Source organism: Elusimicrobiota bacterium (genome assembly GCA_026388155.1).
Classification (GTDB): domain Bacteria; phylum Elusimicrobiota; class Elusimicrobia; order Elusimicrobiales; family UBA9959; genus UBA9634.
On record JAPLKI010000010.1, the window covers coordinates 230,687 to 288,357 of the forward strand.

General features: G+C 53.5%; 45 protein-coding genes (1 of these 45 cut by a window edge). 33 read left to right on the forward strand and 12 right to left on the reverse strand.

The window, feature by feature from the left end:
- Together thrC and NTX59_04185 are read right to left on the reverse strand one after the other, a co-directional pair.
- Window positions 1–633, reverse strand: partial view of a threonine synthase gene (thrC, locus tag NTX59_04180; protein ID MCX5784864.1) — the start only. Its footprint begins 699 nt before the window's first position; the window shows 633 of its 1,332 coding nt (coding positions 1–633); it begins with the start codon at window positions 631–633; its stop codon lies beyond the left edge, outside the window.
- A 152-nt stretch (window positions 634–785) separates the two neighbouring features.
- The gene (locus tag NTX59_04185) at window positions 786–1,313 is read right to left on the reverse strand and encodes a shikimate kinase (GenBank protein MCX5784865.1); all 528 of its coding nucleotides are present in this window, start codon (window positions 1,311–1,313) and stop codon (window positions 786–788) included.
- A gap of 91 nt (window positions 1,314–1,404) precedes the next feature.
- Between NTX59_04185 and NTX59_04190 the strand changes: the two genes are divergently transcribed.
- The 3 genes from NTX59_04190 (at window position 1,405) to NTX59_04200 (ending at window position 6,644) form a co-directional block, all read left to right on the forward strand.
- Window positions 1,405–2,661 (forward strand): hypothetical protein, encoded by a 1,257-nt coding sequence (locus tag NTX59_04190; protein MCX5784866.1) that lies wholly within the window; start codon window positions 1,405–1,407, stop codon window positions 2,659–2,661.
- 99 nt (window positions 2,662–2,760) lie between these two features.
- Window positions 2,761–3,744, forward strand: a complete 984-nt coding sequence (gene panB, locus NTX59_04195; GenBank protein ID MCX5784867.1) for a 3-methyl-2-oxobutanoate hydroxymethyltransferase — start codon at window positions 2,761–2,763, stop codon at window positions 3,742–3,744.
- A gap of 245 nt (window positions 3,745–3,989) precedes the next feature.
- Window positions 3,990–6,644, forward strand: coding sequence for a protein kinase (locus NTX59_04200; GenBank protein MCX5784868.1), 2,655 nt, complete (start codon window positions 3,990–3,992; stop codon window positions 6,642–6,644).
- A 5-nt stretch (window positions 6,645–6,649) separates the two neighbouring features.
- On the opposite strand, the gene NTX59_04205 is transcribed toward NTX59_04200, so the two are convergent.
- The 3 genes from NTX59_04205 to NTX59_04215 all read right to left on the reverse strand — a co-directional run bounded on the left by NTX59_04205 (window position 6,650) and on the right by NTX59_04215 (window position 10,107).
- Window positions 6,650–7,270, reverse strand: coding sequence for an NAAT family transporter (locus tag NTX59_04205; GenBank protein MCX5784869.1), 621 nt, complete (start codon window positions 7,268–7,270; stop codon window positions 6,650–6,652).
- 176 nt (window positions 7,271–7,446) lie between these two features.
- Window positions 7,447–8,406, reverse strand: coding sequence for a tetratricopeptide repeat protein (locus NTX59_04210; protein MCX5784870.1), 960 nt, complete (start codon window positions 8,404–8,406; stop codon window positions 7,447–7,449).
- Window positions 8,407–8,436: 30 nt separating this feature from the next.
- Entirely contained in the window at window positions 8,437–10,107 is a 1,671-nt protein-coding gene (locus NTX59_04215) for a hypothetical protein (GenBank protein MCX5784871.1), read from the reverse strand.
- 261 nt (window positions 10,108–10,368) lie between these two features.
- Between NTX59_04215 and tdh the strand changes: the two genes are divergently transcribed.
- From tdh to NTX59_04245, 6 genes are all read left to right on the forward strand, one after another.
- On the forward strand, window positions 10,369–11,400 hold the full coding sequence (tdh, locus tag NTX59_04220) for an L-threonine 3-dehydrogenase (GenBank protein MCX5784872.1): 1,032 nt from the start codon (window positions 10,369–10,371) through the stop codon (window positions 11,398–11,400).
- Between the two features lie 33 nt (window positions 11,401–11,433).
- The gene (locus NTX59_04225) at window positions 11,434–11,931 is read left to right on the forward strand and encodes a flavin reductase (protein ID MCX5784873.1); all 498 of its coding nucleotides are present in this window, start codon (window positions 11,434–11,436) and stop codon (window positions 11,929–11,931) included.
- Window positions 11,932–13,203: a hypothetical protein gene (locus NTX59_04230; GenBank protein MCX5784874.1), complete on the forward strand. Its 1,272-nt coding sequence runs from the start codon at window positions 11,932–11,934 to the stop codon at window positions 13,201–13,203.
- 140 nt (window positions 13,204–13,343) lie between these two features.
- Window positions 13,344–13,862: a hypothetical protein gene (locus NTX59_04235; GenBank protein ID MCX5784875.1), complete on the forward strand. Its 519-nt coding sequence runs from the start codon at window positions 13,344–13,346 to the stop codon at window positions 13,860–13,862.
- A 322-nt stretch (window positions 13,863–14,184) separates the two neighbouring features.
- Window positions 14,185–15,498 (forward strand): hypothetical protein, encoded by a 1,314-nt coding sequence (locus NTX59_04240; GenBank protein ID MCX5784876.1) that lies wholly within the window; start codon window positions 14,185–14,187, stop codon window positions 15,496–15,498.
- Between the two features lie 122 nt (window positions 15,499–15,620).
- Window positions 15,621–17,285: a tetratricopeptide repeat protein gene (locus tag NTX59_04245; GenBank protein ID MCX5784877.1), complete on the forward strand. Its 1,665-nt coding sequence runs from the start codon at window positions 15,621–15,623 to the stop codon at window positions 17,283–17,285.
- A 9-nt stretch (window positions 17,286–17,294) separates the two neighbouring features.
- On the opposite strand, the gene NTX59_04250 is transcribed toward NTX59_04245, so the two are convergent.
- The 3 genes from NTX59_04250 to NTX59_04260 all read right to left on the reverse strand — a co-directional run bounded on the left by NTX59_04250 (window position 17,295) and on the right by NTX59_04260 (window position 23,213).
- Window positions 17,295–19,388, reverse strand: a complete 2,094-nt coding sequence (locus NTX59_04250; GenBank protein ID MCX5784878.1) for a hypothetical protein — start codon at window positions 19,386–19,388, stop codon at window positions 17,295–17,297.
- A 125-nt stretch (window positions 19,389–19,513) separates the two neighbouring features.
- Window positions 19,514–22,477, reverse strand: a complete 2,964-nt coding sequence (locus tag NTX59_04255; GenBank protein ID MCX5784879.1) for a response regulator — start codon at window positions 22,475–22,477, stop codon at window positions 19,514–19,516.
- A gap of 121 nt (window positions 22,478–22,598) precedes the next feature.
- The gene (locus NTX59_04260) at window positions 22,599–23,213 is read right to left on the reverse strand and encodes a hypothetical protein (protein ID MCX5784880.1); all 615 of its coding nucleotides are present in this window, start codon (window positions 23,211–23,213) and stop codon (window positions 22,599–22,601) included.
- Between the two features lie 307 nt (window positions 23,214–23,520).
- On the opposite strand from NTX59_04260, the gene NTX59_04265 reads away from it, so the two are divergent.
- Window positions 23,521–24,210, forward strand: a complete 690-nt coding sequence (locus tag NTX59_04265; GenBank protein ID MCX5784881.1) for a hypothetical protein — start codon at window positions 23,521–23,523, stop codon at window positions 24,208–24,210.
- A 115-nt stretch (window positions 24,211–24,325) separates the two neighbouring features.
- Window positions 24,326–25,237: a PfkB family carbohydrate kinase gene (locus tag NTX59_04270; GenBank protein MCX5784882.1), complete on the forward strand. Its 912-nt coding sequence runs from the start codon at window positions 24,326–24,328 to the stop codon at window positions 25,235–25,237.
- Between the two features lie 225 nt (window positions 25,238–25,462).
- Here the strand turns inward: NTX59_04270 and NTX59_04275 are convergent, their stop codons facing one another.
- Window positions 25,463–26,542: an alpha/beta hydrolase gene (locus tag NTX59_04275; GenBank protein MCX5784883.1), complete on the reverse strand. Its 1,080-nt coding sequence runs from the start codon at window positions 26,540–26,542 to the stop codon at window positions 25,463–25,465.
- A 337-nt stretch (window positions 26,543–26,879) separates the two neighbouring features.
- Here NTX59_04275 and NTX59_04280 point away from each other — a divergent pair, with 337 nt between their 5' ends.
- Window positions 26,880–27,626 carry a hypothetical protein gene (locus NTX59_04280; protein ID MCX5784884.1) on the forward strand — a complete coding sequence of 249 codons (747 nt, stop codon included), beginning with the start codon at window positions 26,880–26,882 and terminating at the stop codon, window positions 27,624–27,626.
- A 263-nt stretch (window positions 27,627–27,889) separates the two neighbouring features.
- Here NTX59_04280 and NTX59_04285 read toward each other — a convergent pair whose 3' ends face one another.
- Window positions 27,890–28,696, reverse strand: a complete 807-nt coding sequence (locus tag NTX59_04285) for an NlpC/P60 family protein (GenBank protein MCX5784885.1) — start codon at window positions 28,694–28,696, stop codon at window positions 27,890–27,892.
- Between the two features lie 312 nt (window positions 28,697–29,008).
- Here NTX59_04285 and NTX59_04290 point away from each other — a divergent pair, with 312 nt between their 5' ends.
- The 9 genes from NTX59_04290 (at window position 29,009) to NTX59_04330 (ending at window position 36,440) form a co-directional block, all read left to right on the forward strand.
- A complete protein-coding gene (locus NTX59_04290; protein MCX5784886.1) occupies window positions 29,009–30,088 on the forward strand; it encodes a hypothetical protein in 1,080 nt (359 codons plus the stop codon).
- Window positions 30,089–30,161: 73 nt separating this feature from the next.
- Window positions 30,162–31,055, forward strand: coding sequence for a hypothetical protein (locus NTX59_04295; GenBank protein MCX5784887.1), 894 nt, complete (start codon window positions 30,162–30,164; stop codon window positions 31,053–31,055).
- A gap of 120 nt (window positions 31,056–31,175) precedes the next feature.
- Window positions 31,176–31,763, forward strand: a complete 588-nt coding sequence (locus tag NTX59_04300) for a YbhB/YbcL family Raf kinase inhibitor-like protein (protein MCX5784888.1) — start codon at window positions 31,176–31,178, stop codon at window positions 31,761–31,763.
- Window positions 31,764–31,985: 222 nt separating this feature from the next.
- Entirely contained in the window at window positions 31,986–32,576 is a 591-nt protein-coding gene (locus tag NTX59_04305) for a tetratricopeptide repeat protein (GenBank protein MCX5784889.1), read from the forward strand.
- 533 nt (window positions 32,577–33,109) lie between these two features.
- Window positions 33,110–33,382 (forward strand): hypothetical protein, encoded by a 273-nt coding sequence (locus NTX59_04310; GenBank protein MCX5784890.1) that lies wholly within the window; start codon window positions 33,110–33,112, stop codon window positions 33,380–33,382.
- Window positions 33,383–33,751: 369 nt separating this feature from the next.
- Window positions 33,752–34,090, forward strand: coding sequence for a hypothetical protein (locus NTX59_04315; GenBank protein ID MCX5784891.1), 339 nt, complete (start codon window positions 33,752–33,754; stop codon window positions 34,088–34,090).
- Between the two features lie 67 nt (window positions 34,091–34,157).
- Window positions 34,158–35,051: a tetratricopeptide repeat protein gene (locus tag NTX59_04320; protein ID MCX5784892.1), complete on the forward strand. Its 894-nt coding sequence runs from the start codon at window positions 34,158–34,160 to the stop codon at window positions 35,049–35,051.
- 46 nt (window positions 35,052–35,097) lie between these two features.
- Window positions 35,098–35,733, forward strand: a complete 636-nt coding sequence (locus tag NTX59_04325; GenBank protein MCX5784893.1) for a C39 family peptidase — start codon at window positions 35,098–35,100, stop codon at window positions 35,731–35,733.
- 386 nt (window positions 35,734–36,119) lie between these two features.
- Window positions 36,120–36,440 carry an HNH endonuclease gene (locus NTX59_04330; GenBank protein MCX5784894.1) on the forward strand — a complete coding sequence of 107 codons (321 nt, stop codon included), beginning with the start codon at window positions 36,120–36,122 and terminating at the stop codon, window positions 36,438–36,440.
- A 430-nt stretch (window positions 36,441–36,870) separates the two neighbouring features.
- On the opposite strand, the gene NTX59_04335 is transcribed toward NTX59_04330, so the two are convergent.
- The gene (locus tag NTX59_04335) at window positions 36,871–38,490 is read right to left on the reverse strand and encodes a phosphatidylserine/phosphatidylglycerophosphate/cardiolipin synthase family protein (protein MCX5784895.1); all 1,620 of its coding nucleotides are present in this window, start codon (window positions 38,488–38,490) and stop codon (window positions 36,871–36,873) included.
- 404 nt (window positions 38,491–38,894) lie between these two features.
- Window positions 38,895–40,277, reverse strand: a complete 1,383-nt coding sequence (gene gdhA, locus NTX59_04340; GenBank protein MCX5784896.1) for an NADP-specific glutamate dehydrogenase — start codon at window positions 40,275–40,277, stop codon at window positions 38,895–38,897.
- A gap of 227 nt (window positions 40,278–40,504) precedes the next feature.
- Between gdhA and NTX59_04345 the strand changes: the two genes are divergently transcribed.
- The 12 genes from NTX59_04345 (at window position 40,505) to NTX59_04400 (ending at window position 57,020) form a co-directional block, all read left to right on the forward strand.
- Entirely contained in the window at window positions 40,505–42,061 is a 1,557-nt protein-coding gene (locus NTX59_04345) for a Re/Si-specific NAD(P)(+) transhydrogenase subunit alpha (GenBank protein ID MCX5784897.1), read from the forward strand.
- An 8-nt stretch (window positions 42,062–42,069) separates the two neighbouring features.
- Complete coding sequence (pntB, locus tag NTX59_04350; protein ID MCX5784898.1) at window positions 42,070–43,488, forward strand: Re/Si-specific NAD(P)(+) transhydrogenase subunit beta; 1,419 nt, start codon at window positions 42,070–42,072, stop codon at window positions 43,486–43,488.
- A 66-nt stretch (window positions 43,489–43,554) separates the two neighbouring features.
- Entirely contained in the window at window positions 43,555–44,595 is a 1,041-nt protein-coding gene (locus tag NTX59_04355; GenBank protein MCX5784899.1) for an EamA family transporter, read from the forward strand.
- A 288-nt stretch (window positions 44,596–44,883) separates the two neighbouring features.
- Window positions 44,884–48,363 (forward strand): chromosome segregation protein SMC, encoded by a 3,480-nt coding sequence (gene smc / locus NTX59_04360; protein MCX5784900.1) that lies wholly within the window; start codon window positions 44,884–44,886, stop codon window positions 48,361–48,363.
- The gene (locus tag NTX59_04365; protein ID MCX5784901.1) at window positions 48,363–49,097 is read left to right on the forward strand and encodes a metallophosphoesterase family protein; all 735 of its coding nucleotides are present in this window, start codon (window positions 48,363–48,365) and stop codon (window positions 49,095–49,097) included. Before smc ends, NTX59_04365 begins: the two co-directional genes overlap by 1 nt.
- Window positions 49,098–49,204: 107 nt before the next feature.
- Window positions 49,205–49,588 (forward strand): response regulator, encoded by a 384-nt coding sequence (locus NTX59_04370; protein MCX5784902.1) that lies wholly within the window; start codon window positions 49,205–49,207, stop codon window positions 49,586–49,588.
- A gap of 207 nt (window positions 49,589–49,795) precedes the next feature.
- Window positions 49,796–50,119 (forward strand): thioredoxin, encoded by a 324-nt coding sequence (gene trxA / locus NTX59_04375; protein MCX5784903.1) that lies wholly within the window; start codon window positions 49,796–49,798, stop codon window positions 50,117–50,119.
- 160 nt (window positions 50,120–50,279) lie between these two features.
- Entirely contained in the window at window positions 50,280–52,961 is a 2,682-nt protein-coding gene (gene polA, locus NTX59_04380; GenBank protein MCX5784904.1) for a DNA polymerase I, read from the forward strand.
- A 79-nt stretch (window positions 52,962–53,040) separates the two neighbouring features.
- The gene (locus tag NTX59_04385; protein ID MCX5784905.1) at window positions 53,041–53,874 is read left to right on the forward strand and encodes a rhomboid family intramembrane serine protease; all 834 of its coding nucleotides are present in this window, start codon (window positions 53,041–53,043) and stop codon (window positions 53,872–53,874) included.
- Window positions 53,875–53,958: 84 nt separating this feature from the next.
- On the forward strand, window positions 53,959–54,681 hold the full coding sequence (coaE, locus tag NTX59_04390; GenBank protein MCX5784906.1) for a dephospho-CoA kinase: 723 nt from the start codon (window positions 53,959–53,961) through the stop codon (window positions 54,679–54,681).
- Between the two features lie 76 nt (window positions 54,682–54,757).
- Complete coding sequence (gene rho, locus NTX59_04395) at window positions 54,758–56,014, forward strand: transcription termination factor Rho (GenBank protein ID MCX5784907.1); 1,257 nt, start codon at window positions 54,758–54,760, stop codon at window positions 56,012–56,014.
- Between the two features lie 85 nt (window positions 56,015–56,099).
- On the forward strand, window positions 56,100–57,020 hold the full coding sequence (locus NTX59_04400) for a M23 family metallopeptidase (GenBank protein ID MCX5784908.1): 921 nt from the start codon (window positions 56,100–56,102) through the stop codon (window positions 57,018–57,020).
- Window positions 57,021–57,671 lie beyond the last annotated feature (651 nt).

Here is a 57,671-nt window from a genome sequence, read left to right on the forward strand (position 1 = left end):
GATCCCGGCGTCGGAAAGGGCTTTTTTGGCCAGCCGCTGGCAATCGTCAAAATCCCCTCTTACCTTAAGCGCGGTGATATTACCTCCGAGCGTGGCTATCTGCTTTTCCTGCAGAGGGCTTATCCTGCCTTCCGGATAAAGAACAAAAACATTTATTCCGGGAAGTCCGAAAAATCCGCATGCCGCCGCGCTTCCCGTGTCGCCGGAAGTGGCTACGATAACAGCCAGGCGCTTTTTTGAACCGGCAAGGTAATGCTTCATAAGGCGGGCCATGAAACGCGCCCCGAAATCTTTGAACGAGAGCGTGGGGCCGTGAAAGAGTTCAAGGATATATAGATCTTCCGCGAGCCTGACCAGCGGAGAGGGGGAGTTCTTTACGGGGAAGGCTTTTCTGCTGAAGGAATCGCGGATTATTTCTTTTAAATCCTTATCAGCCACATCGGAAATATACTCCCGGCAGACCTTAAAAGCCGTCTCATGAAAATTATTATTTCCGGCGGCGCGGGGGAAATTGTTCCCGCGATTTGGGAAAGCCTCCGGCATGAAAAGCCCTCCGTCGTCAGCCAGGCCCGTGAAAAGGGCTTCCCGGAAAGTTGCCGGTCTTGATTTTCCGTTAGTGCTGTAGTATTTCATTGTCGTTACGGCTCAGGTAGACAGAATCCAGAAGTCAAGCCTATGGCAGTGCCGTAAAAAGAGCTATGCTCCTCAAACGGCCAGGATTCAGAACGGTGGAATCTGCTCAATTGCTGGTGCTCCCATTCTGACTACTGAATTCTGACTTCTGGCTACCCGGGCAGTTGCCATTGTTTTATATTTCTAATGATTTCCGCCGCAGTTTCAGCCGGCGATCGCTCCCGGGTGTCAACAGTCAGGTCCGCCGCTTTTTCATAAACCCGGGTTCTTTCTTTGAAAAGGCGTGTTATGCCTTTTTCCTTCAATCCTACTATGCCGCGCAGGTGAATAATCCCCGAAAGTCTTTTTTTTACTTCCGTGAGAGGCGTTTTGAGGTAAACGACCAGGGTTTCTTTTTTGAGTTTCTTCATCGCCGCCGGCGAATAAATTATGCTTCCGCCGGGCGAGAACACAACCCTAATCAGGTCTATTGCCAGGGTGAGTTTCTCCTCCAGCGCCAGCAGAGCATGCTCTCCGTCCTTGGCTAAAATCACTTCGTGCCCCCTGCCGGTCGTTTCCCGAATGTGAATGTCCAGATCGATAAAATTCCAGTCCAGTTTTTTTGCCAGAGTTTTGCCTGCCGTGGATTTTCCGGACCCGGGCATGCCCACAAGCGTTATCCCTTTGAATTTTTTCTTCATTCTCTTTTTTTGTATTATACACTTAGCAGCTTTGATTCGGCAAGCGCCCGCTTAGGCGGATGAACAGATTCAAACCGCAGGAGGAAACCCAATGAACACGGATATTGAAAAGATGCTCCGGATTTCACCCAAAAGATTCAAGGAAATTAACACTTTCCTGGTTGACCCTAAAAACGAAGCGGTCCGCGCTGTTGTAAAACTTATCGAAAAACACGGCGGCGCCGCCGCGATAAACAGGAAAGCGGCCGAAGCAGGGAAGCCTGAGAACCTGCTGGCGCGCCTTAAAAAGGAAAATTCGCCGTATTATAACGAAGTTCTCTGGCTCAGGGAACAGCGCGACAAGGGCGCGTTTATCGGCATGAAAGATTATTGCCGCAAACACGCGGGCAGGTGCAAGATCAACAGCAAGAATGCGGTCGCGCTGGAAATCAGCGCCCTGCAGTATTTTCCTTTTCTCATACAGTCCGCCAAGCAGGCCATTGCCAGGCAGGAACTGATGCCGGGCCGCTTTATCCGCGTGCGAAACATGAAAGAACAGGTGGCGGACCTGGGCGATATCCTCGCGGTTTCCGCCTCAATGAATATAATAGGCGCGTCCCTTGTTGAGACGCTGGATACGAAGGGCACGGACGGTTCTAACATACACCTGGGGGGGGCTGCGACTATCACCGGCTATTTCGGAGGCGTGGGCCAGCCCAATGAGCATGCCATGCAGTGGGCCGAGGAGTATCTGCACTACTACACTAACTACGGCATCCGCCAGGCGCTCAATGTCAATTCCGGTACGATAATGATCGCCTACCTTATGCACAGGCTTGGAGTGAATAACGAATTCAAGATCTCCGTGTTCATGGGCAACGACAACCCCTACTCTATAATGTGGACGCTGCTTGCGGCGAAACTCTTCGCGCGCGAAGACGGGACAACTTCGCTGATCGGTTTCAACCTGGCTAACTCGGTGAATAACGAAACGATTATACAAGCCTCGAAAATACGCAAAGCGCTGGGCCTCGAAAAAGTTGTCCGCTTTGAGCACCACATCACGGAGACGTTCAAGTCCATCGTGGTTCAGCCGTACAACCGCAGACAGGAATTGATCCAGCTCGCCGCGAAGGTCCCCAATATCGCGGCCAAACATGAAGGCGGAGACCCGCAAATTGACGGCAAGCGCGCGCATCCTTCGGACATCCTCGATTACTTCATGCCCAAGAAAGATGTGGAAGCCCAGGGCCTGATGCCCGCTATGCTGAGGAATTACCTGGACAAACACGACGCCGTGAACCGGACCGCCGAAGCGCTAACTAAAGCCGGCATCGGAGTGCTGGCCGCGCAGAATCTGCATAAATAGAGCTGAAGAGCTGGAAGCTCTGAAGAGCTGAAGTAAAGGAAAAGTATACTTCAGCTCTTCAGCACTTCAGGCTTCAGCGCTTCCCTAAGGAGAATCGTAATGAAAAAAATTAAAAAAGAAGCTGTAAGCCCTGTTGCATTAAAACCGCCGCAAAATGTGAAAAGAAGCCTTTTGGATTTTGCCAAAATGAAACGAAACGGCGTTCCCGCCGCCTGGGTTACCTCTTATGACCTTCCTTTCGCCTATGCCGCCCAGAAAGCGGGGGTTGATATGATACTTGTCGGCGATTCCGGCGGAATGGTCCAATTGGGCTATTCCACTACCAATCCCGTCACCATGGATGAAATGATAACGCTTGCAAAGGCGGCCAGAAGGGGGGCTCCCGATACTTTCATGATAGGAGATATGCCGCAGGGGGCTTATGAACCCTCGGAAAGGGACGCGGTTATAAGCGCTTTACGCTTTGTTAAAGAAGCCGGCTCCGACGCTATAAAGTGCGAGGGCGGTCACAGGATCATTCCTAAAGTAAAGGCCATAGTCGATGCCGGAATTCTTGTAATGGGGCATTTGGGGCTTACCCCGCAAAGCACAGGCTCCTTCGGCGGTTACAGGGTGCAGGGCAAATCAGTTGCAAGTTTTGAAAAAACAATGGAAGACGCCCTGGAGCTTCAGGAGGCAGGGGTGTTCGCCTTACTGCTTGAGGCAATGCCCTCTGAACCGGCGGGCCAGATAGCCAGGGCTCTTAAAATACCGGTTTATGGAATAGGCGCCGGGACCGAGGTTGACGGGCAGCTTATCATAATGCACGACCTTATGGGTTTTTACGCCTCCTTCCGTCCATGGTTCGCCAAGTGCTATATTCCGGAAGTCGCCGGTCAATTCAAGGATTATCTGGCGCAGATACCTGACATAAGGAAGAACGGAAAAGAGGAAAGAGGCGACGGTTTATTGGTTTTGACGGAGATGGCCGTAAAAGCTTACATTAAGCAGGTTCGCGACGGGAGTTTCCCCGGCAAAGACTACTCTTATTCAATAAAACCGGAAGAAATAGCCGCGCTTAAAGCCTCCAAATACTGGAAATAACAGCAACCGGCTGCCTCAGTTAGCCCGAATTTTTCAGTTGAAGAATTCGGGCTAATAGTTTTCAAGGTCCAACTCACCATCCGTAAAGGGGGGGGATTCAGCCGGGCCCGAGCCTTCAGGCTGAAGCGGAGACCGGAAACAGGCCCGTATTAAAGGGTCTACAGGCCCTTGACAAAACTCAAACTTCCCTTTATGCTATATATGAAATAAAGGTATTAAAAGGCGCCCGTTCAATACGGGCATTTATGAAGAAGATACATTATTTTCTTTCTGTTTTCTTTTTTCTGCCGCTGTTTACTCCCGCTTTAGCCATGTCTAAGGAGGAAGTACCCGGCGTAGTCGCCGCTCCCGTAGTGCCGGGGTCTGAAATTCCGGTTGTTGACAACACTCCGCCTGTGTCAGGCCAAAACCAGGCCGCGGCTATCACCGTAGACCCGGCATTGCATGAGAATAGGCGCGATGATTTTAGAACATTCAGAATGAACGCCTCTAACCATCCCGATGTTTCCGCGCGCGCCCTGGCGCGGATCCTAAAGGGGCTTCCGCCGGATGAGGCACAGAAATTTACAGACAGGAACTGCTTTCCGATATCCGAAATGCTCACAGGCCTCAGGCGCATGGCGGATTCCAAAAACCTGTCGCATGAAAATTTGCATTCTATAAGCTCCGAACTCGAGCCTTTTGATATTCATGTGTTTGACGCCCGAGGCCGCAAGCCGCCGGACCGCGGCGGTCCCGGAGGCCCCGGAGGCCGCGGACACGATAAAATGAATCCCGTAAACGATCTGGTGGCTGTGCGCTCTGCCGTTAACTCGGAGGACAAAAAGGCGGCGGAGGAGAAAGTTCAGGCGCTTACGCAGAGCTACCCCGACAATCCCTCGGTTCAGTCCGCGGCGGCTTCCTACTATAATGAAATGCGCAACTATACCATGGCTGAAAAGGCCGCCACCACTGCCATAAAACTGGACGAAAAAGATCCGGATCCCTATAAAACACGGGCGGTGGCTCGGGCCGAACTTGAAGACAGAAAAGGCGCCCTTGAGGACATAAAAAAAGCCATGGCCATAGATCCGCAGGACGAATCGGCTAAAATCCTTTCCATACTTCTTGAAAGCCGCAAAAGCGTGCCCACCCTTAAATCCCTGGCTTCCGCGGAGGAAATAAAAAAGGCCCTTGGCTCCGTTGAAGATGGAAGCGCGGCCGCTGTAAGAGGCGACCGGGATCCCGGCGGCATAAACGGCGCGCCCGGGCAGTCTCCAGCCGCCGACGGCGGCGCTGCCACGTCCGCCGCGAATGGGGGGGCGGGCCAGGCCCAGGTTCCGGATTACGGCAAATCCCAGGCATACCTGCAGACCGCGTTTTCCAAAACGCGCCTTGGCGACTACGGGAACACCGTTAAATACGCTACCCTTTCCATAGAAAAAAACCCCGCTAATACCGACGCCTATCTGGAAAGGGCCAACGCCATGAATTTCCTTGGCCGCTACGACGAAGCCGTAAGGGACGCCACCGTAGTGCTGCAAAAAGACCCTTCAAATCTTCAGGCTTTGAACATGCGCGCCTGGGCGCTTAATAAAAAAGGGCTGTCCGGCGAGGCGGAAACCGATTCGAGCCGGGCCATAGGCATAAACCCCGGTTTTGCGGACGCCTGGTTTAACAGGGCTCTGGCCTATGAGAAGCAGGGCGACTATAAAAAAACGCTTGAAAATTTCAGACAGGCCGCCGCGTTGAGCGGGGCTTACCAGAGCCGCTATCAGGACGCGGTGGCGCAGTACGGCGCCATGGTGCCGGGTTTCTCGGCCGGGCTTGGCGCGGCTTCCGCGGGAGCGCAGGCGGCTTATGAAGGCGCGCGCCGCCAAAAACGCTCTCCGCTCAAGCGGTTCCTCATTTTGCTGTTCTTCACGCTCACGGGCGGGGCGCTGGTGGCCATGGGATTGGTGCACATCGTGACTTCCAGAAACGTCAAAGCGGCGGTAAGCGCGCGCAGCACTCATCCGGATGTGCTTTCCCCGTCCGTCTTCTACGAGGGCGTGGCTACCGGGAAATATAAGATAGAGCGCAAAATCGGCGAAGGCGGCATGGGAGTGGTTTATGAAGCTGTTGACCAGTCGCTCGGCAGAAAAGTGGCCATAAAAAAGATGAACGAGGAGATAAAAGTGAACGAGCGCGAAAAACAGCGCTTCCTTGAAGAGGCCCGCACCGTGGCCCTTCTGCACCACCCCAATATAGTGGAGATCTATACCATTTTTGAGGAAGAGGACAATATTTACCTGGTTTTTGAATATATCAACGGCCTGACGCTGGACCGTCTGCTTGACAAGGAAGTGCGGCTGGATTTTGCGAAAACAGTGGGTATATTTGACGAGGTATCAAAAGCCCTGGTTTACGCCCATTCAAAAAATGTCATTCATCGCGACCTCAAGCTTTCAAACATTATGCTGAGCGAGGAAAACGAGATTAAGGTGATGGATTTCGGGCTGGCAAGCCGCGTCAGGGAATCTCTGGCCAGATCCTCCAACGCGGAAGTGGTTGGAAGCCCCGCTTATATGGCGCCCGAGCAGGATATGGGCGTTTCTTCCAGGGAGGCCGACATTTATTCCCTGGGCGTGTGCCTTTACGAGTCCCTCAGCGGTGTGCTGCCCTTTCCGGGGCCGGATTTTCATCAGCAGAAGGTGGGCAGGCTTTACCAGCCCCTTAGCGGCGTGGTGCCCGGTTCTCCAAAAGCCCTTGATTCGCTGTTTGAAAAAGCCTTTGCCCCGGAGCCTGAAAACCGCTTCCACAGCGCCGAGGAATTCCGGAAGACCTTGCTTGACATAGCCGAGGCCGGCGGCTTTAGCCCGGAAAGCGAAGAGCGCGGCCGCGCAAAACAAGGTCCGGAATACAGAACCTTCCCTGTTTAAGTGCCCTAATCCCCGAAAAATGATTTTTTTATCCCGTCCAGCATAAACTGCACGGCCGTAGCCGCGAGTATAAGCCCCATCAGGCGGGTGGTGATGTTCATGGCGATGGGGTTTATTTTTTTTGCTTTTTTTACCGAAAAATAAAAAGTGTAATAGCTCACAAGACCGATAACGGCGAACAGAGTAAAAAGTATCAGGTCGTAGGCTAAATTTTTGGCTTTTGACTCAAGCAGGATAGCCGTGGTAATGGCGCCGGGGCCGGACAGCATGGGTATGGCGAGCGGGGTTATGGAAATGTCGTCCTTGGCTATACCCTCGTTTTTTTCCTCCTCGGTTTCCTGCACTTCCGAACGCTTGGCGCGCAAACTGTCCAAAGCCACTAAAAGAAGCAAAAGCCCTCCCGCCAGCTGGAAAGCGGCCAGCGTTATGCCGAAAATCCCGAACAGCCTGTTGCCCGTGGCCGCAAAAACCGCAAGCACCCCTGTGGCCGTAAGGCAGGCGGTGCGCGCCATTCTAAGGCGCTCCGTCTCCGTGTTAGTGGGGGTCATGGCCAAAAAGGCCGGCACCGCCGCCAGGGGGTTTACTATGGCGAACAGCGAGCCCGCGCTCATAAGAGTGAATTCCATTACGGTCATAACGGCAAATAGTATATTAAAAAAAGACCGGCAGATAAACTCCGGGGTTCGTTTGGGTATATCGTTATTTCGCGGATAAAAAGAGTAAAATCCAGGGGAGCTAGTAAGAGTGAAACTGCTGCGAAGGGGAAAAATCAACTGAATTTGTCGGGCCAAGCCGTCCGCCGTCAGCGCGTATGCGCTTTCCGGGCGTTTACGGTGCTTTTAAGCTCCGTTTTTCCGACCAGCCGGGAAATGAGAGGGGCTGCTTCGGTTTCAGCTTTTTTCCGTTCCGATTTGTTCAGTTTGGAGGCCGTCTTTTTCAGGAGTTCGTCGAACCTGGGCTGGTATTCCTTTCTGGTAAGCACATAGAGCCATTTGTAAGCCTGCGCCGCGTCTGGCGGAACCAGTCTTTTCCCATTATACTCTTCTATCCCCAGATGCGCTTTCGCCAGGTAGAACATGGCGATGGCGGAGCCTTTTTCCGAGCCTTTTAAAAGCCAGTCTCCGGCTTTGGCGTATTCCCCGCGGACTTCATATATGCCGGAGATGTAATACGCCGCGTCCGGTTGGCCGAACTCAAAGGCTTTCAGGAATAGCTGCAGGGCCTTTTCCTCGTCCCTGTTCAGGCCTGGACCGCCAAGGTAATATAATCTCGCGAGTTTGAATGCCGGGTCTGGAAGGGAGGAGGCTTCCGCCGCTTTGGCGTACCATTTTGCCGCCTCGGCGTAGTTTTCGCCAAGGCTTTTTCCGTTCAGATAGGCGTCCGCCAGTTTTTCCATGCCCTCGGAGTTGCCGGAATTGGCCGCCTTCAGATACCAGTCAAAAGCCTTTTTTTCGTCTTTTTCCGCGCCCTGCCCCAGGGCGTACATATCCCCCAGCCTCACGCAGGCGGCGTAATTGCCATGGCCCGCCGCCCGGCTGAACCACTCCAGAGCCTTTCCATAATCCCTGGGGGCGCCGCCTATGCCCTGATAAAAAGCCAGCCCGGCCGGATATTCTTTTTCCGGCTCTCCGTTCCGGGCCGCTTCCAGCCAGTTAAGATATTCAGGTTTCGTCCCCGTCTTCCCGGCAGGCGCGGCGCCGGAAGCAGGGGCAAGGAAGGAGAAACAAAGCAGGAGCAAAGCCGCGCGCTTAAAGGTAGTCATATGTGTCCTCCCGCGTATGGCATCGCGCGCTTATTGCTTTATCTCAAAGCACGGCTTCCCGATCATGCCGTTATAGTTCACCATCTGGCCGAACTGGAAATGGCTCCAGGTGTGGCCATAGTTTAAATTGACGGAGAAGCCGCCTTCCACTATGATCCCGACTTTCCCGCTCACACCGGCGGATCCCCCGAGCGAATCCGAACTGCCGGACATCCCTTTGCGCATTCTGGCTCCCGATATAAGCCATGTTCCGCTCTTGTCATTCAATGTGCAGGTAACGGTGACTTCCATATCATACTGGTCTCTTTTTATGCTCTCCTGGAGAAAGACCTCGGGGAAAGCGGGGGTCGGCGGGGTGTCCATCATTCGCGCCCGGTGAGGAAGAACCTGATCGCCGTCGGTTCCGTATCCCAGACTGTAATCCGGAACTGTCCCATACACCGCCTCGGTGTTCCAGACAGCGCAGTCTTTTACCGTCACATAGCCCATTTTTCCCCAGCTCCAGGTCTGCTTATCGCTCCACTTGGAACAGGTCGTTTTTTTAGAGATCTTCTGACCTTTGTCGTCATAGAGCTCTATGCGCCGGGTGCCTTTAAGGATCTGTATATTGTAAAGCAGAGACGGAAAAGTGGCCTTGCCCTGGGCGTAAAGCACCTGGCCGTCCCGCACGTATTTTATGCATTCCCCCACAAGTGTGTTGTACTCGCGGCCCATCCTCTGCATGTTCGCAAGAATGGCCTGGGCCTCCTGCTGCGTAATATTGCCGTTTATCATTTCCCAGGCTTCGCGCACGCTGATCCTGAGCCCGTCTATCTTCCTGGCGTTCTTTATATATTCGCTGTAAGGTTTGGCAAAAGCTCCATATACCGGGAATTTATCCGGCCAGCTGTCATAACCCACGAAGGTGAGGTTCGCTCCGTAGTTGGTGTAATACATCTCAGCCTGGTGCCTGATATCCTGTAGGGAACCGGGGGGGCCGGCTTCCGCGGCGCCGCTGCCTATGCCCCGGGCGCCGGAGGGATTGTCGGCCCGCGGTAAATTACCAATGGAGCCGGGGAGCACGGCTTCCACGGCGCCGTCGCCTGCGCCCCTGGCGCCGAAAGGATTGCCGGCCAGCAGTGAATTATACGAGGCGGAATTGACTTGCCCGGAGACGGACGGCCCGGGGACGGCATCAGAATAATGCGAAACCGAGGCGGGGTAAACATAAGTCTGTTTTTCTCCCTTCCTGTCCACTATTACAAAAAGTCCGTTGTCGGCCCGTTCCGGGGAATACAGGTAAAACACCCAGTTGGCCGCGGCGCTCTCGCCCCTGTCGGCGTTTTCATCCAGTCCCAGGAGGCTCACAGTCGTGCCGGCGCCGTCCACTTTGCGTGCGTCCCCGGCCCCGGCTTCAGCGATCAGTTTGGCGAGCGAATTTTTAAGGGCGGCCCTGAACCTTATCGCGCCGCCGGCCGCATTCTCCTGGCTAGCCGCTTCTTCATGGGAAACCAGCACGCTTATATTCCTGAGCCCCAATTCAACGAGAATGTCGGCGAAAGGACGGTCCGCTACGGGGGAAGGATAATTTACTATTTCCGTTCCCGCTGTACTTCCGGCCAGGATATTGAAAGAGGTCCGCTTCGCCGATTCCGAAGCATCGCACGGGAGGTTATAGCAAACTCCGGACAGGATTATAGTCAATACGATGGTTTTTTTCATGGTTTTTCCTTGTCTTCGTAAACCGGAAATCCGTTCTTATATACAAAGTATACCGCGCGCGACAGAAAAGTAAAAGAGACTAAAGGGTAATAAATCCCGGAAAAAGGGCCTATGTTACAAGTAGGCCGCGGCAATTGCTTTTTCTGGAATCGCCATGCGGATTTGTAAGGCGGAATTTATAAGCGGTATAATGTGAATCGGGCTGTGAGTTTCAGAAATATGCGGTCCGCTGCCCCGAATTAACGTTTTTTGGGAGAAATTATGAAAGCTATCGTTAAAAAATATCGTGAAAAAGGTCTTTGGCTTGAAGATGTCCCTAAACCGGAGCCGGGGGACAACGAAGTCCTGATAAAAATAAAACAGACCGCTATCTGCGGCACCGATATACATATTTACCAGTGGAACGACTGGGCCCAGAAAACCATACCTGTCCCCATGCACGTGGGGCACGAATTCGTGGGCGTAATAGAGGCGCTGGGAAAAAATGTTAAAGGACACACTATCGGCGAGCGGGTTTCGGGCGAGGGACACATAGTCTGCGGCCATTGCCGCAACTGCAAGGCCGGCCACAGGCATTTGTGCATAAATACCAGAGGTGTTGGCGTTAACCGCCCCGGCGCTTTCGCGGAGTATCTGTCCATGCCGGCCGAAAATGTTTTCCCGCTTCCGGACGATATTTCAGACGACGAGGCTTCAATACTCGATCCCCTCGGCAACGCCGTGCATACGGCGCTTTCTTTCGACCTGGTGGGGGAGGATGTTCTGATCACCGGAGCGGGCCCCATAGGCATAATGGGCGCCGCCATTGCCATGCATGTGGGCGCGCGCCATGTGGTTATAACCGACCTGAACGATTACCGCCTTGAGCTGGCAAAAAAACTGGGCGTAAAAAATGTGGTGGATGTGCGCAAAGAGAAACTCCCGGATGTTATGCGGCGCCTTAAAATGACGGAGGGCTTTGATGTCGGCCTTGAAATGTCCGGCAGTCCCTCGGCTTTCAACGATATGATAGCCTCTGTCAAAATGGGGGCCAAAATCGGGCTGCTCGGCATATTGCCGCCTAATACCACCATCCCCTGGGGAACCGTTATTTTCAAGGCCCTGCTGATGAAATGTATTTATGGCAGAGAAATGTTCGAGACCTGGTATAAGATGTGCGCCATGCTTCAAAGCGGGCTTGATATCAAACCCATAATCACCCACCGCTTTCCGGTGGAGCGCTTCAAGGAAGGCTTTGATATTATGGCCTCAGGCGATTCAGGGAAGATAATTTTAGACTGGAGCAAGCTTTGAGCCGTCGGCTCAAAGCTGTCGCGAGACTGAATAATGGATTATCATTGCGGTTTTGACAAGCTCTGCGAAGCGCTTAAAGGCTCGGGGGCGCTTCTCGTGGTTTTGGATGACAAGAAGCGCCTCAACGTCATGACCATCGGCTGGGCGCAAACAGGCGTTATCTGGGGCAGGCCCGTAATGACCGTGCTGGTTCGCCCTTCCCGCTATACGCATGAGCTTCTTGAGAATGCGCGCTATTTCGCGGTTTGCGTTCCGGCAGCCGGCGCCTGGAAAAAGGAACTTGCTTTTTGCGGCTCAAAGTCGGGCCGGGAACATGACAAACTGCGCGCCTGCGCGTTTAAAACCAGAGACGGCTCAAAGCCGGGCGTTAAGCTTATAGAAGGCGCGGCGCTCTCTTATGAGTGCGAAATTCTTTCCAGGGCCGAAATGCCGTCCTCGGCTCTGCCGAGGGAGATAAGGAAACAATATTATCCCGCCGGCGACTCGCATACGCTTTATTTCGGCGAAATAATTAAAATCCGGAAGGCCTGAATGGAACTGCTGAAAAAAACATTTTTAATTTCGCTTATGGTTTCTTTATCCGCCTGCGGCCTTGCCCGGGAAAAGGCCGCGGTGTATTATCTTTCAAAGGCGGAAAAGATCATCTCTGAAAAAAGCGCCGCTCCGGCCGATATTGAAGAGGCATACGGTTTTATAGATAAAGCCCTTTCCAAAGCGCCGGATTCGGAAAGGGCGCTGGCCCTGCTTGAAGAGTTGAGTGAGAATGCCTACAAAAGCGGCTTTGAACGCGGCGGCGAATTTGAAACCGCGATACTAAAAAAAACCGTAAAGGCCAGCGCGGACAACTGGCAGGCAGCCATGGCCCTTATAACAGTTCTGGGCGAAAGGGGCGATGTGCCTTCCATAAGGGAGCTTTCCCTTTTGCTTGAAACCCGCTCGTCTTCCGGCACAGTCGCGGAAAGCGCCATAAGCCCGCGACAGGCCGGTGTCACGCCTTCCGCGCTCTACAATTCCCGCCTGCTTTTGCTGAGCTGCTACTCGGCGCTTGCCTCCTGGCTTGAAGCGGACGGATTCCTGGCCCTTAATAAAGACGCCGAGCGCCTGGAAAGGAACGCCTCCCACTATGTTGCGGTCATTGAAAAGATAAAGGCGCTTAAAACCGGGCTTGAAAAAGAGGAGGCCGAGTCCCCGGAACTTAAAAAAAACGCTCCGCCAAATATCCTTTCTTCCGCCGAGATCACTTCGGCGGATGCCCTTAAAAACAGCGCGGAGGCTGAAAAGATAAAAAATACGGTGGACCAGCTGGCGCGGGACGCGGGGTTCAAAAAAGCGCTTGAACTTACGGTGGAAGGCAATAAAGCGCTGGTTAATAAAGACTACCCCCGGGCCAGGGCTTTTTATCAGGGGGCGCTCGGCAATTATCCGGATTTTATCGACGCGCGCAAGCAGCAGGTGGAGGCGGATTTCCAGGAAGGGGCGAGCCTTGCCATAGTAAATGAAAACCGCCCGGCCGCGCGGGCGCTTCTTTTAAAAGCGTATCAGGGAAGTTCTCAGGTTATAGCGGCTGGGCTGGAAAAAGGCAACCGCATGCCTTTTGTGGGCGCCGATAAATTCATGAGCGAGATCTACGCGCTCAGGGCGGCTGTCATTTCCGCCTTTGGCGCCGTGGGAAAACCCGATCCCAGGCGAAAAGCGCGCATGGAAAAGGACCTTAAAGAGGCGCTGGATTCTGCGGTCAAATTCAACCCGGACAACAGGATCGCGCGCGAACTTCTTGAGCGCTACGCGAAAGAAGGCTTCTGAAAATGAGGCGGTCAGGTAAAACTCTTTTAGCGGGCGTTTTTTTATTTTCCTTTAAAATTTTACTTCATGGCCAAAATGAGAATGTGGTCTCGACCGCCGCTGTAAAGGCTCCATCCGCCCGGCCTGATGAAAGCCCGCTTATGCTTAATATATCAAAGGACGCCCGCGATTCAAGGGTGGCGCTGGATTATTCCCTGAGGTGGGATTTTTCCGATTTGCGCGGTTTCAGGCCCGGCGTAAAAACTCTGTATTACCTCTTTAAGAGCGCTTCTTCCTGGGACATAACGGAAAATACCAGGCTTAAATATTACGGCTTTAAAACCAATCCCTGGCGGGTGTTTATCGCCAAAGAACGGTTGGAGCAGTCCGCTCCAGCCGGGGCTTTGGGGGCCGGCGCCGGCGGACCGCCGGCTGAGTACAAAAAACGCCTGCGGCTTTCCCTTTCGCCGCTGGTGGATGATTTTGAACGGGATCTTGACGAAAATTTACGGGACGCTCTGCTTAACGCTTCATTTAAAGGCGCGTCGCCGCAATGGTCCAAAATAAGCGAAAAAGATAAAAAAGTGTTTTTCAGGGATGTATTGTCGCTTGGAGTCTGGGATACGCCCCTGCCCCTGATCAACGAAGGCAAAGAAAGCCTTGAGTATATCAGTAAATAAGCCGCATGCTGCCCGCGCCATAAGCCGCAAGCCATCGGCTATAAGGAATTCCAGATCTCAATCCTGCAGGGTGAAACTTACAATAGCGGCCCTTATGTTGCCTACAGATAAATCCATGAAGCGCGGCAAAAGGTTCGCTCTGGCAGCTCTGGCGATATCCGTCCTGGTTGTCGCTTACGTGCATTACCAACTTCTAAGAGCGGCTCCCGACCCTGAATTGTTTCCTGACTCCGAAGGGTATCTCGCGCCTGTCTTGGAGAGTATATTTCATGGAAGGTTCGCATTAACGTCAATCCGAACCCCCGGTTATTCCCTTTTCCTCTTGACGATCCTGAACGTTTTCCGCTGGTTGCCGGCCGTAACGATCTTTCAGCACGCTCTTCTTATTTTAACCGGATGTATAACGGCCCTGATCTCTTATCGGTTCATACGCCCTTCGTATCTCCTGGCGATCTTTATCGGAACGCTGACGGCCCTGCTCCCCCGCCCGCTTGCGTCCGCCCAGCAGCTCCTGACCGAAACGCTTTACTCGTTTATCGAGGTGTGTCTGGTATTTTCCATCGCAACGGCAAGTAAGTCCGCGGCGGCGAATCGGACGTGGGTCGCTGCAGGGATCCTGTCCGTACTGGCGGCGTTTGTCCGCCCCATCGGAACTGGTCTCCTGGTCGCTATTCCTGCGGGTATTCTTACGACAAGAATGGGAAAGAGAACTATCCGGGCGCTTACACTCTGGGTCGTTCCAGTGATGTTTCTGTCGCTCTCCTGGTGCGCCGTAAACCTTAAACATTTCGGGTTCTGGGGATTTACACAATTTGGAAGTTATGCGCTTTTTGTTAATAACGCCTATTTGCTGGAACCCGGCCAGGGATCCGCACAAATAAGCGCCCTGCGCACTACGCTGAGGCCGGGAACGCCAGGAGCCGCAGTTGGAAGCAGGGAAGCAGACTGGATGACGTACAGCGGAGAAGATTACCTGGCAATTATAGACCGATCCGGGTGCCCGCCGGCACAGCGGGAGCGAATTCTCAGGGATTTGGCGGTTAAGGCAATCGCCGGCCACCCGTTTAAGTTTCTCCGGGACCAGGTTGTGCATTTCATCTGGTTTATTCTGGAAAGCGGCAAAAGACCACCCGGCCGTTTATCCATTTTATATAATTCCGAAGAAAGTCTTAAACGCTATATGGGGTTTTCCTCGGCTCATCCCGAGATCGATCAAATGCTTCAGATTTCCCGCGAATCTCCCGGCCGGTACCTTGCGCGGGCTGAACAATTGTCTTCTTACCCTTACGAAAAACGCGGCTATCTTGCCCATGTTTTGTGGCCGCTGACGTGGGTAGAAGAATACCTGCCCGTGGCCGCATTTTGCCTGGGGCTGTTGGCTGTCTGGAAGAATCGGTCGCCGTTAGCCATTTACCTTCTGTTCATCGCTACCGTGCATATTCTGCTGACGAACCTCGGAGGCAGTCGCAGCGGGCGACACGGGGTACCGTTGGAACCTATCTATTTGCTGATGATCATGGCGGCTGCGCAAAGAGATAATGATCAGAGGCTGCAGACCCGCTTCCGGCCGGCGGCTAAAACAAACAAGTACCCGGCTTCCTGCCTGCCCGAAAAACCGCCGGTCATGGGGGGATAAAATTCATGAAAACGCCTCCACTTTTGCTACTATACACGTAGTGGATCGCTTTTTGCAAAGATAATAACTTTTGTATAGCGCAATTTATAATAAACCCGGTTCCGTATCAGCGCATCAAGCTTATGTCTCTTACAAATGCCGCATGCGGCTCGTCCAAAATTAAATTTTTCCGGAAGATCTGCGTTTTTGCCGAAAAAATTCCGCTGCCGGCGCTGTTATGCCTGCTCGTTCTTGCAGCGCTGTTCCCGGTCCTGAATAACGGGTTCGTGGACTACGATGATGTGCAGTATGTTCTGTCAAATACGGCGCTTCGCGGCTCATGGCTTGACGCGCTTGCTTTCTCCCCGGGTTATTACCATCCTGTCGTCACCCTGATCTATAAGGCGGAGTTCTTCCTTTTCGGCCTTAATCCGCTGCCTTATCATATCACAAGCCTCGCGCTTCACCTTGCCAACTGCGCGTCGGTTTTTTACCTGTTTTTACTGCTCGGCTGGCGCAGGGAGGCGGCTTTTCTGGGCGCGCTGCTGTTCGGCGTTCATCCGGTTCAGGTTGAACCGGTGGCCTGGATTTCCGGGCGCAAAGAGCTTTTGTGGGGGTTTTTTGCTTTCTGGACCTTAAGCTGCTATTTAAAATACATTGACACGGGAAAGAACAGATTTTTTATTCTCTCTCTTTTTTGTTTTATCCTGGCCGTCCTTTCAAAGCCTTTCGCCTTGATGCTTGCCTTTGCGCTCCCTCTGGCGGATTATTACCGGAAACGCGTCTTTAGCGCGGTTCTGCTGTTTGAAAAAGTTCCATATTTTTTAGCGGCATTTTCTCTTTTTCTGCTTTCCTGGGCTCCATCCGGTTTTCTTCTGGGTTCCGGCTCCGGGGTTTTTAATCTGTCAAGTTATGCGGCGGGGGGAGGGGAGAGTCTCCTTTTTTACCTGGGGAAATTCGTGGCGCCGGTAAATCTTTCCGCCATGTATCCGCCGCCGGCTTTGCCGGCCGCGCCGGCAGGCTGGTTCTTCCTGCTTTTTGCCGCGGTTTCCGCCCTTTACTGCGCCTGGCGTATTTTACGCGGGCCTGAAAGAGGCGGGGCGGCGAAAGCCGCTGTGTTTTGCCTGGGGTTTTTTCTGATAACTATCTTTCCCGCCCTTTTGATTTTCCCGCCGGCTGACCGTTACGGGTATGTTCCGGCGGCAGGGCTTTTTTTTATTTACAGCTTTCTGGCGCTACGGTTATATGAAATTTTCAGTCAAAGCCGCGGCGCGGCTTACAGTGGCGGCTTTGAGAAGAACCGGCTGAAAAGGCTTTTTTCTCCCGGGCGGGTGCTTGCGGTTATTGTGGCCGCGCATTGCGCCATTCTGGGGGTCGCTTCGTTCGAGAGGGCCGCGGTCTGGAGGAATACTTTTTCGCTGTGCAATGACGTGCTGAAAAAATATCCCCGCGAGGCCGCGGCGTATCGCGCCCTGTCCGACGCGCACAGGGCGGCGGGGCGGTATCAGGACGCGCTGGCGGATCTTAACCGGTGCATTGAACTGCGTCCGGACGACTGGAAGGCGTTGAGCAATCGGGCCGGAATTTTTGTGCACATGAGGGAATTTGACAAAGCTATCTCGGACTGCGGCGCGGCTATCCGGAACAATCCGGGCTCGGCTCTAATGTTCTTTAACAGGGGCAACGCCTATTTCCTGAAAGGGGAATATGCCGCCGCCATCAGGGATTATGACCGCGCGCTCGCAATATCTCCGGCTTTTTCCGCGGCCGCTGAAAGTAAACGGAACGCTTTGGGAAAGCTGAAATAAAGCCGCGGTTTACAATGCCTTTAAAAGCCGTTCAATGGTTTCACGGTCCGGGTCACGGGGATTAAGCCGCAGGCATTCCAGAAAATGCTTCCGCATCTCTTCGGTTTTGCCCAGTTTCTGGGCGGTGATGCCCATTTGACGCTGAACATCGCCCGGGCTCAGTTGAGTGTCCAGAAAGGCGGAATCGGGCATTTTTTCCACTAACTCGTATTTTAGATAAGCCTGGCCGGCCTGGCCCATCTCTTCCAGCGCGCGGCCTTCGAAAAATAACCCGCGCGGATCGCCCGGAGATTCCTTTTGCAGAAGCCTGAGGACTTCAATCATGCGGGGAAAATTACGCAAGTTAAACTCCAATGTCATCTCTCCCACCAGGGAAGGTCCCCCCGATAGTCCGTGTTTCTTATAGAGCTCGAACGACCGATGGTACCAATTCCGGGCTTTTTCGGGTTTGTTCATCCTGCTGTAAGCGTCGCCGAGACCTTTTGCCGCCGCCGGCGCTTCCCACTCGCCCTTCTCCACTATCGCGCTCAGCGGGCCGACGGCATCCTGCGGCCGTCCCTCATCAATGGCGTTCGATGCCGTACTGACGCCTTCCCGTCCCACCTGTCTCAGAATTTCTCTAAAGGGCCGGGCATCGCCCGGGCGCCCCTCCCTATCGTAGGCGACGGCCAATTCTTCGAGCATATCCAGAATGGGCAGCGCGACCGCCCGGCCCCACGCTTTCCTCAAGAATTCTTCGGCGCTAACGGGGCCGTCGCCGGAAAGAAAGGACACGTTCTTTCTTAAAGTATCGGACCGGAGCAAAACTAGGGAACTCCACACATTTATTCTCGCCAGTGTTAAACCGCAATACATCGTCAGAACGATAAAAACCCCTGCCGTGACCCGGCGGGTTCGTTTCCGATCCGGCCATTTTTCCTGAAGCGTTTTGCCGGCCCAGACGAGGAGAAGGCAACTGCCCAGCGTCGGTAAAAACAGATACCGATCGGTCATCCAGATGCGGAGAGTAAAAAAAGTGTTCATCGTGGTGGCGAGAGGCAGGCCGAACAAAGCGAAGGAGTAGGCCGCTGCGGGAGCGCGTTTCCGAAGCAGTATAAACCAGGAAACGAGCGCGCCGAGCAGGGCCAGTCCCAGCAGCGCCACCCATTGCGGATACCATCCCTGCGAGGAGACCATATATTTGGCATTCAGCGCGAGCGGGGCCAGAGAGCGGGCCGCGTAGAGCGCGAAAATTTTGAGGAGCACTTCGATCCGGCCGGAGGCCGTAAGCCCTCCCAGCACACTCATATCTTTAAGCAGGGCGCCGCTGCCCTCCTGGGCTCCGACGGTCATCAGCACGAGTCCCGCGGCCAGGCCGAGCAGCGGTATTTTGTCAAGGTACCCGCGCCAGCCGACGCGGGGAAAAAAGCAGAGATCGTAGGCGAGAAAGACTAAGGGGAGAACCGCCGCATACCCCTTGGCTCCCAGGGCAAGGCATGTCCAAAACATCACGAAAAGGTACTCTCTAAAAGGCCACGCCTGGCCGGTTTTGCGTGAGTTCTCGCGGATATCGGCGTAGCGTTTGTACGCGATCAAAGCCGCGGCGTAGAAGACCATGCAAACGACGTCTTTACGGCAGGCCAGCCAGGCGACCGGCTCAACATGCAGGGTATGGGCTGAAAAGATGGCCGCCCCCATCAGCGCCCAGAATCTATCGCCCAGTACCCGGCGAAAGAGTTCGTAGGCCAGGATCACCCCGGCGGCGTAAAAAACAAGCTGGGTGATATGGCAGCCCGGGATCCATTGCCCCCAAACGGATCGGTCGAATAAATAGGTGAGAGTTGTGACCGGATGGTAATTGGCAAAAAAAGGCCGGGTGAAGATATCCCGTAGATGGGCGAGCGTCAGCCCATCAAGCCGGGAATCCTCAAAAAGATAAACCGAATCATCCCAGTGGTGCAGCGCAAATCCGAGCGTTCTGCCCCAGAGAAGCCAGGTGAACGCCGCGAGCAGGGCCGCGGCTCTCCACTTCCCGCCTTCCAGCCACAAGGCCACCCGGCCTGGGAGGGCCGGCCTTGACCCGTGACCGGAAGCCTTTATCTTTTCCGTCTTGCGAGGATCCAATCGAATTTCCTTTCACTTGCCACGGCCGAAAGAAGCGGGCCAGGCATCCATTTACCGAAGTAAATATAAAAGTTTTTTGCTTGTGACCTGTGACTTGCGACAGATTTGGCCCTATGGCTCAAATCTTACGTGAACGCCGCCGCGCCTCGTCCCTCCGAGCCGTCAACGCGGATGTCAAGCGGAGAGCTGAGGCGCAGGTGTCTTACATAGGCCGTTTCATGCAACACCGCCATGCTTTTCAGCCAGGGCCAGTTTATAAAGCCTTCCTTGCTGTAGGAGTTGATCGTAAAGTAGCCTATGCCGAGTGAAGTTACGTTGTGGAAAAAATGCGTGCCGTAGGACGGATCCACCGAAAAGCCCTCATAGTCGGCCTCAACTATCACTTTTGAATTTGAAATGTGGTCCCACTTTACCGGTATGCCGAGCGCCGGGTCGCTTGAGCCCCAGCGGCCGGGCCCGATAAGAAGATAGTGGCGGTTTTCCAGCTTCAGGCGCGAATTCAGCTCGCCTATCTGTTCGGCTATCTCGCGCGTTTTTAAAGAGTTAAAGGTTTCCGGTTTAACGTATATAAGGTCATACACATCTCTTATATGACCGTTGCCGAGCGTCATGGCGCTTAAACATACCAGGTTTTCTTTTTTCAGCTCCTCTAAGTGCACTTTTTTCAGGAAGCTGCGCGACACCATGGGCCGCATCTGTAAAATATTAAATTCCGCGGTCTTGTTCTTCTTGTCAAGCACGCAGGCGAATTCCATTTCAATATTGGCGCCCATGGCCTCTTTGCCGGCTTCCGAGAGAGCGCTCAGGATGCTTGAAAGCGGAATGAGCTCGTTTTTAAGAATGGGGGCGAAGGTTACGAGCCGCGCGCCGGGGCGGGAAACATCGTCGTAAATCACGTCGTTCTCGGACGAGTAGGTGGAGCCCACGGCCTCAAGCGTTCCGTCTTCGGCCGCCAGGTCAGCGTCAAGAACGGTGAGCGCGGATTCATCGTCGTATTTTAAAGCGGCCTCTTTTCCGCCGCCAAGCGCAAGGGCTATGAACTTTTTCTGCGAGTTGCGCAGGAAATCCTTCAGGGTGGAAAACTGGTGTAAATTCCTCGGGTGCTCGGGCGAGAAGCGGAGAGAGGTGTAGCCGTCCACTATGGTCTTTCCAAGGCCGAGCGCTATGTGCACTATGGGGTTCTCCGGCTCAAGCGGCGGCACCGGATAATAGTTATAGGACTGCATCACCCCCGCGAAGTCGGGGTAAAATCTTTTTCCGCCCGCGTACGGCAGCCCCACCACTTTTTGTATCACCACGGCCATTTTTTCTTCTTCCGCCATGTGCGGGGCAAATTTCCTGTAGGCCTGCGCTTCCCTTGAAAAAGTCGAGGCGTATACGAATTTAACCGCTTTCTCAAGTTCCGCCAGGCGCAGGGCGTCGTCGGGGGAATCGTTCGGAAGGAAGTAGGTTTTATAGACCCCCGCGAAGGGCTGGGTTTTTGAATCCTCTAAAAGCGAAGACGAACGCACGGCCAGGGGCCCTTCCAGCTTTTCCAGCACCGCGCGCAGATCGTCGCGCACATAATCCGGAAGCGGCGCGCGCTCGAAAAGCTCGGCTATACGCGCGTTAGAATAATTTTCGCTTATGAGCGAGTCCAGGCCGTTCTGCTCAATAAAGAAATCAAAGACATCGGTGGCGATAACTATGGTGTTCGGTACCGTAACCCGCACTCCCGCGAATTTATCCTGCAGGTCGCTCTTCGCAAGAAGGAAATCCACGAACGCCAGCCCCCGCGCCTTGCCGCCTATGGAGCCCGATCCTATTTTGGCGAACGGCGTTTCATCGTCAAAAAGCTTTCTGTCGAATTTGAGCACGGTGCCCAGCTGGGTTTTATAGATAAACTGGTGCAGGGTTTCTATCAGATACTTGCGCAGGGCCTCGCCGTCCTTGAACTCGGATATTTTCTTGGGAAGTATGTTATAGGCAATTTCAAATTCCGTGCGCGCGAACAGCCATTTCGAAAAATGGTTGCGGCTCGCGTGGTAAAGCACCGATTCCGCCGGCACCGTTTTTAAAAGCTTTGTCATAGTGTGCAGGTCGGCGGCTCTGGCGAACTCAAAGCCGTTCTTGTCGGAGAATATGAAATCTCCGAAGCCGAAATAGCGCAGCATAAAGCCCCTGAGCTGGCGCGAAAGGTCGGGGGAGGCTTTCCTCATAAAGGTGGCGCCTAACTCGCCCGCGCGCGCCGCGAACCGGGTGTTCGAGGACTGCAAAAGAACCGGCATGTCCGGATTGTCTTCTTTTATTTTTTTTGTGAGGCGGAGCCCCGCGTCTTCCACGCAGGTTTTCCCGATGGGGTATTCTATATCGCTTATAACTCCAAGGATGTTCGTCTTATATCTGGAATAGATTTCCCAGGCCCTGTCGTAGTCCCGCGCGAATAAAATTTTCGGCCGGGCTTTAAGGCGCAGGGCTTTCTTGGCGGGGTTAAGCTCTTCGGCCATAACTATCTGGGTTTGTTTCAGCAGTTCGGAATAAATTATCGGGAGGTAGGAGGAATAAAATTTGATATTGTCCTCCACCAGCAGGACCGCCTGCACGCCCACCTCGGCGTCGCGCTCAAAATTGCGCGCGTCCTCGATTAAATTTATGATGGCTGAAAATATGCGGGTATCGCCCTGCCAGAGGAAAACCCCGTCGGCGAGCGCCTGGGCCGCCTCCGGAATGTTTTTCGCGTCGGAGACATTGAAAGACAAGAGCACCACCGGTATTTCCGGTTTCAGGTGCTTCAGGACGGTGAGGAAATCGGTCATGTCGGTTTCGCCCACCTGTATCATGGCTATTACCAGGTCGTAGTGGTTTTTTTCAATTTTTTCAAGAGCCTTTTCTGCGGTCGGCACGCGGGTTATTTTAGGGGCCGTGTGCACCGAGGCGTCAAGCATCTCTCCGAAAAGCGCTTCGTTCAGGCGTTCGTCATCGGCGAGCAGGAAAGAATCGTAAAGCGAAGCCACCAAAAGGACATTTTTTATCCTCTTCGGCATCAGTTTTTCAAAACCGCCGAATTCAGCCTGATATTCCGCTATGGGCTGGCTGCGCTTGGGTTCCATGACTATTATTTTACTAAATTGCCGGGAGTGGGGGGGCGTCCGCTACGCAAAAGAAAAGCCCCGTACTTTGGCCCCTTTGGGGAAAAAGCGCGGGGCTTCGCAGTCCGCGGTCAAACAACTATCACTTTTTTTGGAAGAGCGGTCTGCCTGCGGGGAATATGACCCTGCCGGCTATGGGGTTTATAAGCATGGCGAAAGCCAGCCACAGGGCGATAAGCCCCATCAGCACCGTAAGGCAGCCTATAAGAAAGGATAGTGCCGCCGCAGGCGCCGGCCCGGCGAAATGTTTTACTACCTTTGCCAGAAAAAGCAGGTCAATATCCAGAAGGAAGGCGAAAAGCAGGCTGCTAAAAAATCCGAAGCCGTAGGTAAGCACCGCGAATATAAGCAGCAGGGTTATGTCTATGGCCAGCAGGATGCCGGCATCCGGTATAAAGCCGTTCGCTATGGAATTAAGCGTCCAGGCGTTTATCGCCCACATAAAGGAAAATGCCGTGAACAGCGTGCCGCCCAGCACATTCTTGTTAGTGAGGCTCATAAGGCCTGCCAGCATCTGACAGCCGGTGCCGAACAGCAGCGCCCACACCGCCGCCGTTTTGAAACCTGCCGGGGTAAGCGAGCAGCCGAAAGCTATGGGTGTAAGCGCGGCGCAGCCTATGGCAAGGCCGATAAGCCCAAGCGGCGTTGGCTCGCCGAAAACCGGGGTGTTCTGTGACTGACCGGGATTTTCATTCATTATATTTCTCCTAAATCCGAATTCTTCAGTTGAAGAATTCCCCTTCGCAGTGCTCAGGGACCGCTTCGCGGTGGATACGCCCTCGGCCATCTTATGGCCATAGCCTTTGAAACGGCACCTACACAGGTATTGCAATGTTTCTGTTCCCTGTGTTACTCAGTGAAACCTATCTTGAACTGCAGGATTCGGGTTAAAAGCGCTTGTGCCGCGGCGCCGGATTTGGAATTATAGCATTTGACTCTAAAATAACTTGCCAGCTACTTCCCCATTTGCTAAAAAGTAAGTGGCTTATAAGTTCCACTTATTTATGAAATTCAAGGCTGTCGAGTTTTCGCGTTTTTCAAAAGAGCAAACAGGGATTCTCCGGCGCCTGGACACCCCGCGCAGGGTCCAGGACTTCCTCGACCATGAGCTCGCCTACAATGATGAAAAGCCGGATACCTGCTTTTCGCCGCTCGGCGTGTTGAAACATGGGAAAGCGCATTGCGTGGAGGGGGCGATGCTCGCCGCCGCGGCGTTTCTTTTCCATGGCCGGCCGGCATTACTTCTTGACCTGAGAGCCAACGGCAGGGATGATGACCATGTGATCGCGCCGTTTCTTGAAAACGGCAGGTGGGGCGCGGTGGCGCAGTCGCATTTTTGCGGCCTGCGCTACAGGGAGCCGGTCTACGCTTCCAGCGCCGAACTGGCTAAAAGCTATTTTGAGTTCTACTACAACAACCGGGGGGAAAAAACCCTGCGCGAATTTTCGGTTCCGCTCAAGGCCTCGGATTTAAAGCCTGAATGGCTTTACTCAGGGAAAAACGTGTTTTTCGTAAGCAGGAAACTGGACGCCGTAAAGCACTACCGGGTGCTGGGCAAATATCCGGAAAAAAGCCTTCGCAAGGCTGATTCGCTGCTGTTTGAGGCCGAAATCCTTGGCGGCGTAAAAACGCCGCTCTCCCGCCGCCGCGCGCGCCCTTACGCAAACATGGCCCTGCCGCGCAAACTGTTTTGATTGTCCTTTTGTCCTTGCCAACTTCTCCGCCATTTGCTAAAAAGTAATAGTGGATTAGATCAAAAGCCGGTTTCAAAAGCCAAATAACGGTCGCTGTCCTAATTTCCAATAAAATATGAAAAAGAATATTTTAGTCGTCGGTTCTGTCGCGCTGGATTCCGTGCAGACTATTCACGGGAGGACAAACAGGGCGCTTGGAGGCTCGGCTGTGCATTTTTCCATTTCCGCTTCCCAGTTCGCGCCGGTGAGAATAGTGGGAGTGGTGGGTGAGGATTTTCCCTCCCCTTTCCGCCGGCTCTTGAAGCGCCGCAACATAGACCTTGAGGGTATGACGGTCATGCCCGGCAAGACCTTCCACTGGAAGGGCAGGTATAATGAAGATTTTAAAAATGCCACCACCCTGGCCACGGAACTTAACGTTTTTAAGGATTTTAAACCTAAACTCAGCCCCTCGCACAGTAAGTGCGGGGTGCTGTTCCTGGCTAACATCGACCCTGACCTGCAGTGGGATGTGCTCAGCCAGATGGATAAGCCGAGGCTTGTGGCCTGCGACACCATGAATTACTGGATAACCCTCAAGAAGAGTTCCCTTAAAAAGCTTTTATCCAGGGTTAATCTGGTTTTTATTAATGAAGAAGAAGCCCGCCAGCTGACGAAAGAGTATAACCTGATGACGGCCGCAAGACTGCTTGCCAAAATGGGCCCGCAGATAGTGGTGATCAAGAGGGGCGACAGCGGCTCCATGCTGTTCTACGACGGAGAGACTCTTGCCATGCCCGCCCAGCCGATAGAAAAAGTAGTGGACCCTACCGGCGCCGGAGACACTTTCGCCGGAGGTTTCGTGGGTTACCTGGCCGCGTCCCCCGACTGGCGTAATTTTAACGTTTTGAAACGCGCTATGGCCTATGGAACGGTGTTGTCTTCTTTCAGCGTGGAAAATTTCAGCGTCAGAAGGACGGAGAAACTCTCCATGTCCGAAATAAACAAGCGTTATAGCAAGTACGTAAAGTCTCTTTCAATAGTGTGAAATCCCCTGCCTGGCCCTTTCGGGAAAAAGGGCGATAAATCATATAATTTACCCGAAAAATTCAACCGGCCGTTCGAAGGCCATAGGCCTTTGATAAACGACCCCTTCCAGACTATTTAAGGGACACCGCATGGCGGTTTCCACCCTTTCCCAACGGCTGAGGGGACACCGCATGGCGGTTTCCCCTCCTGCGCAGGTATTGAATTTTCCGGGAAGGCTTAAGGCCTATGGCTTAGGGCTGAAGGTTTTTTGCGTGTCGGCGAATTCCACCACCTGGGGCGCTATCAGCGGTTCGAAGACCGGCACAAAGATGTCTTTGTGGATGGATTCAAGGCTGGCCTTGTAGTCTAAAATGTAGGAGAAATGCCAATCTCCGAAGTTGCGTATTTTTATGAGGTCATGCTCGGCCAGCTTTTTGAGCGCCTTATTGTGCAGGATGAGGTCTATAAGAGCGGGTTCTACGTTTTCAACGTCCGAGTCGATCTGGGCGTTGGAGTCGGCTGCGGGTATGGCATTTGAGTAGGGGTCGCGGCTTGCCCAGATATTTTTCCAGGTTCCGATATTCGCGGGTTTGGATACGTCCTTAAGGAAATGCGCATGATTGATTTCAATAGCACGGAACAGCCTGACCACCGCGTTGCCCGGCACCAGCGGCGAACCGGCGGTGATTAATCTCTCTATCTTTATTTCAGGGTGCGACAGGCTGACACGGTGCAGGGTTTCATGAATGAGGACTGTGCCCCAGCTGTGCGCCAGGATATGGATGGGCCTGTTTTTATAGGTTTCGTGTACCTCTATCAGCTTTTGTTCAAATTCCTGGGCGGCTTTCGCGCTGTCCTCCGGGTCCCTGGACCAGATAAAAGGAACGAGGGTTATTTTGTTCTGGGCATATTCCGGCGTTTCGGCGATCTTAGCCTCCAGATAATTATCCGGCAGACGCGCCGCGTGTTGGTCCGGCCCCGCATTGTCTTCGCCGTTTTCCAGTAAGAAACGGTCTTTATTGAAAGAAACTACGGCGTTAACCAGGTCAATGTCGTTGTAATCTTTTTTTGGAAAGAAGAAATTAAAAAGTTTTCTAAGGTGATCCACATCAAACGGCCCGCAGCCTATCTCGCCGAAGTCCAGACCCGACACGGTGATAACGACAGGCTCCCTGCCGGCTAAGGAGGGAGCCGGAGCAGCCGCCGGTATGGCGTTTATGCCCGCGGTCCCGTTGTAAAGGGAATCAAATGAAATGTCCTGGGCTCTAAGGTTAAGTCCCAGGAACGCTAACACTGCGGCCGAAAAAAGAAAGCTTTTTTTCATCAATAACCCTTAACTCTAGTGTCGCACAAAACATGACTCTTATCAAGGGTCGTATGGCCTGATTTCTTATAGGCCTAAAGGGCATAGATTTACCGGAGGATGCCTGGTTTTTCTTAAAATTCAAGATTTACCCCCGGTACTATTTGCTAGAATATTTACATTCCTTGAACAAAGGAGGCGCAATTATGAAAAAAATCACAACCAACAAAACAACCGCGGAAGCCGCCTCCTTTTTATTCCCTGATTAATTGACTTGATTCCGGAACACCGGCGGCTCCGCCACGGAGGCCGCCGCGCATTGCGCGCGGCCGCCCCGCCTACACAAAACGGAGCCTGAATGAATTATATTAAAGAATCGTACTCCTGCCCGGAAGCGTTGAGACAGTATTTTGACGACGGTACCATAAACGGTTACGAGCGCATCCTGAGCGAAGGCAAGGAGGCGGTGGTCCATGTCGTATCAAAAAGCAAGAGTGCCGGAAAGCTGTATTACGCCGCCAAGGTCTATAAAAAAAGGGAGGAGCGCGCCTTTAAGAACAGGGCGGATTATTTTGTGACACAGAACCTGTTCACGAGGAGGGAGTTGCTGGCCGTTCAGAAAAAAAGCCGCTTCGGCAGGGCGGTGGAGGAGGCAGTATGGCAAAATCGCGAGACGGTTTATCTTAAAGAGCTCTTTGCCGCCGGGGCGGATGTGCCCGCTGTTGTTAAAACGGGGCAGGGCTCGTTTGTGATGGAATACCTGGGAGACGGGAACGAGCGCGCATTTAAGCTGGTGGAGGCAAGGAGCGAAATAAAAGACCCTCGCGGACTTTTCGTGCGCGTAATGCGCAATGTGGAGTTATTCCTGCGCTGTAATATAGTCCATGGCGACCTGTCGCCGTACAATGTGCTGTATTACAGGGGCAGGGTGGTGGTGATAGACTTTCCCCAGGCTTCGGACCCAAGGCGCAATCCCAACGCCCAAATATTGTTGCTGAGGGATCTCCGCAATATCTGCGCCTTCTTCGCCAGATGGGACGTCCCCTCCGACCCAGAAGCCCTCTTTAACGATTTGTGGAATAAATACCAGTTGAACGAGATCTAACATCCCAAAGGAACCTGGTGTGCTAGCTCAGTAATTAAATAACCGTTTTGGAGTAAATTAAACGGGGTGGCAGCAGGGGCATTTCGCAGAAGCCTCCGGAGCCCGACTTGGGCTTGCAGTCAGAGGAGGGCGAGGATGGCAGGGGCCGACGCGCTGGAGGACCCCGGTTCTGCGGGGTGCCCCTGCTGACAGGACCCGGAAATAATTACCGAATTAGTGAGTATTAACACCGGGTTTCTTTTTGTCAGACGCCGGCGTTTCCGCTATTGCAGAAGCGCCCCGAAGGTTTCGTTCGCTGAAAGCTGCAAGGGATGAATGTTAACCACACTGCCCTTGTTCGGCGCCTCTATGACCGTATAGCTGCCGTCCTGTTCTTTGCCCATGAATACTATTACGTGGTGGGCAGGCGTACCGACGAAAATCAGGTCTCCCGGCTGCAGCTGATCCACACTTTCCCTGGGGGCCGCGGCTCTTTGCTGATCCGCCGCGGTGCGCGGAGGCGTTTGCGCAATACACCCTGATTCCAGCATTGCCGCCACCACAAGGCCGGAGCAGTCCACGCCGGAGTGGGAAGTTCCGCCCCAGACATACGGCACCCTTTCTGCCGCAAAACCCTTCAGTTTTTCTATGAACGCCTCGCGGCATCCGCCAGGCTGCATATCCTGGAACGTCATCGGGATAGTAAGAGACTCTGTCGCGGGGGCATCCTCTCCGATGCTTGCGACGCTTACCCAGCCCTGAGTGTTGGTCCATTGTCCTGCTTCGGAATTATATTCGCGGCGGTTGATCGCAACGTTATATAAATCACCGGTTCTGCCAATGACCTTGACGCGCTCACCGCCGCGCAGTTCCGCCAGGATGTCGGAATCCCCGCCGGTCCGCTCCGGCGCGCTGAAAACCCTGGTGCCGTCCTTCTTGGCGTAGAATATCACTTCTACGGGAGTGGGAGCCGGAACGGAGATAGCCTGCATATCCCGGCTGAAGCTCGTTCCGAGCGAATCAAAACTGACATCCGCGTAAAGATGTCCGCATACGCTGAATGCCGCAAAAGCCGTTAAAATAAGTTTCATAACGCCTCCTTCCCGCCTTCATGGATAGTGTAGCAGCCCGCCGAACGCGGCGGCAGGGCGTTTAGACCCACCTTCTGTAGGGCCAAAGGACCTAGACGCAAAGGTGGATGAAATTTTAGTCTCGTCGACAAAGGTAAAATGAGCTTTTTACGGCTTTGAGTATAGAAGCGATATTAAAACCGCGGGCCTAAGGGCCTATAGGTATTTTGCCCGGAAATTACTGCCCTTTGCTCCCATGTGGGATTTCATCCTTTTAAGGTAGACTGTTTCAGTAGTCCAAAAGATCATATTTTCGTTTCAAAATAGGACAACATGAAAAACAAATTGCATACCTGCGCGCTGGCTGTCATAGGCGCGCTGGCTATTCTGCCGGTATTTACTGACAATCTTCTTAGCTGGGACCAATTCTTACCGTACGTATACAATTCCCACACGGTAATCACAACCGATGCCGCGATGGCGTCCAACCAGACATTGCGCGCATCCCGCGCCGGGGAACTTGCCGGCTGGGCCAAGAGCCTTTATTCGCGTATACTCCCCAGGATCCCATACGATCGGTGGCCAATGGGAGTATCGGAACTTTCGGGAGGTTTCTATCCCGAAATCTATCTGGACGACGGCACTTATTACACAATGAACAGGCTTGAGGAGGGGAACTCCGTGGCCGACAAACCCCGAATGTTCTCCAAGTTCCATTCCACAGTCCTTTTTAACGCTTACTGCGATTTTTTTACCAACAAAATGGGCTGGACTAAGGACGCTGAGGGCTGCAAGGAACTGCCGAACGTGGGAGTAGGAATGCCGCTGCATTTTCTCCGCGGGTACACCGAAACCGGCGGCAAGCCTGTGCTCTGGCCGGCGGCCGATTCCTGCCGAAAGGGCGTGGACGTTATCCGGGCTCTGACCGGCGAGGCCTGGGCGCACTGGAAAAAAGGGCGGGCTGAAGCCGACAAAACCGCGGCGATGCGGGAATATGAGAAGATGTACATGTTCGCGGGTATTGGCGCGCACGCGGTGGAGGATTCTTTCGCGCCGGCGCATCTGCAGCGCTCTCCCGGCGATTCGCATGTCATCACGGATCTGTGTTACTACTATGACAATAAGGTGCTTCCGCCCTCGGAAGCTAAAGTCTGCGCCCACGGCGTGGGTGACGGCAATGAGCCCAGGGACAGTATATATTTCCAGGGAAATGTCCAATACCCGGGCAATGCCATGCTGCGGGGGCTTGCGACGAAAGCCGCGCAGGCCTATCTTACGGGCTTCGCGAACGCGGCGCTTGACGATGTAAAGGGCGGCAACGCGGATGTTGAGGCCTTTCTCGAAGATTTCCTGGTCACCGGCAAAGATGAAGGAAAAGGCTACCTAAACTGCGCGACCCTTGACCGGCAATAGGATAACAACTTAGGCCTCCCATCCCTTACCCGATTAAACGGGAAGGGAGGAGGCTTTTTTAAAAAGTAAATTTATGAAAATATTGAAAATAGAGAGTGTTTTCGGCGGCCTGCCGGAACTTGAAACCCCGCGCTTAAAAGGTATCCTTGTATGCTGCGTTTTGCCGGTACTCCTGCTTTTGCCGCGGATATCCTATACCCAGGAGACAGGCCCGGGCAATGCCGGAGCCGCCAATTTCAGGCCTGTCCCCGCGGTTTCTGCCGAAGCGGAAACATCTTATCCTAACCCGTCCAATTACAAAAACTTTAAGTATCACGCCGTAATTATAGGCGTGGATATCATGAACAAGAACGGTTCCGGGTCCACCTGCCATAATCCATTCGCAATGCGGTTGGCGGCCTTCCTTAAAAAATGGCGCTGCTTCCCCAAGGGCGGCATTACGGTGCTGAAGGGCGCCAAAGCGACAAAACGGCAGATCAAAAAAACCATCACCGCGCTTCATCTGGGCCCAAAAGATGTTTTGGTGATATATTACGGCGGACACGGAGATTTAAAAGGGATTATCAGCATTGACCGGAAAAACAATTACATATCGCCCGCCGAATTATCCGACTGGGCCGAAAGATCGGGCGCCGGGTTTAAAGCGCTGCTGGTGAGCGCCTGCTATTCCGGTATATTCGTCCGCCCGGAGGAAAGGGGAAGCGGCTTCCAAAGGCCCGGGTTCGCTGTGGTCGCCAGCGGTGAAGAAGAGGGGACATCGACATATACGGATAAGGGGATAGGGTTCGGCCCATATCTTTGGAAGCTGCTCAATATACAACAGGGGAAGGCCGGCAGAGCCGTTACCCTGGGTGAATTCATGGATTTTATCAAGAAAGAAAACGCCGATTGGGAAGAGAACGGCACTTACCGCCTCAACGACGGAAGAAGTTCCGGGCCGGAGGATTCGGTTCTCTTCTGGAATTGAAAAGAAAAGCAGGAGCCTGATCCAGGATATGAAGATTTGCCACGCGGCCGCTATTTTCGCATAATATTAAAGAGTTAAGTCCGCTGATAAAAACGTCAAAATTTAAAGGCCGGTTTTGCCGTGAAAAAAATAATATTTCTGTCCTGCATTTTCGCGCTGACGGTATCCGGCGCGGCCCAAAACGGGGTAAAAAAACATAAATTAAGGATGGTAAAGGGGGGGAAGAAAATGACTCTTACAATAACCAGTTCCGCGTTCAAGCACAATGCCTATATTCCCAAAAAACATGCCTGCGGAGGGGAAGACGTGTCGCCTGAATTGAGATGGGGGGACCTGCCCGGCGGAGTCAAAAGCATAGCCGTCATCATGGACGATCCCGACGCGCCTCCCGGCGCCTGGGTGCACTGGATACTGTTTGACATCCCGCCGGCGCTGACCGGCCTGGAAGAAAATGTCGCTAAAAACAAGACCCTGCCGGACGGCTCCAAGCATGGGCTTGTATGGGGAGTTAATGACGGCGACTTTAACCGGGTGGGATACTACGGGCCCTGCCCGCCCCCGGGCAAACCACACCGCTATTTCTTCAAAGTATACGCGCTGGACAAGGTCCTTGGCCTGAGCGCCGGGATAACAAAGAACGCCCTCCTTAAAGCCATGCAGGGCCATATCTTAGCCCAGGGCGAACTTATAGGCCTTTATAAAAGCTGATTGAACACAAAGCCGGGCTCCTTTTTGGGGTATGGGTCTTACCAATGAAAATTTGGCTAACCTCCCCGTTTGCCGCATAATATCCCCGGTTGGTTTGCGAAAAATCGGTGGTTTTGGGACAGCCTCAAGTCCCCTATAATGCCGTCAGGATCTGAAAAACAAATTTGCGTATAAAGCCGAATTCTTTAAGCCGGTCTGAACCGGTACAAGGGGGAAAATACAATGACAGCCAATTCGTCGCTTTTAAAACTTGCCGCCCGGGCGGGCGCCGCCGCCGCGCTCTGCGCGCTTTGCGCCTGTTCCGCTTCCAGGCCGAGGCCCACAATAAAAGCGGATTCGCCTGAGGATACTTCCCTGCGCGCTTACAGCCTGGGGAACGCCGCGCTGGAAAAAGGCGATACCGCCGAAGCCCTGCGCGACTTCCATCGCTCCATCGGCCTGGATCCGGAATACCAGTTCGGTTATATCGGGCTTGCGCTCGCCCACTCCGCCCAGGGCGATTACCAGGCCGCCGAAACCTACATTAATAAAGCCATACAGCTCAATGAGTCCAACCCCGAGTGCTATGTGGCCCACGGACGCGTTTATCTGGCGCAGGGCGAATACGATAAGGCCCTGTATAAGTTTAACCTGGCCCTGGCCAATGACGGCACATACGCGCCGGCCTATTACTGGAAAGGCCGCGCCTTTGAGTTGGGAAAAAATGAGCGATCCGCCGCGGAAATGTACCGGAAAGCGCTTGAAGCGGACCGGGAGTTCCTCATGGCCGGGGAAGCCTTGAAAAGGCTGCAGGATGCGGAGAAGACAAAATAAAGTGTTGCGCTAGCCCGAATCCTGCAGTCAGGATTCGCCCGGAGGGCAGCTCTTTTGCCCTATGATTCAGAAACTTATTGGGCAAAAGGGCTGGCTTGCCCCGCCCTTTTACGCTCATAGGCGAGTTTTGAGTGCATTTTTTGTGCGTGCCGCACCAAGTACACATTTGCCCTGCTTACCGTCGGAAAAGGGCGGCCCCTTCGGGGCGAAAGTTGCAGTTAACTGCAACTTTCGGGCTGGAAACTTGAATGTAAGCAGGTGCCTTTTTAAAAATGGAAAAAATGCTTATAAAATATAAACAATTTATTAGGGGACAGTCCCCAAAAAGGTGCCAGGCACCTTTTTATGAGTTGTGGTTTACGGTTCTTATTTTGGTTTTTCCCGCTGTTGCAAAGTCCGGCAGTACTGAAACCGTCAGCGCCCCGGAGCAGTACCAGCAGCAACAGCAGCGGCCCATCATACTTTACGGCAATACCGCAGTGATACAGAAATCGAATGATAATAATTCTGTCGGACTCCGGCAGGAGAATCCGGTGAAATTAAAAAAGGCCGCGGGGCCGGAGTCTAAGAAAAAGAAAAAAAACCGTCTGCGCGGCAAACAGGGAGGGAAGCAGGAAATGGCCGTGCTGGCAAAGAAAAAACTGGTGCCGGTGCATTTTAAAGAGGCAGTGTCGCATAAGTCGCCATATACCTGTAAATGGGCGCTGGGGAAAGTTTTTGAAATTATCGCCGGTTCCAGGACTATGCGGAGCCCCGAACCGCAAAAACCCCTGAAAATCCAGAACAACGATAAACCGAAGGATTAAATTTTTTTTAAATTAATACCGCGAGATGCCAAGTCGGGGTCCTGCCGGTGGAGATTGTCCTCGGGGGCCGGGGGGGAGAGGGCCGGGCATGGGGTTGCCCTTCCGCCACGTAGGAACCCCTCCCGTGGTTTCCCCCCGAAGCGGGGCCCCCCATCCGCTATGTGGCTCCAGAGCAACCCCATGCCCGGCCCTTGATGAAGTTCTTTAATAAAAATATCCCCGCCCCGTTGATACATCTTCACCCGTCCCCAAGGTCGCAGCCAGCTTATAAAAATTTGTGCCATATCTCCAATTTGGTGCATAATATCTGAACAGGTTAGATGACCATAGATCAAAATTAAAGTCCTGGCCTGTTTTTGGGAGTGTGATTTGAAAATAAAAATATTTTTCCTGTTGTTTATGACTTTGCCCTGCTGCGGGTATTGCGCCGAAAGCTGGACGCCGTTAAAGCTGCAATTGTACGGTGAGGCGGCGTTGCCGGATGCGGACCGGGTTATGGGCATAAGTTTGAATTTCTTCGGATATTCGGACAGCATCTACGGGCTTCAGGCCGGTTTTTATAACTCAGCCGGGAATATTCACGGCATTCAGATAGGTCTGATAAACATCTGCAAGGGCACGTTAAAAGGGGTCCAGCTAGGTTTCGCGAACATCGGCGGGAGGAACGCCGTTCTGCCCGTGACTATCGGAATCAACATCGGATTTTAAAGTAGTATATGCGGAAGACTTTGTTCGGGGAAAAGACAACGGGAGCCTTTCATTTATAGGAGGGAGCGTGGCTAAAAAAGCGAGTTTAACATTGGCGGCGGTTTTATGTTTATTTGTCGGCGCATGCTCAGATAAACCAAAGGATACCGCGGCATATAATGACAGCGGACTTGCCTACGGTCAGAAAGGCGAGTATGACAAGGCGATAGGGGAATTTTCAAAGGCGATAGAAGTTAATCCTAAAGATGCCGCGGCATATAACAGGCGCGGGATTATCTATAGTAAGAAAGGAGAATATGACAAGGCGATTGAAGATTTCTCCAGGTCGATAGCAATTAACCCGCAGTATGCCGGAATATATGCTAATCGCGCAATTGCCTACGGGCATAAGGGAGAGTCTGACAAGGCGATTGAAGATTATTCCAAGGCGATAACAATTGACCCAAAGCCTGCCTGGGTATATTTTAACCGTGGAGTTATTTACTATGACAAGGGCGATTATAATAAAGCGATTGAGGATTTTTCCGAGGCGATAGTAATTGAACCGAAGGATGCCTCGGCATATAATACCCGCGGAGTTGCCTATTTTAAGAAGCGCGAATATGATAAAGCGATTGAGGATTTTTCCAGGGTGATAGCGATTGATCCGAAGGATGCCTCGGCATATAATAACCGCGGGCTTATCTATGGCCAGACGGACGAGTATGACAAAGCGATCGAGGATTGTTCCAGGGCGATAGCAATTGAACCGAAGGGGATTTCGGCATATTATAACCGCGGACTTGCCTACAGCCGGACGGGCGAGTATGATAAGGCGATTGAAGATTATTCCGAGGTGATAGCGCTTGACCCGAAAAATGCCAAGGCATATAATAACCGCGGAATGCTCTATGGTGTGAAGGGTGAGCATGACAAGGCGGCAGCTGACGAGGAAAAATACCAAAGCCTATCTCAAAAATAGTCACACCAAGAGGAAAAAGGCGCCGGCTGACACATTTTTACACACTATGCGCAATAAAATCCTGCTGTTAATTTTTATCTCTTTTTCCGCCTGCGCACGCGCGGGCGGGCCTAAGCCCGTGCTGCCGGCAGACGCCCTGCCTGTTCCCATCGTGCGGCAGCCCTCCGGCTACACCTGTGGCGCGGCGTCGCTTTTGGCGGTACTGTTCTACTGGCAGGTTTACACCGGCAATCTAAGCGGGCTTATTGAAGTAACGGGCACCACGCCCGCCGAGGGAGCGACTCCCCAGGGGCTTGTGAAAGGCGCGCAGAAATACGGCCTGAGCGCCTATTACAAGGAAATGACTTCGGTGGAAGATCTGCGCAAAGCGTTTGTCAGGGGGGATACTGTTATTGTGGATATTCAGGCCTGGCCGGACAAGCCGGGGGAAATGTCATGGGCCAAAAGGCGCGAGGATGGGCACTACCTGGTGCTGACGGCCTTGGACGGGCAATACGCCTACTTTATGGACCCGTCGGTGGGGACGGGGTACACTTACATACCGATTGCCGAACTTATGGAGCGCTGGCACGACTATGAAAATCTGAAAACCGGTGTCTGGAACGACAAGCAGCTAGCCATTTTCATCAGTGGCAAAACCCCGCTGAAAAAATACCCCGCCCCACTGGTTCCTACGCTGTAATCACCACCGGGGAGCGGGTCGGGCATGGGGTTGCCCATTCCGCCACGGTGGGGAACCCTCCCGTGGTTCCCCTCCACCCTACCGGGTGGAGCCTCCCTTCCGCTATGTGGCTCCAGAGCAACTCCATGCCCGGCCCTTAGTGGTATCTCTTTAATATAAATATCCCCGCCCCGTTGATACATCCTAACCCGCCCCAAAGGTCGCAGCCAACTTATAAAAACTTACGTCCATCCGGTCATCTTTACCAATAAAAATATTAAAAATTACACATTTGTGGCATAATATCCCTATATCCGGATTAGGAGGTATAATTAGTTATTTTGTTGTCAATACTCCGCTTTGTAAGGTAAAAAATCTTGGTAACGGAGCACATGTAAAACAATCAAATGAATAAATGGGGTATCCCAGATTGGCTTGAGTATGAGGTTCGGCAACGTGACAAGCTGTGTGTCTATTGCAGAACTCCAATGCTTGAATTTCCCCCTGCAGATGGTTCACGCAAATCTGTCGCGACATGGGAGCATATTGTTAACGACGCTAGAATTATCACACGAGAAAATATTGCAAGATGCTGTGCTTCCTGCAATTCAAGTAAAGGAACAAAAAAGCTTTCTTTTTGGATTGAGTCAAACTACTGTAAACGACATGGAATTCATCGGGAGACGGTTGCGGATGTCATTAAGGAAGCGCTAAAACGTGATGCCTAGGGTGGGTGGATTTAGCGTTACCAACGATTTGGGTGGGGAACCTTAATTTAAAGATATCAGGATAAAGAACAGCGAAGGGGTGACGGTTGGATTTGTTTGTGAGGGTTTTCATTAGGCTTCTTACCGCATATTATAATAATTTTCTTTAAGGGCTAGGCATGGGGTTGCTCTGGAGCCACATAGCGGATGGGGGGCCCCGTTTCGGGGGGAAACCACGGGAGGGTTTCCTACGTGGCGGAATGGGCAACCCCATGACTGGCCCGCTCTTCCTCCCCGACCCCCGCAAATAAATCCCGGCGGCAGGACCCCGCTCTACCTTGCGCCACTTCTATAATTAACTGTTTCAATTCCATATAAAAAACCGGGCGGAGCTTTTGGCTTCGCCCGGTTTTTGCTATTCGCTATTCACTATCTTACTATTTGCTCTCCCCTATATCGACCCGGAGACCTGGTGCGCCAGGTGGTCCAGAATGCTCGGGGAATAATTGTTCATCAGCTCGCAGTTGGGGAGGTCCGCTTCGAACAGGCGCAGCTCTATGTCCTGCGCCAGCCTGAAATCGAAGACTACCAGGTTAAGCTCGTCGTTATTCTTCAAGCTGCGCTCGTCCAGGTTGGAAGAGCCGAAAGTTGCCCAGAGGCCGTCAAACACGGCCACTTTTTCGTGCGCCATGCGCCCCTTGTATTCATATATCTGAACGCCCGCTTTTGCAAGCTTCGGATAGTTGGCGCGGGAGGCGTGCTGGACTATGGGTATATTATTGTCCTGCGGCAGTTCCAACTGTACTTTCACGCCGCGGCGGGCCGCGTCGCAAAGCGCGTTGATAATATCCTTGTCGGTGAAATAAGGGTTGGCTATACGGATAGAGTTCTGAGCCGTGCCTATGACGCGCAGGTACATGGCCTTTATGTTCTGGTCGCCCCAGCCGACGTGCGGGACCACTTCCGTCTCGGCGCCGTCCGGATATTGCTCTATAACCGGGAACAAGTCCTCGCCGGCGGAGAAACTGCCGCCCGCGGCAGTCCAGCGTTCCACGAAAGATTCCTGAAGCTTTGCCACGGCGGGGCCCACTACCAGGGTCTGCTGGTCGTGCCAGTCCACCTGGTAGGACCTGCCGATGTTCATGCCGCCGGTAAAGCCCGTTTTCCCGTCTATGACCACCACTTTGCGGTGGTCAAGGTGGCCCTCAAGGGCGGCCAGCGGCTTTTTCACTATTATGCTGACGCCGCTAGAGCGCATTGAATCCAGCATCGTTGTCAGGGCGGGGGTATGCTCCGCCGCCGAGCCGTGCTCGTCTATCATCAGGCGCACTTTCAGGCCGGCTTTGGCCTTGGCTGAAAGTATGTCGGCAATGCCCTGCCCTATATTATCGGCCTGCAGTTGGAATATCTCTATATGTATGGACTTTTGCGCGCTTTGCAGAGCCGCTGTGGCCTCGGGCAGGAAATCCTTGCCATCTATAAGGAACTTAATAAGATTGCGGCCGGCAGGGACGGCTTTGGTCACATTGTGGATATATGTGCGCAGGCCTTCCCAGTCGCCGGGTACCACGGTGCCGCGGTATTTCTTCACCAGGTCCCTTACGTCTTTATACCAGCCCACGGAACGTTCGAGTTTCCCCTGGTCCAGGCGGTAGTAAACGTAGTCGAAAGAGGCGGCGTCCGGGGCCGAGGCCAGCACGCGCATTATGGCTCTTTCCAGATTTTTCTGGTCCGGGTCCTGGCTGTCGGAATTATTATTCTGATTGGGGTTTGAATCCTTCAGCAGGGCCTTAATCATCTGCAGCTTCTGGTCAGGGGAGGCCGCGGACAGGGCTTCATCGCTCATTTTCATTATTTTTTCTGAATCCCTGCTGACGAAAGTTTTGCTTACCTGGCTTAGATCGATAACGGCCTGCGGCGGCTGCGGGGCGGGCACGCTCACGCTTCCGGCGCCTGAGGCCAGTTCTTTATAAGCGGGCCCTTGGGCGGCGTATGCGCCCTGGGCTGAGACTGTCGTGAAGAAGAGAGTGAAAAGGACTGCCGTTGAACGGTTGTGTTTTGTGTTTACCATGGTTATAGTTTATCTTCTATCAAGCGGGAAGGGGAGAGGCGAACGTCTCAAACGTCCGGGGTTTTTTGGCCCCACTGTTTATGGGTATATCGGGTACTTAAAAAATCGGGGCAGGCCCTGTGGCCTGCCCTCTGATGGGTCTCATCCTTACTGCTCTGCTCCGCACTGTTCTGTACTATTCTGCGCTGCACTTCACCATCCTGCTCTGCACTGCTCTCACTTGAGACCCTGTACCTTACTTCTAATTAGAGTATAGCTCCCAAAACTCCAAAGCGCAAGGGCCCTCCGGGTATAAAAAAATACAACTCACCGGACCCCGGCAAAACAAACCGGGCGGAGCTTTTGGGGCTCCGCCCGGTTTTACATTCGCTAACCGCTATACGCTAGCTGCCAGCCGCTATTGCCTACACCAGGCCCTGTGCCATCATTGCGTCGGCTACTTTTTTGAAGCCGGCGATATTGGCGCCCATCACGTAATTACCTGGGTGTCCGGCCTCTTTGGCGCAAGTCACGCAGGCATTATGAATGTTGATCATAATATCGTGCAGGTGCTTATCCACCTCTTCGGCGGACCAGCTCATGCGCATGCTGTTCTGGCTCATTTCGAGACCGGAAGTCGCCACACCGCCCGCGTTCGAAGCCTTGCCCGGAGAGAACAGTATGTTCGCCTTCTGGAAAGCCTCAACGGCTTCGGGGGTGCAGGGCATGTTAGCGCCTTCGGTCACGCAGATAACGCCGTTCTTTATCAGGGTATTTGCGTCGGTCTCGTTAAGCTCGTTCTGAGTTGCGCAGGGCAGGGCCACATCAACTTTAACTTCCCACGGCTTTTTGCCCGCGCGGAATTCCGCGCCGAACTTATCGGCGTAGGGTTTTACAATATCCTGGCCGGAAGCCCGCAGCTGCAGCATATACTCCCATTTCTCGCCGCTGATGCCCGCTTTGTCGTAAATACAGCCGTCCGGGCCCGAAATAGTCACAACTTTTCCGCCCAGATCGTTCACTTTTTTCACGGCTCCCCAGGCCACGTTTCCGAAGCCCGAAACCGCCACTGTTTTGCCTTTAAAGCTGGTGCCTTTGGTCTTAAGCTGCTCCTCGGCGAAATACACCACGCCGAAGCCTGTAGCCTCGGGCCGTATCAGCGAGCCGCCCCAGCTGGTGCCCTTGCCGGTCAGCACGCCCGTGAATTCGTTCTTCAGGCGCTTGTACTGGCCGAACAGGTAGCCTATCTCGCGGCCGCCCACGCCGATGTCGCCCGCCGGCACGTCGGTGTCGGGGCCGATATGGCGGAATAGTTCGGTCATGAAACTCTGGCAGAAGCGCATAACTTCCGCGTCGGATTTCCCTTTGGGATCAAAGTCCGCACCGCCTTTGCCGCCGCCCATGGGGAGCGTGGTAAGGGAATTTTTGAAGATCTGCTCAAAGCCCAGGAACTTCAGGATGCTCAGGTTCACGGACGGGTGGAAGCGCAGGCCGCCTTTATATGGGCCGATGGCGCTGTTGAATTCAATGCGGAAACCGCGGTTGATGCGGTATTCTCCGCTGTCATCCTGCCACGGAACACGGAAAGTGACCGCGCGCTCCGGCTCGACCAATCTGTCGAGTATCTTGGCTTTCACATATTCGGGGTGCTTCTCAAGCACGGGGGTCAGGGTTTCAAGCACTTCTTTGACCGCCTGGTGGAATTCTTTCTCACCGGGGTTCTTGGCGATTACATTGTTCAGCACGTTGTTGACATAATCGTGTACGGACTTCTTGCCTTTCTCTGCTACCGCTGAGGTTTTAGCCATAAGTTCCTTCCTTGGTTTTATTTTTGGATCCTTTACGTTTCGAAACAAAACTGAAGCCTTATATAGTTATACTACAAACCTATAATTCGGATTGTCAACACATCCGCGCATCACTATCTCCCGATTAGAAAAAAACAATGCCTGCGGCCCGGCTTATTGTGTAAAATCTAAGTGTAAAACCCAGTGACGGCTGTATAAATTTTTCTGGTCTATCAGGGAGATATTTTATGAAGATAGGCATTCCTTTTGAAATTACGGAAGGCGAAAGCCGGGTGGCGGCGGCCCCGGAGACGGTGGCCGAACTTAAAAAACTCGGCGTGGAATTTTTGGTGGAATCGGGCGCGGGAGCGGCCGCGCATATGTCGGATGAGGCGTTCAAAAAAGCCGGCGCGGAAATAACCGCTGACACCAAAGCCATATGGGCCAAAACCGATGTGGTGCTTAAGGTGCGCCCGCCCGCAATGAACGAGAAACTTGGCATGCACGAGGTGGATTTGCTTAAGGAAGGCGGCGCGCTGGTAAGCTTTGTGTATCCCGCGCGCAACAAAGATTTGCTGGACAGATTCGCGGCCCGTAAGGCCACGGTCCTCGCTATGGACATGATCCCCCGGATTTCCCGCGCGCAGAAAATGGACGCGCTGAGTTCCATGGGCAACATCGCCGGCTACAGGGCCATGGTGGAGGCGGCTAACCTTTTCGGGAGATTTTTTACGGGCCAGATAACGGCCGCGGGACGGGTTCCGCCGGCCAAGGTTATGGTGATAGGAGCGGGCGTGGCGGGACTTGCCGCCATAGGCGCGGCCAAAGGAATGGGCGCCATCGTGCGGGCTTTTGATACGCGGCCCGAAGTGAAGGACCAGGTAAAAAGCATGGGCGCGGAATTCCTTGAAGTGGACATGAAGGAAGACGGGACCGGCGTGGGCGGCTACGCAAAGGTCATGAGCCCCGAGTTCATCAAGGCCGAAATGGAGCTGTTCAAAAAACAGGCCGCCGACGTGGATATAATCATCACCACTGCACTCGTTCCAGGCGCCAAGGCTCCGATACTTGTCACCAAGGAGCATATTTCCGTTATGAAGCCCGGGTCGCTGGTGGTGGATATGGCGGCCGAACAGGGCGGCAACTGCGAACTGACCAAGCCCGGAAAGGTCGTGGATGTCAATGGTGTCAAGATAATAGGCTATACCGACCTCGCTTCGCGGCTGCCCAACCAGGCCAGCAAGCTTTACGGCGCCAATCTGGCGCATCTTCTGAAGCATATGGAGATACAGAAAGGCGTCAATATCAACATGGAGGACGAGATAGTGCGCGGCGCGCTAGTGGCTTATCAGGGAAAAATAACCTGGCCGCCGCCGAAGCCCAAAACGGACCCGTCCGCGGTGGCAAAGGCCCAGACGAAGGCCCCGGCAAAACCCGCGGCGGCCGCGCCGCCTAAAGAAAAGTGTTCCTGTGCGCGCAACGCCGTGCTGGGGATAATTGCGGCGGCGGCGCTTATCGGCATGGGGTTATCGGCTCCGCCTGCCTTCCTGGCGCATTTCACGGTTTTTATACTGGCTATTTTCGTGGGGTACATGGTCATCTGGAACGTCACTCCGGCCCTGCACACTCCCCTGATGAGCGTTACCAACGCCATCAGCGGCATCATCGTGATAGGGGCCATGCTTCAGATCTCCGGCGCGGGCTGGACCTCCTGGACCGCAACAATAGCGGTGCTGCTCGCCTCGATAAACATTTTCGGCGGGTTCCTTGTTACGCGGCGCATGCTTAAGATGTTCAGGAAATAAGGAAAAACATGGAAAATATAATCCAGCAGAACGGAATATTGATCATATCTTATATTGTCGCCAGCGTGCTGTTCATCCTGAGCCTTGGCGGCCTTAGCAACCCTGAATCTTCGCGCCGCGGGAACTGGTTCGGCATTATCGGAATGGCGATAGCGGTCATAGCCACGTTCTTCCACCCAAGCGTGAATTCGCAGGGGTACGCGTTGCTCATAGCGATGGTTGTTATAGGCGGTGCTATAGGCTCGGTAGTGGCGGCAAAGATAGCGATGACCGCGATGCCCCAGCTTGTGGCCGGCTTCCATAGCTTCGTGGGTATGGCTGCCGTACTTGTGGGCATAAACAGCTATATGGGAAGCGCAGGGCTTTCGGGCGCGGCGCGCACCATTCATGAAACCGAGGTCTTTCTGGGCGTGTTCATAGGCGCGGTAACGTTCACGGGATCTGTGGTGGCCTTCGGCAAGCTGCAGGCCATCATACGCAGCAAGCCGCTTCTCCTGCCCGGCCGACATCTGCTGAACATCGCCATGCTGCTTGCCACCCTTTATTGCGGTTACCTGTTCTTCGGAGTGGAAGACCTGATGGGCCAGGGGATGTCTGCGCTTATCGCAATGACGGTGATAGCTTTCGCGCTGGGCGTGCACCTGGTTATGAGCATAGGCGGCGCCGATATGCCGGTGGTGGTGTCCATGCTTAACAGTTATTCCGGTTGGGCCGCCGCGGCAACCGGCTTCCTGCTTGAGAACGACCTGCTTATCATAACGGGTGCGCTTGTGGGCTCAAGCGGCGCGATACTTAGTTACATCATGTGCAAGGCCATGAACCGCTCGCTTATCAATGTTATATTCGGCGGGTTCGGCGCCTCGGAGGGAAAAATAGCCGCCGCCGGAACCGGGATAGCCGGGGAAGTGGTGGCGACAAGCGTGGACGAAGTGGCGCACATGCTTATGGAAGCCAAGAACGTGATAGTGATACCCGGCTACGGCATGGCCGTGGCCCGCGCCCAGCATCCCGTCAAAGACATTTCGGACAAGCTGCGCGCAAAGGGCGTGAACGTGCGGTTCGCCATTCACCCCGTTGCAGGGCGGCTCCCCGGCCACATGAACGTGCTGCTTGCCGAGGCGAACGTGCCCTACGACATCGTGCTTGAGATGGACGAGATAAACAAGGACTTCCCGGAAACCGACGTGGCACTGGTCATCGGCGCGAACGATATCGTGAACCCCGGCGCGCTTGAGGATCCCTCAAGCCCGATTTACGGTATGCCTGTGCTTGAAACCTGGAAAGCTAAAACAACGGTGGTGCTGAAACGCAGCATGGCCGCGGGTTATGCGGGCGTGGAAAACCCGCTTTTCTACAAAGAGAACACCCGGATGCTGTTCGGCGACGCCAAAAAAAGCGTGGAAAGCGTTCTGGCAAAACTGCAGTAAGGTCAGGCTTTGCGCAAATCTCCCGTCCGCCACAGGCGGCGCGGGGGATTGGATTTATTCTTACTTATGAGCTCTATTTACGCGCTGTTCGCGGCTTTTCTTTTCGCGCTTTCCATGCCGCTGGGCAAGTTGCTGCTCGGGCATCTCGCGCCGCTTGAACTTTCGGCTTTCTGCTATCTGGGCTGCGCGCTCGGGCTTTTCGGCTGGCGGCTTATCGCCGGACCTTCCGCCGCGGCCGAGCGGTTTGGCAGAAAGGACTTCAAGTGGGTGGCGGCTTTCACTCTTTTCGGCGGCGTGGCGGCGCCTCTGCTTTTGTTCGAGGGCCTGAACTTAAGCCATTCATCGCAGGCATCGCTGATGCTGAATTTTGAGCTGGTATTTACTTCTCTTATCGCCGTCGTTTTTTTCAGGGAGCGCGGCGGATGGCGTCTTTGGGCGGCGGTGGCGCTGATAACCGCTGGCGCCTTCAGCCTCGGATTTGACAGGGGCGTGCCGGGGACGGGTAGGGGTTTGCTTTTGGTGGGGCTTGCCAGTTTTGCCTGGGCTTTGGATAATAATTTTACGGCAAGGGTTTCCGCGAAAGACCCGCTTACTCTTGCCGCCATCAAGGGGCTGGCCGGGGGGCTGGTGAATCTGGCGCTGGCTCTGGCGGTCTATGGCCGGGCGGCTCCGGCCGCGCCGGCTGTTTTGGCGCTAGCGCTCGGGGCGGTAAGTTACGGGGCCAGCCTGGTGTTTTTGATACTTGCCATGCGCGCTCTGGGCGCCGCCAGAGCGGGGGCATTTTTCGGAGTGTATCCGTTTATGGGGGCGCTGGCCGGCCTTCTGTTTTTGGGCGAAACGCTAAGCGCGGGCCTTATAGCGGCGTTCGTGTTTACGGCGGCCGGCGTCGCGCTGCTTACGGGTGAACGGCACTCGCACCGGCATTTTCATCCGGCCCTCGAGCACGAACACGCGCACTTGCACGACGCGCATCACAACCATCCCCACGGGGCCGCAAATCCCCTGCCCTGGCACAGCCACAGTCATATTCACAGCCCGCTTTTCCACGAGCACGGACATATTCATGACGAGCATCATCAAGCCAGCGCTGAAGAGCTGAAGAGCTGAAGTTCCTGCACCCCTTCCCGGGAATTTGCCACAGGGAACACCACATTGCGGTTTCCCCTGCCTCCGGCGTTGTCCGTGACTGTGCCGTAACAGGGGCTCTGACTGTCAGACGGCCGGAGCTTTCCGCCTGAGGCGGGGTACTCACCTTGAATTATTGCCGCAAAGAGGACAGCCGGGCCTTTTTATTTATATAATTAAATATCACTTTCACTCCGCCGTTTTATTCGCAGGAAAAAACGGGGGAGAATAATGATTTTTGTTTTCCTTACTCACATAAGAGGTTTCCAAATGTATCTCAAAAGTGTGGAAATAAGCGGGTTTAAATCTTTCGCGAACAAGGTCAGGGTGCAGCTGAAGCCCGGCATCACCTGCGTGGTGGGCCCCAACGGCTGCGGCAAGTCCAATGTGGTGGATTCCATAAAATGGTGCATAGGCGAAATGTCGTGGAAGTCGCTCAGGATGCCGTCCATGATGGATGTCGTTTTCGCGGGCACCACCAAGCGCCAGCCTCTTAACATGGCCGAAGTGTCCATGACCTTTGACAACGAATCCCGAAAACTCCCGCTGGACTTCAGCGAGGTTACCATTACCCGCAAAATTTACCGCTCCGACGAATCCGAATATTTCATAAACAAGGTGCAGTGCCGCCTGAAAGACATACGCGAAATGTTCATGGATACAGGCATAGGCACCGACGGTTACGCCATCATAGACCAGGGCGAGGTTGAATATGTGCTGTCGGCGACAGCCGAGGAACGGCGCGAGCTTTTTGAGGAGGCGGCGGGCGTTTCCAAATACAAGGCCAAGCGCGAAGAGGCTTTGCGCAAACTGGAAAAAGTGGACCAGGACATGGCGCGGCTGTCGGATTCCATGGTCCTTATAGACGAGCAGGTAAAAAAACTGGACAGCGAGGCAAAAAAAGCCCGCCTCCAGAAAAAATACCAGGAAGAACTCGCGTCCGCTGAAATGGCTTTTCTGGTAAAAGAAGACGCCTCCCACAAGGCGGGACTTGACGCCGCGAAGGCCAAGCTTGAACCGGTGAACAAGGAACTTGGCGAAATAGCCGCCGCCATAACGGCCCTTGAGGGGGAAATAGCGGCGCTTAATTTAACCCTTGTAAACAAAGTCGAAGATGAAAGGGCTCTTAAAGAGGCAGTGGCCGCCGTAAAATTTGAAAAAAATAATACCGAAGGGAAAATAGTAAATAACGGCCTGCTGCTCGAGGAAATAAACCGCCAGAGCGACTCGCTGAATATTTCCGAAACGCGCAACGCCGAAAGCCTTGTCAAGGACGAACCGCGTCTTAAAGAGTTACAGGCCGCGTTGGCGCAGGGAGTCGATGGTCTTTCAGCGGTTAAAGCCGAATACGACGGCGCTTTCGCCGCGCTTTCAAAACTGGACGGGGACGCTCTGGCGCTCGGTGAGGCCGCTGAAAACCTTACAAAAGTCCTTTCCGATTCTTACCAGTCGGAAATGTCAATTTCAAACGCTTCGTCCGCGGCCGCTTCGGACATCGGGCATTATAAAGACAACCTTTCCGGCCTGCGCAAAGATCTGGCGGATCTGGCCGCGTTAAAAACAGAATTGGAAGCGCGCGTAAACGGTCTTAAGGAAAAAATGAATTCCGCGACCGCTTCCCTGGCTGCGGAGAACGCGGGCCAGGCCGGGCTTGAAAAGGAAAGGGACTCTAAGGCCGCGCGCCTGGCCGAAATTGAAAAGCGGCTTGCCTCCGCGCGCGAAGAAAAAGCGTGGGACCAGTCCCGCCTGGAGGCTATACTCGCGCAGGGAGAGAAAGATTCATACTGGGTGGGCATAAATAACGTGCTTAACTCCGGGATTTCCGGATTGCGCGGTACCCTGCGGCATTTAGTGAGCGTTAAAAAAGAGGATAAACTTGTCCTTGAGGACGCGCTGGGCCGTTTTCTTGACTCCGTGGTCTGTGAAACGGCGGGCGCGGCGCAGGAAGCCATAGGTTACCTGAAGCACCTTGGCAAGGGCCGTTGCCGCTTTTTGATCCTTGACCGCGTGCAGAATATCGGCGCCGCCTCTTCCTGGGACGCGCCTAATGCCCGCAAACTGCTTGAAAAGATTTCCTGCGACGGCGCTTATCAGCCCCTGGTGGCAAATTTGCTTTCAGACGTGTACGCCGTGGACGGCTCGGTTATGGGTCCGTTCTGGATGACCGGCGGAGTGGAAACCGTGGCTTCAAATGAGCCCTACTGGGAAGAGGAAGGCGAACTGAAAGAAAATATCAAGGCGCTTGAAAGCGAGCTCTCGCGCCTTGAAGCGGAAAAAACCGCCGTGGCCGCGGGACTTTTGGGAAACGAAGCGGCGCTGGCCGCCTGCGGCGAAAAGATAAACGCCCTGAACATAGATTATCACCGCGCAGAAGCCGAGGCCCTTGCGGCCGAAAATGAAGTGCGGCTGAAAGCGCAGAACCTTGATTTTACCTCGGCTGAAATAGGAAAAACCGAAGCGGCCCTTAAAAACGCCGAAGAGCAGCTTGGTCTTTTAACTGAAAAGCTTTCCGCCGCTAAAACCTCCACCGAGGCCAAAAAGGCCGAAGCCGCCGCCCTTGAGGATAAAAAAGCCGCCTTGAATTCCGAACGGGACCGCCTGAACGGGGAATTGGGGGCGAAAAAAGCCCACCTGGACAATTATAATCAGAATCTGCAGGGCGACCGTGACGAGTGCGCCCGTCTTGAGACTTTGATCAGGGAACTTGGCGAGGAACGCTCTCACTTCTCGCAGCGCAGGGCCGAACTTTCGGCACGCCGGGCCTCCGTTAACGAAGAAACCGGCGTAAGCGCTCTGCGCCGCACCGAACTGATGCACGACCTGGCGGAAAAAGAAATAATGGAGCGCCAGATAGCCGGCGAGCTCAACGAATTACGGAACAGCTACGAGCGGCTGAACGCCAACCTGCGCGACAATAACGAGTTGAAAACGGAAGGTGAAAAGACGCGCTACCAGATAGAAATCGAGATGAACACCATTACTACGAGGGCGGAGGAAACCGTAAGGCGTCTTAAAGACGACTGGAACATCACCCCTTCGGAAGCTGCGGTCAAATGCGCCGGCGTTGAAACGGATGCGGAACGCGTGAAATTCCTTAAGAAGCGCGTGGAAAATATGGGCGCGGTCAACATGACGGCCCCTGAGGAATACGATACTCTGACCGCCCGCTATAATTTCATGAATTCGCAGGTGGAAGACCTTAACAAGGCCAAGGCGGACCTGAAGTCGGCCATCTCAAAAATAAACGAAACCACCAGGGATAATTTTAAGGACACCTTTGACAAGGTTAAAACCCATTTTAAACAGATCTATGCTTTGCTTTTTAACGGAGGCGAGGCCGAACTTATACTTACCATGCCCGACAATCTGCTTGAAACCGGGGTGGAGATACTGGCGCACCCGCCGGGCAAACGCCTGGTGAGCATTTCCCAGCTTTCAGGCGGCGAAAAGGCTCTCACGGCGCTGGCGCTCCTGTTCAGTTTCTTTTGCGTCAACCCGTCGCCTTTCTGCGTTATGGACGAAGCCGACGCGCCGCTGGACGAGGCCAATGTGGAGCGGTTCGTGCGCCTGATACGGGAGTTCTCGGCCACCACGCAGTTTATAGTTATCACCCACAATAAACGCACCATGGAAGCGGCCGATATACTTTATGGCGTCACCATGGAGGAACTTGGGGTGTCCAAGGTGATTTCCGTGGACCTTAAAAAGGCTTCGGCGCTTGCCGAAAAGCCGGAACCGGTGACAATCTGATGCTGTACGGCATTTTTTCGGACGTGCATGCGAACCTGGAAGCCTTCCGGGGCGTGCTTGGGTTTTACGAAAAAAACAAAGTGGAACATTTCCTGTGCTGCGGAGATCTGGTGGGATATGGCCCTCAGCCGCAGGAATGCGTCGAGCTTGTAATGGCGCTTAAAGATTATCGTTCCGTGCTCGGCAATCATGACGCGGCTGTGACCGGGCGCATGGATATGAAGTGGTTTAACCCGAACGCGATTGCGGCTATTGAGTTCGCCCGTAAAAATTTATCCGGCTCTGCCCTTGCTTTTCTCTCCGCGCTGCCTGAAAGAATTGAAACTCCGGATTTTACCCTGGTGCACGGTTCGCCCAGAAAACCGCTGACCGAATATTTACTCGGGGAAATACAGTTTTTTGACAACCTTAAATTTTGGACCGTATCGCCCTGTTTTATGGGCCATACCCACATGCCGGCCTATTTCCGGCAGGACGCTTCGGGCCTGCCTGAGAACGATTTTTTGGGCCCCATGCGGCGCGTGGCCGCGGGCGGAGGACGCCTTATGCTTAACCCGGGCTCGGTCGGCCAGCCAAGAGACGGGGACCCCAGAGCCTCCTGCGCGATTTACGACACTGAAAACAAGGTTTTTGAAATTTTCAGGGTGCCATACGACATAGAGAAAACCACCCGGCTTATAAGCGAGTTTAAGCTGCCGGTCATCCTGGGTGAGCGGCTGGCGTTCGGCTTTTAGTACTAGCCATATGCCGTAGGCTATAAGCCATAAGCTACAATGAACTCCTTAAAAAAGAGTATGGCTTATGGCACTCTATAGCGTATGGCAGTCTTTGTGGAGGAACAATGAAAATCTGCATATTAATAGTTGACGATGACGAGAATTTTATAGAGACGCTCAATGACGGTTTAAAGCTCAAAGAGCCCGAGGCGGAAATTTCAGTGGCGAGATCCGCCCGTGAGGCTCTTGACGTGCTTTCCAAGGTGTCGCCGTCCATTATCATACTTGATGTTCAGCTGCCGGATATGCACGGCGTTGAGTTTTTGCGCGTGCTCAGGGACTCCCCGAAGCTTAAAAAAACCCCCGTGGTCTTTATTTCCGCCAAATATACCGAGCCCGCGGACCGCTCGGAAGCCATGCTTGCCGGCGCCGGAGCGTTTTTTTCAAAGCCCGTCAGCGTTGAAGAGCTGTGGGCCGAGATGGTCTATCTGCTCGGTAAGAAGAAATAGCGCTTGTGGTATAATATTAATCAGCGAATGGCGAATAGGGGATAGCGGATAGAAAACAGACGGGGAAAATAAATATAGTCTGCCGGGATCAGGCCGCAAAGTCTAAGCGTGAAATTTAATCTTTGAGCGTTTATTCCATACGGTTTATCGCCGCCGGTTTTTATTCCAGACCGATGCGCACAAACGGGGAGTTAAAAGGAGATTCCAATGCCAACTGAAATACAGCTGACCGACGCCAATTTTGAAGAGGAAGTGATAAAATGCGCCACCCCGGTGCTGGTGGATTTTTGGGCGCCCTGGTGCGGCCCCTGCCGCATGATAGGCCCCATCATTGAGGAACTGGCCAAGGAGTATTCCGGCAAAGCAAAGGTGTGTAAGTTGAATACCGATGAATGCCCCGACACCGCCGCAAAATACAATATTTCAGCCATACCCACCATACTTTTATTCAAGGGCGGCAAGCTCGCGCAGGAACTGGTGGGACTTCAGCAGAAAGAAAATATAAAACGCCACCTGGACGAACTGCTGTAAGCCCTCAAGGAGGGGGCGACAGCAGGTAAAAGCATAGCGGAGTTTAAGGCAAGAAATATTATTACTTCCACCTTCCACCCCTGTGGCGCGGCTGCGGTCAGCCGCAACTATCGATCAGAAATCATAATACTTCGTCTTCACCGTACCGGCAATCAATAAAATGAATTCCCAGCGCGTTTTTATAGTTGACGCCCACGCTTTCCTGCACAGGAGCTACCATGCCCTGCCTAAGCTTACAAATTCAAAGGGGGAGGAAGTTGGCGCGCTGTACGGTTTCATGCGCCTGCTCCTTAAGCTGGTGCGGGAGCAAAAGCCCCATTACCTGGCCGTGTGTTTTGATTCTCCCGGGGGGTCGTTTCGCGATTCCATATTCCCGGAGTATAAAGCCAACCGCACGGAAACCGAAGCGCCTCTGGTAAGACAGCTGGGCAGCGCGCGCGAACTTACGGCCGCTTTGGGATTCAAGGGCGTTTACGCGAAGGGTTTTGAGGCCGACGACCTTATTGCGGCGCTTGCCGGAAAGTTTTCAAGGGCCGGAGTGGAAACCGTAATAGTTTCAGGGGACAAGGACGCGTGCCAGCTTGTGGGCCCTCTTGTAAAACTTTGGGACGGCTCAGCGCAGGTTTTTTCGGGGCCGGAGGCTGTGCTTAAGAAATATGGCGTAACGCCCGCGCAGCTTGCCGATTACTTTTCTCTTACAGGCGACGCTTCCGATAATGTGCCCGGAGTTCTGGGCGTCGGCCCAAAAAGCGCGGCAAAGCTTATTAATGAATACGGGAGTCTCGCGGCGGTGCTCGAAGCCGCCAAAAGTCCGGAACTCGCGTCCAAAGACAAGGCGCTTGCCAGGGTGGCGCGGGACTTCGCTAATGCCGAGCTCTCAAGGCGGCTTATTCTGCTTGATACGAACGCGCCTGTAGAGGCGGATTTTGAGGCTTTTATCCCGGCCAGGCCCGATATGGCCGTTCTTGAAGCTATGGCTAACCGCCTTGAGTTCAGGGAATTAAGGGCCATGTGCGGCGCCGCTGCGGGGGGCGCGGGGCCCGCCGGAGAGTCTATGTCGCTGTTTGCGGCCAATACCGGGGTAAGTGCCGTATCAGAGGCCTATGGCCCTCGGACGGCCAAACCCGAAAATCTGCCGCCTATAAAAACGCCGGATGAAATTCTTGTTTCCGTTCCCGATATGCTTTCAGCGTACGCTTTTGAAGGGGGGATTGCCCTCGGGTCATCTTCCGGAGTCTGCCTGCTGGAAAAAGGTTTTTTTTCTCAAAGCCAGGCGGCTCTGGCAATTGCGGCCCTTAAAAACCCGGCTATTCATAAAACCGCTTTCGGCATTAAAAGCGCCATGCATTCGCTTGGTTTTGAAGCGGGTGAAAGCCCCATGAATTTTTTTGAACTTGAAACGGCCTCGGCTCTTCTCGGCGCGGGGGATAAAAAGCGCGGGCCGCAGAACCTTGCTTTTGAAAAGCTTGGACGCGCTCCGGCGCAGGAGGGCTCGCTGGAAGAAAAACTGCTTGTCTGCGGCCATCTTGGGGAACTTGCGGTGAAACTGAAGGGTGAGCTTGAGGCAGCCGGGCTTTGGAAAGTTTATGAAACGCTTGAATTGCCGCTTACGGCCCCGGTTTACGCCATGGAAAAAACCGGCTTTATGGTGGACATGGCAATGCTGGGCGAACTCTCGCAGGATTTCGAAAAAAAACTCTCCGCCATTGAAAGCGAGGCTGAAGCGCTTACCGGAGAGAAGGTAAACCTTAACTCTCCCAAACAGCTGTCATTCCTTATATATGAAAAGCTTAATATTCAACTGGACGAGCAGCAGAAGCGGATGTTCAAGACCAAAGAGGGCCTTTCAACCGGTGAAGAGGCGCTTAATTTCCTTAAGGCCGCGCACCCGGTAATCCCCAAAATACTTGAGTTCCGCGAAATATCAAAACTGAAAAGCTCTTTCGTCGATAATTTGCTTGCGGCCGCCGACTCAGGCGGCAGGGTGCATTCAACTTTTGACGCTATCGGCACGGCCACCGGCCGCTTCTCCAGTTCAAAGCCCAATTTGCAGAATATCCCGGTGCGTTCCGAGTACGGACAACTGGTGCGCAAGTGTTTCGTAGCGCGCGAAGGTTTTTCACTTTTAAGCGCCGACTATTCGCAGATAGACCTTCGGGTACTGGCGCACAACTCGCTTGATAAGGCGCTCGTAGAGGCCTTCCGCTCCGGCCAGGACATACACCTGCGCACGGCCTCCGAAATTTTTAATTGCGCCCCGGAGCTGGTTACAAAAGAGATGCGCCGCTCCGCCAAGGCCATAAATTTCGGCATAGTGTACGGCCAGGGCGCGCAGGGCCTTGCCAGAGAGCTCGGCATAAGCCGCGCTGACGCCGCCAAATATATAAACCACTATTTTGAAGTTTACTCTGGAGTAAAGGAGTGGATCGATAAAACCGTGGAGACCGCAAAAAAAGACGGTTTTGTCGCCACTTTCACGGGCCGGCGCCGGACCCTGCCGGAGTTGAAAGCTTCAAACCCGCATATAAGGTCTTTTGCCGAAAGGGCGGCGGTTAATACGCCTATTCAGGGCGGTTCCGCCGACATTATAAAGAAAGCCATGATACGAATATGGGGCTTAATTAAAGATTCCGATGGGGTTTTTATGCTTTCTCAGGTGCATGACGAGCTTATCTTTGAGGTGCGGGACCCGCTGATCGAAGAAACGGCCGCGCTTGTAAAACGCGAAATGGAAAGCGCTTTCCCTCTTGTCGTGCCCCTGAAAGTAGAACTAAAAGCCGGAAAAAACTGGCAGGATATGCACGAAGTGACAGCGAATAGTAAGATAGCGAATAGCGAATAGCGAATAGCGAAAAAGCTGATAATAAAATTTTCCGGCTACTACTATTAGCTTTCTTACTATTTACTATTCGCTACTTAATATGAACCTGGCTCTCGAATCTTTCAATAATCTGCCCCGCGTTACCCGGTGGCTGGCCGTAAGTTTTTTTGCCGGCTGGCTCCTGGAGCTGGCCTTCGGCCCAGTGTTAAACGTGTATTTCGGCCTGGTTCCGCAGCTTACGGCCGGGCAATATTGGTTTTGGCAGCCCCTGACCTATATTTTTATCCATGCCGGCTTCTGGCATTTTCTCTTTAACGCCTTCATGCTTTGGATGCTTGGGCGTTTTCTTGAGCCGATAATGGGCTCCGCACGGTTCTTGCGGTTTTTTTTGTTCTGCGGAGTTGCGGCCGGGCTTTTTACCGTTTTGATATCGCCGCGCTCCGTTATACCGGTGATAGGCGCTTCAGGGGCGATTTATGGCCTGCTTGCCGCTTTCGCATTTTACTACCCGGACATGAAAGTGTATTTATATTTTATTTTCCCTTTAACCGCGAGACAGCTGGCTCTGGCGCTGGGGGTGCTTGAATTTACGCTCAGTCTTGCCGTACCCGGTTCAAAAATAGCTAATGTCACGCACTTAAGCGGCCTGATTTTCGGCTGGCTTTACCTGAAAGCGGGGACGCTTGACCCTACCACCTGCTTCAAATCGAAGATTTGCCTTCGGCAAATAATCCCACCGCCTGCCGCAGGTGGTGGAATAAGCAGGTGGTGGGGTGAAATGCCGCAGTGGCCCTGGGCTAAGAAGGATAAAATTGAATCTGAGCGCAATGAAACTGACGCCTTGCTTGAAAAAATCTCAAAAAAAGGCCTTGGCTCCCTTTCTAAAAGTGAAATTGAAAAGCTTAGCCGTTATTCGCGGGGAGGGAACGCATGAGCCGCCTTGAATTTTGGCCGTCTGTGAGACACCGTCCATGATACGGCACCTACGCAAGTATTGGCCGTCTGCGGGACACCGTCCATGACACGGCACCTGCTCAAGTATTGGAAAGCAAAGCTTAAACGCCTTCACGGCCGCTGCATCATTATCGGCCTTACGGGGGCGCCGGCCTCCGGCAAAAGCACGGTCCTTAAACTGTTCCTGCAGGAGGGCGTTTTTTGCGTTTCGGCGGACGCTCTGGCAAAAGAAGTGTTGACAGAGCCCGAATGTTATAATAGAATCTTAAAGAAGTTCGGCCCCGAGATAGTCCTAAAAGACGGCCTGCCCGACACGCGCGGGCTCTCCCTGGAAATCTTTGGCGACAGTTCCAAAAGAAAATGGCTTGAGGGTTTGCTGCACCCCGAGATTTTGAAGCGTATTTACTCTTTAATAAGAAAATCCCACGCAAAAATAGCGGTAGTTGAAGCGCCTCTGCTTTTTGAAGCCGGGCTCAAAGATTGTTTTGCGTTTACTGTTTGCGTCAGTGCCCCGCCCAAAGCGCGGCGGGCGCGCGCTTTAAAGCGCGGTTGGAGCGCGGTGGAACTGGAAAGAAGGACCTTGGCGCAGTTTGGAGAGGCGCGCAAGGCCGCTCTCTCGGACATTACGCTGATGAACGACGGCGGGGTCGGGGAGTTGAAATTTAAAATAAATGTCCTGTGCGGTTTTTTAAAAGCATTGGGGCCAAAGACAGGGGAAATAAATAATGGAAAACACGGCGGAGAAAAATTCAAAAGATGTGAACATGCAGTTAAGGAGAAACCCTAAAATGGAAAATAATACCAATCCGAATCCCTCTGGCGGCCCGGTTCCTCAGCCGCAGGGCGCTCAGATAATGCCCAAAATGGATGTAACCGTCATGACCAAAATGACGGTGTCCGAACTGCTTAAAATTGCCGAGCAGTTCAAGCTTGAGAGCGTTTCCGGCATGCGCAAGCAGGAACTGATAGGAAAGCTTATGGAAGCCCAGGCCAAGCAAAACGGCATTGTGCACGGCGAGGGTGTTCTTGAAATACTCCCCGACGGCTTCGGCTTTCTGCGTTCGCAGGAATACGACTACCTTTCAAGCCACGAGGACATTTATGTTTCGCCCTCGCAGATAAAAAAACTGGGGCTCCGAAAAGGCGACACTGTAAACGGCCTTATCCGCCCGCCCAAGGAGGGGGAACGCTTTTTCGCCCTTCTGCAGGTGAAAACAGTAAACGGCATTGAGATAGAAAAAATAGGGCACCGCTCGCTTTTTGATAATCTCACTCCGCTGCACCCCAACTCGCGCTTCATACTTGAAAACTCAAAAACCGACCTGACTTCAAGGGTGATAGACCTGATCGCTCCCATAGGCAAAGGCCAGCGGGCGCTTATCGTGGCGGCGCCCAAAACCGGAAAAACCATGATACTTCAGCGCATCGCAAACTCGCTTACCACAAGCCACCCGGAAATAGAACTGCTTGTGCTCTTGATCGATGAGCGACCGGAAGAGGTTACGGATATGAAGCGTTCGGTGAAGGGCGAGGTGATCGCCTCCACTTTTGACGAGCCGGCCGACCGGCATGTGCAGGTGGCCGAGATCGTTCTTGAAAAGGCCAAGCGCCTGACCGAACATAAGAAAGATGTGGTGATACTTCTTGACTCTGTCACCAGGCTCGCGCGCGCCTACAACACCATCTCTCCCTCAAGCGGCAGAGTGCTCTCCGGCGGCCTTGAATCCACTTCTCTGCAGCGGCCCAAGCGCTTTTTCGGCGCGGCCAGAAAACTTGAGGAGGGCGGTTCTCTTACCATTATCGCCACGGCTCTCGTGGAAACCGGCAGCCGCATGGACGATGTCATTTTTGAGGAATTCAAGGGCACCGGCAATTGCGAAATCTACCTTGATCGTAAACTTTCCGACAGGCGTATTTTCCCGGCCATAGATATAAACCGCACCTCCACCCGCAAGGAAGAGCTGCTGATGACCGAAGACGAGCTTAACAAAGTGTGGATACTGCGCAAGGTTCTGGCGCCGCTTTCGCCCGTCGACGCTATGGAACTGCTTTTAACCAAGCTTTCGGCCACCAAATCCAACAAGGATTTTTTGAAGTCAATGGAGATGATTAACCGGTAAAGCGTAACTACTCAGGCAGTCAGAATCCAGCAGCCAGGATTCTGAATTCTGACCCCTGAATTCCATATAATTGGAGTAGTAACGAATGCGCCTGAAAAAAAGCTATCTGCTCATCGGCGTCTGTCTGGCCTTAAGCGTTTACGCTTTCGGTATCGGGACCATGACGCCGGGCGATTACGACAGATTTTCAGTTCTCACCCCGCCCGGTCCTGCGGAGCCCCCTCCTGAGGTTTTTCAAAAAGTGCCGCGCCTTATTCACGCCCGCCACAAGGTGGGCAATGGCGAAAACATAAGGGCGCTTGCCGCGCGTTACAACACCGATGTGCGCTCGCTTCAAAGCACCAATAACAACGAATTTATTTTCCTCTCTCGCGGCGGCTATATGCGCGTATATAACGGCCGCGGCCTCCTTTACGAGGTTACAGGCGGAGGAGAAACCCTAAATGGCCTGGCCGCGCGTTTCAAGCCCAAAGCCGGCGACTTTAAAACTTTCAAAGAATTGATAATAAAGGATAACGACCTGCCGCCCTCGGCCATGCTCGGCAACTACAAATTTAAAAAAGGCGACAGGATTTTTTTGGCTTCGGTTTATTTAAACCTGGATACCTACCGCCTGCCCTTTAACGGCGGCCATATCCGCATCAGTTCGTCTTTCGGCTACCGCTATCACCCCATACTGCACCGCCGCATTTTCCACGATGGCTGCGATATTCCCATGCCGCTTGGCACTCCGGTCTATCCCTCGCGTTCCGGAACCGTGGCTTTCGCGGGCTGGAAGGGGGGATACGGTAATACTGTGGAGGTGCGCCACAAAGACGGCTCTGTGGCGCGCTACGGCCATCTTTCAAAGGTGGAAGTGCGCGTGGGCGAGACCGTGCAGAAATCAAAAAATATGCTAGGCAAAGTGGGTTCCACCGGACAGTCCACGGGGCCGCATCTGCATTTTGAAATAATCACTCCTTCAGGCAGATCCATAAACCCGATGTCCAAAATCGGCAGAAACTAGCCCGAAAGTTGCAGTTGACTGCAACTTTCGCCCCAAAGGGCCGCCCTTTTCCGGCGGCAGGCAGGTGAATGTGCACTCGGCGCGGCGCGCACAAAAAAATGCGCTCAAAACTCGCTCATGAGCGTAAAAGGGCGGGGCAACCCGGCCCTTTTGCCCAATAATTTGCTGAATTATAGGCAAAAGAGCTGCCCTCCGGGCGAATCCTGACTGCAGGATTCGGGCTAGCGGTGGCCGGCGCACAAGATCGTAAGAGGGAACCGAATAGGCGTCAGGCTGAAGCAAGAGGGAGAGGCTTATTTAAAAAGGCAGGGAAATAAAAAATATCCCATCTTTTCCTTCAGCCAGCAGCCCCACGAGTTCAAATCGCTAGTGCAACAAGCGGTGGAATTTATATGTGTCGTGGCTGCAAGTTCGGGGGTCCTGCCGGCGGATTGCCCTTCGCCCCAGACCCGTGGGGGGACCCTCCCGTGGTCCCCCTCCACCCCGTATTGAGGGGTGGAGCCTCCTCTCCGCTACTGGGGCGCAGCGGGCAAACCCGCCGTCACCCCCTCCAATTATTCCCACGACACAACGGTATCCTTACTAACCTTGTTGCACTAGCACCTTGAATGTGCCCCCTCAGCCTTCAGCCTTTTCCTGTCCCGTCAATAT

What these genes read in the sequence shown, in the direction of transcription:
- rho (MCX5784907.1), top strand. Translation starts at nt 54,758, where the DNA reads ATGGATGTAACCGTCATGACCAAAATGACGGTGTCCGAACTGCTTAAA.
- NTX59_04200 (MCX5784868.1), top strand. Translation starts at nt 3,990, where the DNA reads ATGAAGAAGATACATTATTTTCTTTCTGTTTTCTTTTTTCTGCCGCTG.
- NTX59_04295 (MCX5784887.1), top strand. Translation starts at nt 30,162, where the DNA reads ATGAAAATATTGAAAATAGAGAGTGTTTTCGGCGGCCTGCCGGAACTT.
- NTX59_04210 (MCX5784870.1), bottom strand. Translation starts at nt 8,406, where the DNA reads ATGACTACCTTTAAGCGCGCGGCTTTGCTCCTGCTTTGTTTCTCCTTC.
- NTX59_04335 (MCX5784895.1), bottom strand. Translation starts at nt 38,490, where the DNA reads ATGGTAAACACAAAACACAACCGTTCAACGGCAGTCCTTTTCACTCTC.
- NTX59_04355 (MCX5784899.1), top strand. Translation starts at nt 43,555, where the DNA reads ATGAGCTCTATTTACGCGCTGTTCGCGGCTTTTCTTTTCGCGCTTTCC.
- gdhA (MCX5784896.1), bottom strand. Translation starts at nt 40,277, where the DNA reads ATGGCTAAAACCTCAGCGGTAGCAGAGAAAGGCAAGAAGTCCGTACAC.
- NTX59_04285 (MCX5784885.1), bottom strand. Translation starts at nt 28,696, where the DNA reads ATGAAACTTATTTTAACGGCTTTTGCGGCATTCAGCGTATGCGGACAT.
- NTX59_04385 (MCX5784905.1), top strand. Translation starts at nt 53,041, where the DNA reads ATGAACCTGGCTCTCGAATCTTTCAATAATCTGCCCCGCGTTACCCGG.
- NTX59_04215 (MCX5784871.1), bottom strand. Translation starts at nt 10,107, where the DNA reads ATGAAAAAAACCATCGTATTGACTATAATCCTGTCCGGAGTTTGCTAT.
- NTX59_04400 (MCX5784908.1), top strand. Translation starts at nt 56,100, where the DNA reads ATGCGCCTGAAAAAAAGCTATCTGCTCATCGGCGTCTGTCTGGCCTTA.
- NTX59_04225 (MCX5784873.1), top strand. Translation starts at nt 11,434, where the DNA reads ATGGATTATCATTGCGGTTTTGACAAGCTCTGCGAAGCGCTTAAAGGC.
- polA (MCX5784904.1), top strand. Translation starts at nt 50,280, where the DNA reads ATGAATTCCCAGCGCGTTTTTATAGTTGACGCCCACGCTTTCCTGCAC.
- NTX59_04235 (MCX5784875.1), top strand. Translation starts at nt 13,344, where the DNA reads ATGCTTAATATATCAAAGGACGCCCGCGATTCAAGGGTGGCGCTGGAT.
- NTX59_04205 (MCX5784869.1), bottom strand. Translation starts at nt 7,270, where the DNA reads ATGGAATTCACTCTTATGAGCGCGGGCTCGCTGTTCGCCATAGTAAAC.
- tdh (MCX5784872.1), top strand. Translation starts at nt 10,369, where the DNA reads ATGAAAGCTATCGTTAAAAAATATCGTGAAAAAGGTCTTTGGCTTGAA.
- NTX59_04275 (MCX5784883.1), bottom strand. Translation starts at nt 26,542, where the DNA reads ATGAAAAAAAGCTTTCTTTTTTCGGCCGCAGTGTTAGCGTTCCTGGGA.
- NTX59_04305 (MCX5784889.1), top strand. Translation starts at nt 31,986, where the DNA reads ATGACAGCCAATTCGTCGCTTTTAAAACTTGCCGCCCGGGCGGGCGCC.
- NTX59_04185 (MCX5784865.1), bottom strand. Translation starts at nt 1,313, where the DNA reads ATGAAGAAAAAATTCAAAGGGATAACGCTTGTGGGCATGCCCGGGTCC.
- NTX59_04290 (MCX5784886.1), top strand. Translation starts at nt 29,009, where the DNA reads ATGAAAAACAAATTGCATACCTGCGCGCTGGCTGTCATAGGCGCGCTG.
- NTX59_04270 (MCX5784882.1), top strand. Translation starts at nt 24,326, where the DNA reads ATGAAAAAGAATATTTTAGTCGTCGGTTCTGTCGCGCTGGATTCCGTG.
- NTX59_04365 (MCX5784901.1), top strand. Translation starts at nt 48,363, where the DNA reads ATGCTGTACGGCATTTTTTCGGACGTGCATGCGAACCTGGAAGCCTTC.
- NTX59_04260 (MCX5784880.1), bottom strand. Translation starts at nt 23,213, where the DNA reads ATGAATGAAAATCCCGGTCAGTCACAGAACACCCCGGTTTTCGGCGAG.
- NTX59_04255 (MCX5784879.1), bottom strand. Translation starts at nt 22,477, where the DNA reads ATGGAACCCAAGCGCAGCCAGCCCATAGCGGAATATCAGGCTGAATTC.
- NTX59_04245 (MCX5784877.1), top strand. Translation starts at nt 15,621, where the DNA reads ATGTCTCTTACAAATGCCGCATGCGGCTCGTCCAAAATTAAATTTTTC.
- NTX59_04325 (MCX5784893.1), top strand. Translation starts at nt 35,098, where the DNA reads ATGCGCAATAAAATCCTGCTGTTAATTTTTATCTCTTTTTCCGCCTGC.
- NTX59_04280 (MCX5784884.1), top strand. Translation starts at nt 26,880, where the DNA reads ATGAATTATATTAAAGAATCGTACTCCTGCCCGGAAGCGTTGAGACAG.
- NTX59_04370 (MCX5784902.1), top strand. Translation starts at nt 49,205, where the DNA reads ATGAAAATCTGCATATTAATAGTTGACGATGACGAGAATTTTATAGAG.
- pntB (MCX5784898.1), top strand. Translation starts at nt 42,070, where the DNA reads ATGGAAAATATAATCCAGCAGAACGGAATATTGATCATATCTTATATT.
- trxA (MCX5784903.1), top strand. Translation starts at nt 49,796, where the DNA reads ATGCCAACTGAAATACAGCTGACCGACGCCAATTTTGAAGAGGAAGTG.
- panB (MCX5784867.1), top strand. Translation starts at nt 2,761, where the DNA reads ATGAAAAAAATTAAAAAAGAAGCTGTAAGCCCTGTTGCATTAAAACCG.
- NTX59_04190 (MCX5784866.1), top strand. Translation starts at nt 1,405, where the DNA reads ATGAACACGGATATTGAAAAGATGCTCCGGATTTCACCCAAAAGATTC.
- NTX59_04230 (MCX5784874.1), top strand. Translation starts at nt 11,932, where the DNA reads ATGGAACTGCTGAAAAAAACATTTTTAATTTCGCTTATGGTTTCTTTA.
- NTX59_04330 (MCX5784894.1), top strand. Translation starts at nt 36,120, where the DNA reads ATGAATAAATGGGGTATCCCAGATTGGCTTGAGTATGAGGTTCGGCAA.
- coaE (MCX5784906.1), top strand. Translation starts at nt 53,959, where the DNA reads ATGACACGGCACCTGCTCAAGTATTGGAAAGCAAAGCTTAAACGCCTT.
- NTX59_04265 (MCX5784881.1), top strand. Translation starts at nt 23,521, where the DNA reads ATGAAATTCAAGGCTGTCGAGTTTTCGCGTTTTTCAAAAGAGCAAACA.
- NTX59_04345 (MCX5784897.1), top strand. Translation starts at nt 40,505, where the DNA reads ATGAAGATAGGCATTCCTTTTGAAATTACGGAAGGCGAAAGCCGGGTG.
- smc (MCX5784900.1), top strand. Translation starts at nt 44,884, where the DNA reads ATGTATCTCAAAAGTGTGGAAATAAGCGGGTTTAAATCTTTCGCGAAC.